Here is a 57,671-nt window from a genome sequence, read left to right as displayed (position 1 = left end):
GTGGTTTTCCCCTTTTGGCAGAGGGAATGTAGTATCAAAACCTGTAACCCTTGTTGGAGGTGCTTCTAAATAAAGAAAAGCTTTTTCATTTACAATAGCCATAATCTCAGCACCAAGTCCCAATGTCTTTGGAGCTTCGTGAACTATTATTATTCTACCTGTCTTTTTGACAGATTCTACTATAGTTTCTCTATCTATTGGTGAAATAGTTCTTAAATCTATTAGTTCAGGATCTATTCCCTTTTCTTTTACCATATCTATCGCTGCTTGTGTATCACGAACCATTGCCCCCCAAGCTACTATAGTGACATCTTCTCCTTCTTTTACTATCTTAGCTTTTCCTATTGGAAGTTCATAGGATTCCTCAGGTACATCCTGTCTAAATGCTCTATAAATTCTCTTTGGTTCTAGGAATAATACGGGGTCAGGATCTCTTATAGCTGCTATTAGAAGTCCTTTTGCATCATATGGAGTAGAGGGAATGACTACCTTTAAACCTGGAATCTGTGCATACATAGCTTCTGTACTTTCTGAGTGATGTTCTAGTGCTCTTATTCCTCCACCATAAGGCGCTCTTATCACCATAGGAAGATGGTATCTACCACGAGATCTATTTCTCATTCTAGCTACATGGGTTACTATTTGATTAAAAGCAGGATAAGAAAAGCCCATAAACTGAAGCTCAACTACTGGTTTTAAGCCATTTATAGCCATCCCTATTGCAGTACCTACTATCCCTGATTCAGCTAGTGGAGAGTCAAATACCCTCTTTTCTCCAAACTTTTCTTGCAAGCCTGCTGTCGCTCTAAATACTCCACCTTCAACTCCAACATCTTCTCCATACACTACCACTGTTTTATCTTCTGCTAATTCATTTTCCAAAGCCTGAGTTACAGCTCCTATTAAGTTTAATTTATTTGCCATTTTACTTACCTCCTTCTAGAAATTCTAGATAATCATTCATTTGTTCTTCGAGTTGTGGAGGCATAGTCTCAAAATGATATTTAAATATATCTTCAACTTCTGTATCTGATTTGTTTTCAATTGATTCAAAAGTTGCCACTACATCTTTTTCTAATTCTTCTTTAGTTTCTTTTACCCATTTATCGTCTATGAGATTTTCTTCTCTTAAATACTTTTCAAATCTTAATAGTGGATCTTTTTCTTTCCAAGGTTCTACTTCCTCATCAGTTCTATATTTACTAGGATCATCTGATGTTGTATGTGCCCCAAGTCTATAGGTATATGCTTCTATAAGGGTTGGTCCACCACCATTTCTTGCCTTATCAATCGCTTTTTTCGTAACATTATACATTGCAAATATATCATTTCCATCAACTTGAATTCCTTCCATACCATATGCAATTGCTTTTTGAGCTAGTGTCTGACTTTTAGTTTGTTTTTTTCTTGGAACGGATATAGCAAATTGGTTGTTTTGAATAATAAAGACAACTGGTGCATTAAAGACAGCTGCAAAGTTTAAACCCTCATGAAAATCTCCATGACTAGTACCGCCATCTCCTACATATGCTACTGCTACATTATTTTCACCTTTAATATTATTTGCCATTCCTATACCTGCTGCGTGAGAAAATTGTGATGCTATTGGTATAGAAATTGGAAGTACATTTACTCCCTCTGGCATATGGCTTCCCCACTCATTTCCATACCAATATAGATAGATGTTTTTAAGTGGTACACCCCTTACAAGCCACGCTCCAAGTTCTCTAAATGAAGGCACTAGATAGTCTCCCTTTTCCATGGCATAAGCACTCCCTACTTGAGTTGCTTCTTGTCCTGTATTAGGTGCATAGGTAAGCATTCTACCTTGCCTTTGATATGATATTGCCTTTTCATCTATTACTCTTGTGTAGAGCATAGTTTTATATAGATAAAGTAATTCATCTTTCTTTAAATCTGGAAGATCTTCTTTTTTAGTAAGCTTTCCATCTTTATTCATGACTTCATACATCTTTCCTTCTAATGGATTATAATCTTGAAACTCCATTAATCCTACCTCCTTATATTTCTTATATATTAAGTTTATCAATATTTGTAATCGATAACCATTATCACAGTTATTATATATATATACTTATTATTGCTTATTCAAACAGAAACTATAACTTTTATAGAAATTTATAGTTATAAAAGAATTTATTTTTAAAAAATGGATTTATTTAAAAGTAGAAAATCACACAACAAAAACATATTTTAAACATATTTTTTTGACATTTTTCCTTTAATATATATCAATATAGGGTAATAATTAAAATATAAGAAAAGAACAAGGAGGAGAAAACATGAATTACGATGGAAACGATAGAAAAGATAGTTTTACTGGGGAAGAAAATTCGGCGCAAGAGAGAAAATCTTATGCAAGTATACCAGAAGATATATATATAGAAAAAGAGGTAAAAAAAACTAAGAAGAAAAGAAGTTTTAAAGGAAGTGCTATTTCTTATATTATTCTAGCTTTAGTTGCCTCTATTATAGGTGGTCTTTCTTCAAATTATCTTGCACCTATAGTCCTTGGAAATGAAGACAAAAGCACTCCTAGTTATAGTGAAAATCCTATAACTATCAATACAAATGATGATATAAGTACTGTTTCAGCAGTGGTTAAAAAGAGTATGAAATCAGTAGTAGGTATAACGACACTTGAAACTGTAGAGGATTTTTTTGGCTCACAAGATAGAAGTGGACTTGGTTCTGGCGTAATAATAGATAGTAATGGATATATACTTACAAATTCACATGTAGTGGCAAATGGAAATGCTAAGGAAATAAAGGTCTTGTTTGAAAATGGTGATAAAGAAAATGGTAAGCTTTTATGGTTTGACCCAACACTTGATTTAGCAGTAGTAAAGGTAAATAAAACTGGACTTCCTGCTATGGAACTTGGAAATTCAGATGAGCTTGAGGTAGGAGAACTTGCCATAGCTATAGGTAATCCTTTAGGGCTTGAATTTGAAAGAACTGTTACATCTGGTATAATATCGGGACTAAATAGAAGTGTAGCAATAGATATAAACACAGTAATGGATAATTTAATTCAAACTGATGCTTCAATAAACCCAGGAAACAGTGGTGGACCACTTCTAAATGCAAATGGAGAAGTTATAGGAATAAACACCGCTAAAATCCAAAGTGGAGAAGGACTTGGATTTTCAATTCCAATAAATGCTACAAAAGAGATTATAAAAGAGGTTATACAAAAAGGTACATTTGAAACAGTACAGCTTGGTATAAAGGGTCTTGATATAAAAGAATATCAATCTCGCCTTGGAGTGGATTTAAAATTAGAAAAAGGAGTTATAATCCTTGAAATATTAAATGGCAGTATTGCCCAGAAAAATGGACTTTTAAATGGGGATATAGTGTTGAAAATAGATAAGATGGAGGTAGAATCTATTCAATCCCTTAAAAAGATACTATATAATTATAAAAAAGGTGATAAAGCAACTCTTATAATTCTTAGAAATAATAAAGAAGAAAAAATAGAAATAAATTTTTAAACAATTTTTAAACAATTAAGGTAGAACTTTTTCTCCTATATAAAAACTCTTAAATAGGATATATCCTATTTAAGAGTTTTTTCTAGATATAAATTTGGTATAATGAGTATTAAGGAGGTTTTTATGAAAAAAATATATCTAGTAGAAGATGATGAAAATCTAAATTTAATACTTTCTTCCTATTTAGAAAGAGAAGGATTTATTGTAAATTCTTTTTTAAATGGGATAGATGCTAAAAAAAATATACCAAATCCTCCAGATCTATGGATACTGGATATAATGCTCCCCGATATAGATGGATATAGGCTCATTAAAGAAATAAAAAACACTACTCCAGGGGTTCCCATTATATTTATATCTGCAAGAGATGCAGATATTGACAGAGTATTGGGATTAGAACTTGGATGTGATGACTATCTTCCTAAGCCATTTTTACCTAGAGAACTTATAATTAGAACAAAAAATATATTAGATAGATATAAAAAAGATGAAGCAGTTGAGGATAAAATTGGAACTTATAAGATAGATAGGGGCAGCAGAATCGTAAAAAAAAATAATGAACCTATAAAGCTTACTTCTAAAGAATACAATCTATTATTATATTTTTTAGAAAATATAGGATTAGCTGTTTCTAGAGAACAAATACTTGATTTTATCTGGGAAGAAGATTATTTTGGATCTGATAGGGTTGTAGATGATTTGGTTAGAAGGCTTAGGAAAAAGATGGAAGACTTAAACATTGAAACACTCTATGGATATGGATACAGGATGGTTTCTGATGAAAAATAAATCTCTTTCTATGCAAATATGGATAGTATTTACCTCAATTACACTTTTTATAGCCTTGCTTCTATCGTTTGTAATTCCAAATACACTTAGAAGTTTTTTTACTGAGGAAATCTACTCTACTCTAGAGTCTGCTCAAAATATAATATTAAACCGCTACTGGATAGAAGACTTTAATGATTTAAACTCCAATACTTCTTCTCTAGAAGATATTAGAATGGTAAATCATATAGTTATATATGAAAATAATAAAATAGCATTAAAAAATCCTATACCAGATGAATTTTTAAATAAGATAAAAAAAGATATAGATACGCAAAGAGTTCAAAATAAAAGATATAAATTTTCATTAAATAATGATACTGTATTCTATATAATAAATAAATCAAACCCGTTGGATAATTACAATTACTTAATCTCTTATATAGGAGACTCTTATAGAAATGATCTTGTATATACGCTTTTTAAAAAGCTTATTTCAGTAATGGTCTTAATCCTAATTTTAAGCTGGATACCTGCTCTCTTATTAGCTAAATATCTTTCTAAACCTTTAGTAGACTTGGAGAGGAAAGTAGAAAAACTTGCTAGTCGTGACTGGCAGGAACCTATGCATATAGATAGAAATGATGAAATAGGCAAGCTTGGGACTTCTATAGAAGATCTGAGGATGCAGCTTATAAAACAAGATAAGTTAGAAAGAGACTTCTTACAAAATATTTCTCATGATTTAAAAACTCCTGTTATGGTTATAAGAAGTTTTCTACAAGCTATAAAAGATGATATATTTCCCAAAGGTGATTTAGATAGTTCACTAGACTTAATAGATGAAGAAGCTGAGCGTCTTGAAAAAAGAATTAAAGAATTACTATATTTCTCCAAGCTTGATTATTTAAGTTATGAAAAAAATAATTTTAAACAGTTTTCACTCGATAATCTGATAGTAGAAACTGTAGATAAATTTAAATTTAATTCAAAGAATATTGAGTTTAGTTTAGATTTAAGTGATACCTCTATAAATGGAGATAGAGACAAATGGATAGTTGTAATAGAAAACATATTGGATAACGCTCTTAGATACGCCAAGAGAGAGATCACCATTAACTTAAAAGAAGACAATAAAAAAACTATACTAAAGATAGCAAATGATGGACCAAATATAGAAGAATCTACTTTTAAAAATCTCTTTACACGTTACAATAAGGGAAATAGGGGAGAGTTTGGTTTAGGCCTTGCTATAGCAGATAAAATATTAAAACTTCATGGTGCATCAATATATGCTGAAAATAAAGAAAAAGGGGTATTATTTGTAATAGAAATAAAAAATGAGGTGAGATGATGGAAAATTTAGATGTAAAAGTAGAATATATATTTCATAGTGGGTTTACAGTAGAAACTCGTAATCATTTTTTAATATTTGACTATTATCAGGGAGATTTAAAGCTAAAGGATAAAAAAACATATATTTTTTCAACTCATAGTCATTATGATCATTTTAATCCTGATATTTTAGATCTTAAAGGAGAGATAAAGTATATATTTAGTGACGATATAAAAATAGAGTCGAAGAGAGAAATCTACTTTATGAGAGCTTATAAGACCCTTCTATTAGATGATTTAAAGATTAAGACATTTAGTTCCACAGACCTTGGGGTCTCTTTCCTTGTACAAGTTGATGGAGTAAGTATATTCTTTGCAGGCGACTTAAACTGGTGGTCTTGGAATAGTGATACTCAAAAAGAAAGAGACACAATGGAATATCTCTTTAAAAAGAAGGTAGATAGAATTGAGGGTGAAAAAATAGATATAGCTTTTTTCCCTGTGGATCCTAGACTTGCAGAAAACTATTCTTTAGGTGGAGAATATTTTATAGAAAAGTTTCATCCAACATATTTTTTCCAAATGCACTTTGGGGATAACTATGAAAAGGTGGAAGATTTTATCCACAAAATGAGAGATAAGAGTACCAAGGTTGTTAGTATAGAGCATAAAAACCAAGTTTTTAATTTATAAAATAAAATCCTTTAAAAATGCCATTGAAAAAATTTAACTTTTTCTAATGGCATTTTTTAAATAAAGTGTTTTATAACTTTAAATCTAGTACTACAGGACAATGATCTGATCCCAATATTTCACTGTGTATACTAGCTTCTACTATATTCTCTTTTAATTTTTCTGATACTAAAAAATAATCTATTCTCCAGCCAGCATTTCTATCTCTTGCCTTTGTGATATAACTCCACCAAGAATAAGCATCTTCTTTGTCTGGATAAAGATATCTAAAGCTATCAACAAATCCTCTACTTAATAGATCTGTCATTTTACCTCTTTCTTCATCTGTAAATCCTGCATTTTTCCTGTTGGAACTAGGATTTTTAAGATCTATTTCTTTGTGAGCAACATTTAGATCACCACAAACTATAACAGGCTTTTTATGGTCTAAATCCTTTATATAATCACTAAAATCCTCTTCCCACTGCATTCTGTAATCAAGTCTTGCTAATTCCCTTTGAGAATTTGGAGTATATACATTTACTAGAAAAAAGTCTTCAAATTCAAGAGTTATAACTCTTCCTTCAGTATCATGTTCATCAATTCCAAGTCCATAGCTTACACTCAATGGACTTTTTTTAGTAAATATTGCAGTTCCTGAGTATCCTTTTTTTTGAGCATAGTTCCAGTATTGTTCATAGCCTGGAAGTTCTAAATCTATTTGTCCTTCTTGAAGTTTTGTCTCTTGAAGGCAAAACATATCAGCATCTACCTCATTAAAATAATCTAAAAAACCCTTTTTAACACAAGCTCTAATTCCGTTTACATTCCAAGAAATAAGTTTTATCATTTTTTCACCTCAAAATATATTCTATATAAAAAATCTGCTCTTTTATTGTTTCTTATCTAATACTTAGAATTATATCATAATAAAGCTTTATTTAAAAACTATAAACAAAAGACAGGCTTAAGCCTGCCTTTCTACAATATCTAATTTACATCTGTTACCATAGTGTTATTAATTGGTTTTTCCTTTTCTAAGCTTGACGCTATATTTTTCATCCATTTTCCTGATCTCAATCTCTTTAGTTCAAACACTACCTTGACTATTTCTTCTGAGCAAAGTAAAAAAACAACTGTTGGCAGTGTGAGTTTAAAATAAACCGCTCCTAGAAAACCTATAGGTATGGCAAAAAACCAAATTGTTCCAAGTTGTACAAGCATTGAATAAGTTGTATCTCCACCACCCCTAAATACACCAACTATCATAAGCACATTAAAGAATCTAAGGGGTGCAAAAACTGCCATAATCTTTAATACATCTATTGTCATCCTCACAGTACTTTCATCTATATTAAATATCTTTACTATATAAGGTGCACCGATATAAAGAGCCACTCCAGATATAAGCCCTACCAATGGAGCTAAAACTCCAAGCCTTTTAGCATAGTCTAAAGCTTCATCTGTTTTTTCCTCGCCAATCTTATTTCCCACTATTATAGCTCCTGCAGTTGCAAGACCTATGCCAAGAACCATAAACATATTGTTAACTGTACTTGCTATTTGCATGCTTGCAACTTCTCTTATACCTATTCTAGCATAGATAATAGAGTAAGTACTAACTCCAAGGGACCATATCAATTCATTTATTATTACAGATGAAGAGGTCTTAAAATAAGACGCTATAAATCCTTTATTAAATGAAAACATTTCCTTAACTCTACATCTTATTACTTCGTTAGATTTATAGGAAACTACAAGTATATAGACCATCTCTATAGTCCTTGCAATACTGGTAGCTATAGCTGCCCCAACTACACCTCTGGCAGTAAAACCTAAGTTACCAAATATAAGTACCCAGTTTAAAAACGCATTTGTAAGAACTCCTATAAGACTTCCATACATAGGAGCTTTGGCAATACCCATACATCTAAGTGCTGTAGAATATGCCATAGATATAGCTGTTATTAAAAATGTAATAGAGATTACCTTTATATAAGAACTTCCAAGTGTTATAACTTCTGCATTGTTTGTAAATATTTTTATAATGCTCTCTGGAGATAAAAATGCTACTACTCCAAATAAAACTGCTGCAAAAATACTAAGTAAGATTTCAAGTCCTAACATCCTTCTGATGTTTCTAGTATCCTTTCTACCCCAAAACTGTGATATAAATATTCCAGCTCCTGCATTTATTCCCGATAAACAAAGCATAAAAATAAAAAAGTATTGATTTACAAGTCCAACTGCTGCAATAGAGCTTTCTCCAAGTTTTCCTATCATAACATTGTCTACCATATTAAGCGATGAGCTTATAAGATTTTGTAGTGCTATTGGAAGTATCAGTGTTAAAATTGTTATTAAAAACTTTTTATCCTTAAAACCTTCTAATGTCTTTTTCATAATTCCCCTCCTATATTTTTGCATAAAAAAAACAAATGGGTATTGTAAGCCGCCCATCTGCTTTAAGTTTTTTTATTATTAATAATAAATTATTATATCGTAGAAAAAAGTTATAGTCAATATTTTTATTTTTTATTATATATATGTTTCTTTTATTTCAGTCAAAGATAAAATGTATTCGCTACGATTACGCTAGACAAAATTAAAAGCAATTTTTCTATATACTGATAAATTCTATTTTTATTATATTATACAAACTTTTTGCTACTATATTGTCATAAGAATAATCTTTGTTAATTAAAGATATTTTTATATATTATAATGAATATTGCAATTTAGGAATTCTTGATATACAAAGTATTCATCTTTCTTAGTCTCTGCACTATACCATATAATTTCTCTATTAAGCAAATCAGTTAAATAGATAAAAACCATTTTTTATTTACTATTACATGTTAAGTTCCTCATCATTATATCTATATTATATAATTATGAGGAACTTATTTTTCTAATTTAGTATAATCTATCTAGACATCCATTTACAGATTCAAAGTTTTTCATCTTCTTTCATTCCAAATGCTTTAGTAAAAACATAATATTTTTATTCGAAGATAGAGCTGATAGAATAATTCAATACTTCTTTTCTCGTTGGAATTGAGTTGCTTGCTCCCACACGAGTTACTGATATACCCGAACTTATAACCGCATACTCTATTGCTTCTTGAATATTATATCTATTATATGATAAAGCAGCTGCTAACGAGCCCAAAAATACATCTCCTGCAGCCGTAGAATCTATTGCATTGACTTTTATAGCTGAAACATTAACTATATCATTATTATCATCAAGATATACAATTCCTTTTTCTCCTAAACTAATTAATGGATATTTTATTCCACTCTTTTTCATATTAATTAATATATCATCAATACTTATATTACTCTTATTATCGTAAAAAATATTTTTAGCTTCTATCTCATTTGGCTTTATTATATCAATATACTTATACAATGGATAATAATCAGAACTTGAATATACGGTAGAGGGATCAACTATAATAAATGCGCCATTCTGTTTTCCCCTCTTATATATATTCTCTAGATACTCTAAAGGATATTCTAATGTACTTAAAAGTATATCTCCCTTTCCCAAATCAATATTATCTAAAGGATAATCAAATTCCATTCTAGTATTAATTCCAGGAGAACAAATAATTTTATTATTCCCTGAAATATCAATATTGATTAAAGCAACTCCACTAGAATAATCACTTCTTTTTATATATTCAGTGTTTATATTATTTTTTTCTATTGTTCCCATTAAACTATTACCAAAGTCATCATTACTTACTATTGATATCAACGAAGTGCTTGCACCATGTTTAGAAGCACAAATAGCTTGGTTTAAGCCCTTTCCACCAGGAACCATAAAATAATCACTTGATGTATAATACGTCTCTCCCAGATCAGGAAATCTTTCTGTTGATATAGTTATATCCATTATGCAATATCCTAAGCAAAACACTCTGCCTGAAAAACCAACTAATTTTTTCATACTATTTCCTAGCCTCATTTACTAATTTCATGAATTCATAAACTCGATCATACTCAACTAAATTTTCAATTTTACCATCTGTTTTGAAATGACTTCCTGCTATAATACCATCACAAACTGATAGTAATTCTTTAACATTTTTACTATTAACTCCACTACCTAAAAATACTGGTAAGTGAATTTTAGTTTTACTTTCTAGTATTTTTTCTTTAGTAGGAGCAATTCCAGTGGAAAATCCAGTTATAATAATAGCATCTGCACCTTGTTCTTGTGCGTCTATTGCTAGTTCATTTAGGGTTCTGTCGTGGACTAAAAAATGACTACCATGCTTAACTCCAACATCACATATAAAATCAATATCATTATTGGCTTTCAACATATTTCTATATCTAGCAATTTGTCCTCCAATACCTTCAGTTAATCCAGTATAAGATATATATGCAGAAATATATTCAAAAACTCTTATCCATTTTGCTCCACTTGCAACAGCCGCTGCAAGTGCTCCCATTCCACCATTCATATGAAGATTTATTCCAAATGGTATAGATACTTTATTGGATATCTCATTAGCTACAACTGACATAGCTGCTACAGTCTCATAGCCAATCTCTTCTCCCCTAATAAACGGTTGATCCCAATAATTTTCTATTTGGATTCCATCAATTCCAGCTTCTTCATAAATTTTGGCCTCTTCAGTTGCTCTTTCAATTATCATTTTCATTGAATAGTCAGTTGGTGAGTAATTTGGGCTTCCTGGTAATGGCATCAAGTGAATCATTCCAATAATAGCTTTTTTATTCTCAAATTTAAATTTCATAATAAACTCCTTTAACCTATTGTATTTAAAAACTGCTTTATTCTAACATTATCAGATGTATTTAATTGTTCATATGTTCCTTCTGCTAAAACTTGACCTTTTTCTAAAAAAATGACTTTATCAGATATTTCTTTAGCAAAGTTCATATTGTGAGTAACAATTATATTTGTAAAATTACCTTTTGTCACTTTTGAAATTAACTTAAGAATTTCTAATTCTATCTCTGGATCTAATGCACTCGTAGGCTCATCAAATAGCATTATATCTGGCTTCATAGCTAAAGCTCTTGCTATCGCTATCCTCTGTTGCTGTCCACCCGAAAGTTCATGTGGATATTGATCCTTCTTTTCAAATAATCCTACTTGTTTCAAAAGAATTTCTGCTTCCTCATAAGCTATCTTTTTATCTATAGAATTTACAGTAATCGGAGCAAGCACAATATTTTCTATAACTGTTTTATGAGGGAAAAGATTAAAACCTTGAAAAACCATTCCAGTTAGTTTTTTAAATTTATATTCCAGTCTCCGATCTAATTTATCTGAAAAATTAAGAGTCATATCTTTGTAGCTAAATATTCCAGCATCAGGTTCTGACAACATATTTATACATCTTAAAAGAGTGGATTTGCCTGATCCAGAAGATCCAATAATTACAGTAGTCTTATCACTTTCTATTTCCAATGATAAATCCTTTAAAACAATATTATCACCAAAACTCTTCGTTATATTAATTAACTTCAACATAACTTTTCTCCTTTTTCTTTATTGATTTTCCCTTATTAAAAGAAAGTTTATCCTCAACTTTAGATTGAAGCCATGTTAAGACACTACAAAAGATTAAGTATATTAAACCGACTTCAATATATAAAATAAAAGGTTCGTATGTTCGTGCAGTTATTCTTTGAGTAGCCAAAAACATCTCCGTTACTGTAATTGTTGATGCTAGTGATGTATCTTTCACAAGAGAAATAAAACTATTAAATAATGGTGGGACTGCAATTTTTGTGGCTTGCGGCAATATAACTTTTATCATCATTTGTATATATGAAAATCCCAGTGCTTCTGCAGCCTCCCATTGACCTGTTGGGACCGCTAGTATAGCAGATCTTACTATCTCAGAACTATAAGCTCCAACACTTAATGTAAATGTGATTATAGCTGCCGGTATAGCTGGAATTATTATTCCCATTTTAGGTAGTCCAAAAAAAACGATAAAAAGTTGGACTATTAGCGGTGTCCCTCTAATAATCCATACATAAAACCATGAAATTTGAGATAATACTTTTATCTTTCTTATTCTTATAATAGCCACTATAACAGCTAATAATGTTCCAAGAATGAACACTATTAGCGTTAAAGGGATTGTAACCTTTAAACCAGTAATAAGAATGGGAAAAAATGAATCTATAAATATTCTTAACTCTCTACTCATAATATTTACCTAATTGCTTTCTGGAGTAGTAAGATCTTTGTCTAAATATTTTTCTGAGATTTCCTTTAATCTTCCATTTTCCCTTAAAGTAATAATGGCATTATTTATCTTCTCTTTAAGATCTACATCTTTTTTACGAATTGGAATCGCAACAGTGTTAGCTTTATCTAAAGTCGCAGCAATTTTGATAGGAGTATCTGGTTTTTGTTTTAAATAATCAGCAAATGCTACTGTATCATTTACAACTACATCCGTTCTACCTGCTAATAAAAGTTCTATATCCTTACTAAAAGTCTCAGAAGGTATAATTTCAATTCCATAGTCTTCTGCTATTAATGCATAGTTACTTGAAACATTTAGCGATGTAGTTAATCCCTTTGCATCTTCAAATGAATTAATTGAATCATTATCAGACTTCACTATTAAAGCAGGATAACTATATAAATATGGCTCTGAAAAAATATATTTCTCTTCCCTTTCTTTAGTTACTCCAACTTGGTTTACTACGATATCAACTTGTCCGTTATCTAAACCAGCTAATAAACCTTCCCATGTTATCTCCATAAATTTAGCTTCCATGCCTATTTCTTCGGCTATAGCTTTACCTATTTCAACATCATAACCTACCAATTCACCTTTTTCATTATGATAGGTAAAAGGTTGGTATGTACCCTCTGTACCTATAACTAAGACTTCTTTCTTTCCATCAGATAAATCAGTTGAATCATCGGCCTTATTTTTACTACAACCTGCCAATACTGTTGATACTAATAGTAAAATTAGTAACATAAACTTTAATTTTGATTTCATACTATCTCTCCTTTAATTTTATTTTAATTAACTAGTTTGTTAATTAACTTTCAATTAGTACTTTCTCTTTTTATTAATTTTGTTTCAAACTTAAAATAACTTTCTTCTTTATTAGATTCTTTATCTTTTTTTAATATTGAAATAATTGTTTTAGCTATATTTTCTATGTTAATTTCTATAGCAGTGATATTGAATAAATTTGATAAATAAGTATTATCAAAACATATCAACTTTATATCTTTAGGTATTTCATAACCTAAAGCTCTGCATACTTTCTTAGTAACAACTGCAATTTGATCATTATAAGTAATAATTGAGTCATATTCCTTTTTACTTAATTCTCCATATATCATTTCATAATATCCACTAGAATCTGTATTGAGATTTAGAATATCCTTTTTGAGTTCGACATTTTCACTTGATAAATATGATTTAAAAGCTAACATCCTAAAACTCTCATATTTCCCACCATTGTCTTGACTATTAATAAATAGTATTTTCTTACATTCTTTTTGTTCCAAGAGTTTAATGGCATTATTCATAGCATTAAAGGTACCTGCGTTTAGTGATATAGTTCTATTTTTTAAATCCTTTTCACTATTCATTATCACTATTAGGGGAATATTACTATTTCTTAGTTTATTAAATAACTCCCTATCAAGCATAGGTGAATCTAAAATTATTCCATCTATCGTACTTGTTAATATTCTACTAATAAATGAACAGTCATTTTTTACTCTACTTAAAGAAAATATGAATTTTCCTTCAGAGTCATTATTATATAATTGATTTAACAAACTAGTAGAATATTCAATACTTATATTATCTGTTAATAATAATATATGACCTGTCTTCTTGCCTTTTAATAACCTTGCACTAGCATGAGGAATATAATTTAATTTTTTTATTGCTTCCTTTACCCTTATTTTCTTATCATTTGATACATATCTATTACCATTTATTACATAAGAGACGATAGTTTCACTCACTCTTGCTTCATTAGCAACATCTTTTCTTGTAACTCTTTTATTATCCATAATTATCCTCCATATATACACTCGAATGTATACTCACAAGTAGCTTACTATATTTTTTATTAAATGTCAATACAGGTCTTTGACAGTTAATAAAAAAATCGTTGAAGCCATTGAAAAGACTTTATTTTTGGTAAAATTTTAACAATTTATCCTTCGTATTATCTAGTAGTGTTATATAATATAGGCATTAGGAGAGATTCTTGTTATGAGGCTATCATTATCCAAATCTAAAAATGACTTCAAAAGATTTATTCAAAAGACCTCTTGCAACTGTCAAAGATGAGTTATTAAATGTCAAGATAATTTATATAAATGATAATTCCAATATTTTTATTTTTTACCTAAATTCTACTTTCCCATCTTTTATAGAATCTATAATAGCTAAGGATTCGAGCTTTATTCCTCTTTCCCTTAAGCCTTTGCCACCATCTTGAAATCCCTTTTCTATTGCTACACCTATACCTATAAGATTAGCTCCTGACTGATTTACTATATCTATAAGACCTTCTACTGCCTTTCCATTTGCCAAAAAGTCATCTATAATAAGCACATTTTCATCTTCTTTTAAGTATCTTTTGGATACCATTATCTTATAAACCTTTCCCTTTGTATATGAATATACTTCACTTTCATATTTATCTTTATCTAAGTTTTTAGATTCTGTCTTTCTTGCAAATATCATAGGTACTTGGAAATATTGAGCAGCAATAGATGCTATGGCTATTCCTGACGCTTCTGCTGTAAGAATTTTATCTATTTTGTAATCTTTAAATCTCTCTTTAAATTCTTTTCCTATTTCATTTAAAAGAGCAACATCAACTTGATGATTTAAAAAATTATCTACCTTTATTATTTGACCCTCTAAAACCCTAGCATCTTCCATTATCCTTTGTTTTAATATATCCATCCTTCACACCCCTTAAATTTCTTCATCATCATAAAAATCTAAAAATGAATGTTTTTCTCCATCCTTTTCAAATCCAAGTATTCCATCCATACTTACATTTCCTGCTGCCCTAAATATAGATATATCTACATTTTTAAAGTTCTTTTTTAAGTTTTCTATTAATGCTTTTATCTCATATCTTTTATTTCCAATTTTCTTAGCCGCAACCATACACGCGCAGTTTAAAGGCATTATACCACTATTTTGAATAAATCTTTTTATATAGTCTTCTTCTATTAAATAAAGAGGTCTTATAAGTTCCATGTTTTCAAAGTTTTCAGCTTTTAACTTTGGCATCATAGTTTTAAAATTGGCTGCACAAAGAACATTTAACATAGTTGTCTCTATCACATCATTAAAATGGTGTCCAAGTGCTAGTTTATTGCATCCTAGTTCCTGGGCCTTAGCATATAGGGATCCACGTCTCATACGAGCGCACATATAGCAGGGATAGTCTCCTGCAATCTTATTTGCAACCTGAAAGACATCTGCATCATATATCTTAACTGGTATCCCTAAGTAATCACAATTCTCTTCTAAAAGCTTTCTAATCTCCTTGTGATAACCTGGATCCATCGCTATAAATTCTAGTTCAAAGTTCCTATTTCCATATTTATATAGTTCTTGGAATAATTTTGCTAAAAGAAGGCTATCCTTTCCACCGGAAATGGCTACTGCTATCTTATCCCCATCTTTAATAAGTTCATACTCTTTTATAGCCTTTATAAACTTAGCCCAAATATGTTTTCTATATGTCTTTATTATACTTCTTTCTATTATCTCTAAAGGTTTTTTGTCATTGAAGGGAATTATCTCTTCACACACAAACCCTTGTTTTTCTAAATCCTTTTCACTCAAATCTATCACTCCATAAAGTTTTTCTTCTTTACTATTTTGTTCTTCCCTATAGTTTATATCAAAAATATATTTTAAACAACAGATTTAAAAGATATTTTTTGCCACAATAAGATTTTTATAGTATAATATTTATTTGTGAAGAAATTTTAAAATTTGAAAGATAGTATACAAAACTTGTATCAAATGCTTAAATAATAGAAAGTTATTACTTATATAGAAACTATAAATTTACAAAATATATTCCATTGGAATATATTTTGTAAATTTAAGCTCTTGGACAAATATTAATATAGAGGAGATTTTTTATGAAACTTGGAATAGTAGGTTTGCCAAATGTAGGAAAGAGTACACTTTTTAATGCTATAACTAAAGCAGGGGCTGAGTCTGCAAATTATCCTTTTTGTACCATTGAACCAAATGTAGGTATGGTTTCTGTTCCCGATGAAAGACTTGAACAATTAGCTCAAATTTATCCATCAAAAAAAGTAGTTCCAACAGCTATAGAATTTTATGATATAGCAGGACTTGTAAAAGGCGCAAGTACAGGAGAGGGTCTTGGAAATAAGTTTTTATCTCATATAAGAGAAGTTGAAGCTATAGTTCATGTCGTAAGATGCTTTGAAGATGATGATATAGTTCATGTAAATGGAGATATAGACCCTATAAGCGACATCGAAATTATAAACTTAGAGCTTATGCTTGCAGATATTGAAGTTTTGCATAAAAGACTTAAAAGTGCTCAAAAGGGTTTAAAAGGAGATAAATCTTTAGCTAGTGAAATAAAATTAATTGAAAAGGCCTTAGAAGCTCTAGAATCTGAAAAATCTGTAAGAACACTAGATTTATCCGCTGATGAGAAAAAAATGCTTAAGAGTTTAAACTTACTTAGTGCAAAACCAATCATATATGTTGCAAATGTATCCGAAGATGATTTAGTAAATGAAGAAGATAACAAATTTGTGAAACAAGTAAAAGAACTTGCAATCAAAGAAGACGCTGAAGTTGTAACTGTAAGCGCTCAAATAGAGCAAGAAATAGCTGAACTTCCAGATGAAGAAAAGAAAGAGTTTTTAGCAGATATGGGACTTGAAAATTCTGGTCTTGATAAACTTATAAAAGCAAGTTATAAACTACTAGGTCTTATGAGCTTTTTAACAGCAGGACCTATGGAAGCTAGAGCTTGGACAATAAAGATAGGAACTCCTGCACCAGAAGCTGCTGCTAAAATCCACACCGATATCCAAAGAGGCTTTATAAAAGCAGAAGTTATTTCTTTTGATGACCTTATGCAGTCAGGAACTATGGTAGCAGCTAAAGAAAAAGGACTGGTAAGAATAGAAGGAAAAGAATATATAATGAAAGATGGAGACGTAGTTCTTTTTAGATTTAATGTATAAAAAGCTTTGGCAAGTATGCCAAAGCTTTTTATTGTCCTCTTATGTCCTCTAAGATTTCATTCATTTGTTCATAAGTTATAGCACTAGGAACTCTTCCTACAAATTTTCCATCTTTATCTACAAAATAAGAAGCTGGAAGTCCTGATACTAGATACTGAGCAGCTATCTCACCATCTTCATCTAGGAGTACTTCAAAATCATATCCGCCTTTTTTTATATACTCTTGTGCCGTAGCTTTTGGCTCCTCTACATTTACAGCTAAAACTACTAAATCGTTATTTTCTTCTTTTAATTTTTGAAGGTCTGGCATTTCTTTATCACACCAAGTGCACCATGAGGCCCAAAAGTTTACAAGAATTATTTTATCCTTTACATCACTAAGAGTTACATCTTTTCCGTCCAAATTTTTAAGCGTAAAATCAGGTAGTGCCTTCCCAAGTTCTGGCGTTTGAGCAGGGGTATTATCCTCTGGGGGTTCCACAATTGTATCATCTGGTTTATCTACTTGCCCTTGATCCTCTTTAGTCTCAGGATCTACTGGTTTGGGTCTTTCAAGTACCAAATAAAAAAATCCTGCAACAAGTAATATTATAAGGATTATATATATCCAATTCTTTTTCATTTTCTTCCTCCTTTAAAGTAGAAGTCTGCTTATATCTACTACTTTATCAAAAAATACTAAAAGTCCAAATACTATCATCAATGCTCCACCTATTATATTTATATATTTTAAATAATTTTCGTATCTATCCATAAGTTCTGCAAATTTATTTATAAATAATGAAGTTAAGATAAAGGGCACCGCCATTCCAAATGAATATATTAGTAGTAGCAATATTCCCTGACCTAGTGTCTCTGTTGCTCCTGCATATACCAAGATAGCTCCAAGTACTGGTCCAAAACAAGGGGACCAGCCTGCTGCAAAGGCCATACCCATAAGAACACTACTAAACCAATTTGTAACGCTTTTAGGCGCTTTTATATTTATCTTTTTCATTATCCCAAATTTAAATACACCAAGCATATTTAATCCAAATAATATAATAAGAATCCCACTGACCTTAGCAAATATATCCCTATTTCTTACAAAAACTTTTCCTATAAAACTTGCTGAAACTCCCATTATAATAAAAATAACCGTAAAACCTAATACAAATCCAAGGGTACGAGTTAGGGCAAATAGTCTTCTCTCATTTACTTCTTCTTCAAGGGTGCTTCCAGTTAAATACATTATATAAGCTGGTATAAGTGGAAGTATACAGGCGGAGAAAAAGGATAAAAAGCCTGCTACAAAAGCTACTCCCCATGAAACCTCTTGTAAAAACATAAACTCAACACCTCTTTACTCTTTCTTTAAGAAAATCTTTTAAAAATAAAAGAAAATCCTTTATTTTTTAAAAGATTTTCTTTTTTAAAGATTAATTTAAATTATATTTTATAATTATATTTTCATCTAGTACTCTAAATGTAAATGATTCTTTTATAAAGAATTTCACTTTTTCATTTGTATGGTTTTGATAACCTATGGAAAAGTCTCTTCCTATTGTAAGTTCTAAATCTTCATTGTCATATGGAAGCAGATATGCTCCTTCTATAACTTGATTTAAAACAATCTTTCCTCCAATTAGATCTTCTATTCTTTTAACCAATGGATATCCTGTATCTACTGAAAGAATTCTCTTATATGCTTCAGGAGAAACCACAAGTGTATAAGGAGCTTTTACATAAGCTTTTCTTAACTTTATTATACCCTGTGTAAGTGCATCCATTATTTCGTTCACGCTAGAACCAAGTGTAAGAGTACCTTGACTCTTTTCTCCATCTAATCCTTGGATTATAGCTTTATCTAGTCCATTAAAGATAGCTTTTTCTTCAAACAGAGCAGCATTTTCCATAGCCTTTTCTAATGGTTCATAGTCTACATCTTTTGCTCCACGTTCAACATTATCTAGCTCCCATCTATCCATTTCAAACTCTATGCGAATTTCAGTTAATGGAACTACTTGATAATTTCCAAAAAACACGCCATCTTGCTCTTCTACATTAGCAAGTCTTCCTTCAGAAATCGCATTGTATTCAAGACCTTTAGGTCCTACTACATGGACTACTTTTCTAGCTGATAAGTATGACTTTAAAACTTCTGTTGCTCGTTGATCTATCTCTTCCCATGTTTTTTTAGTAACTGGTGATATATCTCTATATAACATGAATTTCCCTCCTATTTTAAATCTCCAATTTTCAAACTAGAATCCCCTGCTTTAGCATCTCCAGAAGATTCTCCATCCATTGCTGCCTCTTCAAGTTCTGTAATTGATCCAGACTTAAATAGATATGTTCTCATTTCTTCATCCCAAGCATCCATATTTCTTCTAAGCCATTCTATAGTCATAACAGCATGTTCTATTTCTTCATCTCTATTGTGAGCCATTATAGCTTTTAGCTCAGGACAACTTGATGCTGCAACCCTTTGATTGTACCAATCTACTGCTTCAACTTCCTCTTTTAAACTATTTAATGCTCTTGAAATATCAAGTGCTTTTCCATCTAAAAACTCTACTGGTTCATGATATTGTGACATTTATAGTGACCTCCTATTATAATTTTCTCTCTATTACATATAATTACCCTATTCATTATATATTAAACAAATTATACTTACCACTTTATTGGAAAACTTTTTTATATTGGTTTACGTTCATATGTTTTTTTGTTATAATGACTAAGTAGATATTTTAATATAATAAGAAAGGAGAGGATTATTTGGAAAAAAGATTTTTAAGCCCTGTAGAAGTATCTAAATTTATAATAAGTACTTCTGAAGTAAGAGCAAATCTTACCACTTTAAATAGCATACTTCTTGCTATAATGGCAGGAATATATATAGGTTTTGGTGGTTTTGGGTACATACTTATTGGTCAAACCTTGGGAAAAATAGACATTGGACTTATGAAGTTTTTAGGTGCTAGTGTTTTTCCCGTAGGTCTTATGCTAGTAGTTTTTACAGGCAGCGAACTCTTTACTGGAGATACTTTAATGACTATGGCTGTTATGGACAAAAAGATAAGTCTACTTCAGATGTTTAGAACTTGGATTTTAGTGTATTTGGGAAATCTTATCGGATCAGTTCTATTAGCATTTACAATTAACAAATCAGGTATGATTACAGAACCAGTTAAGGAGCTAATATTTAATATAACAAATGCAAAACTAAGTCTTAGTTTTGGTACTGCTGTTATTAGAGGAATACTATGTAATATATTAGTAGTTCTTGGAGTATGGCTTGCACTTGCTGGACAAGATGTAGCATCTAAAATTTGGGGAATTTGGTTTCCGATTATGTTATTTGTACTAGCAGGCTTTGAACATAGTGTGGCAAATATGTTTTTCTTACCTCTTGCAAAGTTTGCAGGACTAGAGTTTAGTTGGCTTAGCATGTGGACAAATAATATAATTCCGGTTACTATAGGCAACATAATATCTGGTGGAATAATTGTTCCACTTGTGTACTATTTAGCCCATATAAAACCACTAAGAGAACCAGTAGTGGAGTCAACAAACAAATAAAAACATTTAAAAGAGGAGATAACCTCCTCTTTTAAATGTTTTTCCAGTCTATATACTCATTTAAAACTTCCATAAACTTTATGAAATATTGTTTTTCAAGCTCTGTAAATCTAGCTTTTAGCGGACTATCTAAATCTAGCACACCATAAACTTTTCCATCTTTAATTATAGGAAGTACTAATTCAGAGCGTGATGCACTATCACATGCTATATGCCCTGGGAAAAGATTTACATCTTCTATCAATTGGATCTCTCTTGACTCTACAGCCTTTCCGCATACACCTTTTCCTATCTTTATACGATTACATGCAGGAAGACCTTGAAATGGACCCAAAACTAATTCACCTTCTCTTAAAATATAAAATCCCGCCCAATTTAAATCTTCTACTATATTAAATATTAAAGCTGCAGCATTTGAAATATTTGCTAGTGGATCAGTTTCACTTGCTACTTGCCCCTTTAAAAGAATTATCATATATTTATACTTTTCTTCATTGTTCATCCTTTTTATTGGTTCTAAATTTATCATTTTTATCTGCCCCGCGCCTTTCTTCCTCTAGACTTATTCTTTTCTATAGATTTACCTTTTCCTGAAGAATTTTTATCCCATTTATTACCTTTAAGTGGTTTTTCTTTATCTTTAAAACTTGATTTTACCTTAGAACTTCTAGAAGTTATTTGACCTTTGTTTTTATTCATATCCTTACTCTTTAAAGTAGTATTTATCTTTTTCTCTATAGAAATTAAATCTTCTTCATTTTTTGGTGTTACAAAGGTGTATGCTTTTCCCTTTTCTCCAGCTCTTCCTGTTCTACCTATGCGGTGTATATAAGAATCTGGGTCTTCTGGTATATCATAGTTAAATACATGTGTTATCCCCTCTATATCAAGACCCCTAGCTGCAACATCTGTAGCTACAAGCAGTGGTATTTCCATTTTTCTAAATGATTTTATAACTCTCTCACGTTTAGCCTGACTAAGGTCTCCATGTATTTCCTCTGTGATAAAACCAGCTTCTTGTAAGTGAATATTTAAAGTCTTTACCCTTCTTTTAGTTCTACAAAATATTATCGCCATAAAAGGGTTTTCTTCTTTTATAATATTTATAAGTGCTTCTTCTTTTCCCCTATCTGTAGTCTTGATCACTATTTGATTTATATCATCTAAGATTATATTTGTAGATTCAATCTTTATAGTTTCAGGCTCTTTCATATATCTTTTGGCAAGAGCTTTAAGTCCCTTAGGTATTGTAGCTGAAAAAAGCATTGTCTGTCTTCTTTTAGGGGTGTTAGAGATTATATCTTGCATATCATTTAAAAATCCCATATTTAACATAACATCTGCTTCATCTAATACAAGGTACTTTATATAACCTAAGTTTATACTATCACGTCTCATATGATCTAATAGTCTACCTGGAGTACCTATTACTAAATGAACTCCATTTTCTAGCTTTTTAAGTTGCTTAAAAACATCTTGACCACCATAAATTGCAAGTATATTTATACCAAAGGGCTCACTTAATTTTTTAGCTTCTTGGGTAATTTGAATTGCAAGTTCACGAGTAGGAGCCATTATTAGAGCTTGTATTTGATTTTTCTCTACATTTATTCCCTCTATTATAGGAAGTAGAAAAGCTAAAGTCTTACCTGTACCTGTTTGTGCCTCTCCTATAATATCTTTTCCATCAAGTATCTTTGGAATTGCCTTTTCTTGAATAGGAGTTGGAGTCTTTATTCCATTATTTGAAAGTAAATCTACTAACTTTTCCTTTATTCCTAATTCTTTAAAATTATTCGACATTTATCTTACCGTCCTTTTTTTCTTAGTATAATTCGAATCTATATATTTATTCTACCAAATATTAGAACATTATGAAAGAATTATAATTTTAAGTGAACTTATGTGAAATTAAGGATAAACTATATTGATATTAAAAAAATATATGATAATATTCCTTATTTTGTAATTTTATTTATCTATTTGTGATAGTCAAAATAGATAATTGGGTATAGTTATATAATAATGGTTGCAAATTACATTGCTATTCTTTGTGATCTAATGTAGAATATAATTATGTATGTCTAAAAAGAAGGGGATGCTGTTGTGGCCAAAATTATAAATGACCCAGTTACCATGTATTTAAAAGAAATCGGGAAAGTCCCTCTTCTCAATAAAGAAGAAGAAATTATACTCGCTAAACGCATAGAAGAAGGAGATGTAGAAGCAAAGAGTAGACTTGCTGAAGCCAATCTTCGACTTGTAGTTAGCATTGCAAAAAAACATATGGGAAGAGGAATGTCCTTTTTAGATCTAATCCAAGAAGGCAATATAGGACTAATGAAAGCTATAGATAAGTTTGACTATACTAAAGGTTTTAAATTTAGCACTTATGCAACCTGGTGGATTAGACAAGCTATTACAAGGGCATTGGCAGATCAAGCTAGAACTATAAGGGTGCCAGTTCATATGGTTGAAACAATAAATAAACTAGTAAAAGTACAGCGATCTTTAATTCAAGAATTAGGTAGAGAACCTACTCCTGAAGAAATAGGAGAAGTGCTTGAGATGGAGCCTGAAAAGGTAAGAGAGATTCAAAAGATAGCTGAAAGACCAGTTTCTCTAGAAACTCCCATCGGAGAAGAAGAAAGTGAACTTGGAGATTTTATTGAAGATGATTTTATAAAGACTCCAGCAGAAGCTACATCTCTAGTAATGCTTAAAGAAGGGCTATTAGATGTATTGGAAACACTATCTTCTAGAGAACAAGAGGTTTTAATCCTACGATTTGGTTTAAATGATGGTAGAGCAAGAACTCTAGAAGAAGTTGGAAATATATTCAACTTAACACGTGAAAGAATTAGACAAATTGAAGCAAAGGCACTTAGAAAACTCCGTCATCCAAGTAGAAGTCAAAAAATTAAAGATTTTTTAGATTAAAAAATCAAGTTTAGTATATATGCTAAACTTGATTTTTTTAATAATCTCTTCCAAATATGCTTAGCGAAATTTGTATAATAAAGCCAGTTGACCCTTTTATTAAAATAAATTATAATTTAAAATAGTATATTATATCCAAAATACGAATATAGCTATAATAGGCTTTTAAATTCAACCTTTATGGGTATCATTTATATGATATTCATATTTTTTCAGAGAAAAGAGGCATGTTTATGGAGTTTTTTAATTTAATTAAGGTAAATTTGTTTGCATTTATAATTATCTTCTTAATTTTTATAAATATTAAGAGGGACTCAAGAAATATTTTAACGGATCAAAAATTATTTTTAACTCTTATCATATTGACTTTATCATTACTTATAATAGAAATTGTAAAAACTTTTGTAGATGGTAGAGAAGGCGCATTTATGATAAAAACAAACTTGTTGTTTTCTACAATAGATTACATATTAGCTCCTGTAACCAGTATGATTTGGGCTTTATATGCAGATTATAAAATACATGAAGACAGAGCGCGAATAGAAAAAAGACTTACTACTTTTCTTGTTCCGATTATAATAAGCATATGGCTAACTATGATTAATTTAACTCGGGGAATATTTCATGGGATTTTATTTTATGTTGATAAAACGAATATTTACAATAGAGGCCCTTATTTTCAAGTTATAATGATTATTTCATATGGATATTTATTCTATACTTTTATGCAAATCATAAAATATAAAAATGACATCTCTTCCAAAAACTATTACTCTCTTATTGCATTTATAATTCCTCCATTTATAGGAGGAATTATTCAAACACTTTTTTACGGAGTAAAGCTTACTTCAGTAAGTTTAGCCTTATCTATCTTTATAATTTTTATAAATATACAAAACAACAAACTATATATTGATTTTTTAACAGGTCTTTATAATAGAAGAAAATTAAATATCTATTTAGAAGATATTATTACACGAAATAAAGATAAGCTTATTGGAGGGATTATGATAGATTTAGATGATTTTAAATCTATCAATGATAGATTTGGGCATAGCGAAGGTGACAAAGCATTAGTATATGTAGCTACTATCTTAAAAAATAATTTTAGAAAAGAAGATTTTATAGCAAGATATGCAGGAGATGAATTTTTAATAATTTTAAAGGTAAATAAAGTTACAGAAATAAAAGGTATAGTAGAAAGATTAAAAACGAATATAGAAAAGTTTAATAGTGAAAATATAACTCCTTATAAGTTGAGTTTTAGTATAGGTTATGATGTTTTTCGTGGAGATAGTCCTATAACATCAGAATGGTTTGTAGAAAGAATAGACAATTTAATGTACCAACAAAAAGAATCAAAAAAATTATCATTTGAAGTATAGGACAAGGGATCTCCCTTGTCCTTTAGTTTATGATTTTTTCTGCTACTTTTATACCATCTATCGCAGCAGACATGATTCCACCAGCATAACCTGCTCCTTCTCCTACTGGATAAAGTCCTTTTATATTGGACTCTAGCGAGTCTCCTCTTTGTATTCTAATAGGAGAAGAACTTCTTGTCTCAACTCCTGTCATTATAGCATCTGGAGTATTAAACCCCTTTATCTTTTTATCAAATTCAACTATTGCCATTTTAAGAGTATCTGTTACATAATCTGGTAAGCATTTTCTTAAATCAGTCATCTTTACTCCTGGAGTATAAGTTTTATCTATACTTCCTATTTCAGTAGAAGCTCTATCTTCTAAAAAGTCTCCTACCCTTTGGGCCGGAGCTGTATAGTTGGATCCACCTAAAGTAAAAGCTAAAGATTCCCATTTTCTTTGAAACTGGGCTCCAGCTAGTGGATGAGTACTTTCAAAATCTTCAGGAGTGACCCCCACAAGTAATGCACTGTTTGCATTTTTACCATCTCTAGAATGCATACTCATACCATTAGTTACTATTTGCCCTTCTTCTGAGCTTGCTGAGATTACCATTCCCCCAGGACACATACAAAAAGAGTATGCAGATCTACCATTGTCAAAATGACCTGAAAGTTTATATTCAGCAGCACCTAGTTTAGCATGATCTTTAAACTCTCCATATTGATTTTTATTTATTAGATTTTGGGGATGTTCTATCCTAACTCCAATTGAAAAAGATTTTTGACTTATTTCTACGCCTCTAGAAAGTAACATTTCAAAAGTATCTCTTGCACTATGTCCAAGCGCCAAAAGTACAGTATCTGTTCTTATTGTTTCTCTATCATTTACTTTTACACCTACTATTTTTTTATCTTTAATTATTAAATCTGTAACTTTACTTTCAAATCTCACTTCCCCACCAAGGGATATTATCGTCTTTCTAATCTCTTTTACTACATTTCTAAGTATATCAGTTCCTATATGAGGCTTATTTATATAGAGTATATCCTCTGGTGCACCCCCCTTTACAAACTCTTCTAATATCCAACGAGATCTAGGATCTTTTACAAGTGTTGTAAGTTTTCCATCTGAAAATGTTCCAGCTCCCCCTTCACCAAATTGTACATTTGATTCAGGATTAAGCTTTCCTTCGTTCCAAAAGAATCCAACATCCACTGCTCTTCTATCCACATCCTTACCTCGTTCAAGCAGTATAGGCTTAAAACCTGATTTAGCAAGCACAAGACCTGCAAACAACCCAGATGGTCCAGTACCCACTACAATAGGTCTTAGAACATCTCTACGTTCTTTAAATTCATAGTTACGAGTTACCTCTTTTACCTTTGTGACACCTTTTTTAGAATATCTTTTAAGTAGTTTTTCTTCATTTTTCACCTCTATATCAAGTGTATATACAAAGTGGATTTTTTCCTTACGCCTAGCATCTATTGATTTTTTAAATATCTTTATTTCACTTATATCTTTAATAGAAATATTTAGCTTTTTAGATACAAGTTCTTTTAACTTTTCTTCGTCTTCTTCTAAATAAAGTTTAATTTCCGGTACTCTTATCATATTATTTTCCTTTCATCTTTTCAATTAGTTTGAATTTATTAATTTTATTTATTCTAATAATACGCTCTTTATGTCTCAAAATCCTATTGTTTATGAAAATATAATATCATACTTGTAGAACTTTTTGTTCTCTTTATTTTAAATGGATATTTAAATTCGTAGAGCAAAATTATTAATGACAGAGAAATTAATTTCTCTGTCATTAATAATTTTAATATATATCCTTATAACATAAATACCAGGATACACAATCATACTCGGAAGAACTTACTCTCTCTAAAAGCTCATCGTAAGTTTTAGGAGAGGGAACTACAACAGGATCTCCTGGACACCAATTTGCTGGAGTTGCAACCCCTTCTCTATAGCTTAATTGCATAGCAGTTAAAAGTCTTATTATTTCTGGAATATGTCTTCCATTTGAAAGAGGATAAATTAGTATTGCCCTTATTATTCCATTAGGATCAATAATAAACACATTTCTAACTGTGGTATCTGTACTTATATTTGGTGCTATCATTCCATACATATTTACTATTTTTCCCATCTTATCTGAAACTATTGGAAATGGAATATGAATACCTGTCTTTAAATATATATCATATACCCATGCAAGATGTGAAGAATTACTATCTACACTAATTCCTATAAGTTGTGTGTTTCTTTCCAAGAAACAGTCATATTGCTTTGCAAAAGCAATAAATTCGGTGGTTCAGACAGGCGTAAAATCTCCTGGGTGTGAGAAAAGAACTACCCAACGTCCTCTATAATCTGATAATCTTAATGGTCCAAAAGTTGACTCGGCTTCAAAATCTGGTGCCTTCATTCCTAGTGTTAAACAATTATTTCCATTCATCCCTACCACTCTCCTATTGTTTTATTCAATATATAATATGAGATGTGGACAAGACTTGTTACTAATAATCCATACTTTATTAATATTTTTTATTTATGATAGGGTTCATTCTTCATTATCCTAAATGCTCTATAGATTTGTTCTAAAAGAATAAGCCTCATAAGCTGATGGGGAAATGTCATTTTAGAAAATGATAATTTAAAATTACTCATCATTTTAACTTCATTAGAGAGTCCCAAAGAACCCCCTATTATAAATGTTATATCATTGTTTCCACTTATCATTATATCTTCTATCTTTTTCGACAACATTTCCGAGGAAATACTCTTTCCTTCGATTTCCAGGGAAATAATAAAGGAATTTTGGGGAATCTTGGAGATGATCTTTTCCCCTTCCTTTTCCATTACCTTTTCCATATCTTTTTGTGATAGATTTTCAGGTGCTTTTTCATCATCTATTTCTATTATCTTTAACTTTCCATATCTTGAAAGTCTTTTAGAAAACTCATTTATACCTTCTTTTATATATTTTTCTTTTATTTTTCCTACTGTTATTATATTAATATTCATATTTTCTCCTAAGTAAAATGGTATTTAAAATTAATTTTAAATACCATTTTATAACACTTTATTTTTTTGAGTTACCAATCAGTTATCTATCGGTAGTCCCTACAATGATTTTATTTAATCTTTTATTTGTTTTAACTTTCCTCTGTATCCCAAATAAATTGTCATTAAAATAATTGTAGGTATATTTGAAAGTAAAAAAGTTGAAATTGCAAGCCCCATAGCTTCTCCCACAGTTGTATCTTTACCTATTGTAATGCCAAAAATCGTCGTTATAGAATAGATAAGTCCCACTAAAGGTAGGATTAAACCCAATCTTTTATCTTTCTGCTTGGAAAGAAACACCTGCAGTACAATTGCAACTGCCAATACTAATAAAACAATTATAGTTTTTTTCATAAATTATTTTCCCCCATTTTGTTTTTTTATAAAAACCTTAAAACATTTAATCTTTAATTCTATCTAAAATTTTATTTCTACATCTTTTTTCTTTCCATCTCTTATTATATTTAAAACTGCCTTGTCACCCTTTTTATATTTATAGAGTATCTTTTTTAAACTTGGAATAGAGTCAACCTCCTTGCCATCTACTAAACTCAATATATCTAATTGACGAAGTCCAGCCTTTTGAGCAGGAGAACCTGAAATTATCTCAAGTAGTACTATTCCTCTATCTACTTCAAGATCTACTCCAACTTGTCTTTCATAAACTTCTACCTCTATTCCTCTAAAGCCTATATTTACATTATTAAATGAGCCTTTATTTATTATTTCAGATATTATTGGCTTTACAAGATTTATTGGGATTGCAAAACCAAGTCCCTCCCCAGTTTGAATCTTAGCTGTATTTATTCCTATTACTTCTCCTCTATTGTTTAAAAGAGGACCTCCACTGTTACCTGGGTTTATTGATGCATCAGTTTGAATAAGGTCTTCTATTATATTAAATTCATCTACCTTGATAGATCTATGAAGTCCTGATATTACACCAGAAGTTACAGACCTTTGAAACTCTAGTCCAAGTGGATTACCTATAGCTACAGAAACTTCTCCCACCTCTAAGATTTCCGAATCTCCAAGTTCTACTGGAGCTAGTCCTTTTGCTTTAACTTTTACTACTGCTAAATCAAGTGTCTTATCAAACCAAAGTACTTTTCCATCTAGATTGTCACCGTTTTCAAACAATACCTTTATCTCTCTAGCTTGCCCATCACCTATAACATGAGAGTTGGTTAAAATATAGCCATCACTATCTACTATAACTCCAGAACCTACTCCTTCCATAGGCCTTTCCCAAAACCATTCCTTTTGTATAACAACTGTTGTAATTCCAACTACAGAATTCATTGCCTTTTTAGCAACTGCTGAAACAACTCCAATATCATCTGTAGGGACTATTTTAATATTAGCTCCACTATTACTATTAGAAGAAGATTTATATATGTCAGGAACTGGTATTAGTTTCCCATATAAAAAATTTGGGGCAATATAAGTTGCCAATATTCCCCCTATAATTCCAGCTATTATAGCTACCATTATATATGAAGCATTTCCCCTTCTAGGTCCTCTATTCATCATCATCACTCCTTAAAATTCATAAACACAAGTAGTCCTATCTCTAAATGAAAGTCCTAAATCTATATCTTTTTCAACATCTAAACCCTTCTTTGTCAAGATATCTCTAACAGTACTCATAGCAAGTTCTGGTACATTGTTGTCCTTGCTTAAATGTGCTAATATTACCTTTTCTCCATTTCCCTTTAATATATTTGAAAGCGTCTCTCCTGCATCTTCATTAGAAAGGTGACCCTGGGCACTTAAAATTCTTCTTTTAAGATGCCAAGGATATAGTCCTTCCTTTAGCATGAACTCATCGTGATTTGATTCTAAGAAATAAAGATTTGAGTCTTTTATTTTATCTACTATATTATCACTTATAAAACCAGTATCAGTTACTATACTTATCTTTACACCCTTATAAAATAATATGTATCCTACAGGTTCATTAGCATCATGAAATGTGGATACTGGAAAAATAGTCAAATCTTTTAAATCAAAAAAACTATCCGTAGTAAAAATCTTAGTGTTTTTCTCTTTTATATCTCCAATCTTTCCTTCCATACCTACCCATGTATTGGCATTTGCATATATCGGCAAATCAAACCTTCTAGAGAGGACTCCTACTCCCTTTATATGATCTATATGTTCATGAGTTACAAGTATTGCATCTAGATCAGCAGGGCTTACATCTATAGTTTTAAGAAGTTCTTGTGTCTTTTTACCACTAAAGCCTGAATCAACTAAAATCTTTGAATTATCTGTTTCTATATACTGACAATTGCCACTACTACCGCTTGATAGTGAACAAAATTTAATCCCCATTATTCTTTTTCCTCCTATTTTAACTTACATATCTAAATTATCTATCAATATGGTGCTCATGTCAATTAATAATAGTTTTAAATGGAGATTAAGTCATAAAAAGTTTATATATTTATATAAATATATAAAGAAAACTTGTATCAGATGCTTGTCTGATAGCAAAGCTCTTACTTATCCAGCTCCTAAGGATAAAGAAAACTTGTTGAAATCTAGGGGGAAGACTATGGCGAATTATTTGATTTATATTTTATTTATTATGGGACTTATTATGATTTTAAAAGGCGGCGACTGGTTTGTAGATTCTGCTATATGGTTTGGAGAAATTACAGGTGCTTCTATGGGTTTAATTGGAATAACCCTTATAAGCTTTGCAACTACACTTCCAGAATTTTTCGTATCAACACTAGCAAGTAAGGATGGGCTTTCAGAGATAGCAGTAGGAAATTCCATAGGTTCTATTATTTGTAATATAGCTGTTGTAATATCTATTTGTGTAATCTTTAAACCTATAAAAATAGAGGATTCTAAGTTTGATAGTAAAGCTTTAATGATGATAGTATTTATAAGTATATTTTATTTTCTTGCATCCGATGGTCTTGTAACTAAAATTGAAGGATTTATATTAGTAACTCTAACTATTCCTTTTATGCTACTGAACTTTTATCAACCTAATAAATCAAAGATAACTCGTGAAAAGATAAACTTTAAAGATATAAAGGTAGATCTCAATATAAATATTTTAAAGTTTTTAATTGGAGGATTTTTAATTATTTACGGGGCAGATATATTAGTAAATACTGGAGTAGAAATAGCAAACATCCTTCGTATTCCTAAAAAGGTTGTAAGCCTTACACTACTTGCACTTGGAACATCTCTACCTGAACTTACAGCATCATTAACAGCAACCCTTAAAAATAAGCCTGATATCTCAGTTGGAAATATCTTAGGTGCAAATATATTAAATATAACCTCAGTTCTTGGAGTCTCAGCTTTAGTTCATCCTACCGGTCTTAGGGTTATGACTTCAAGTCTTACCACTGACATACCGGTAGCAATTTTATTTATGCTTATATTTACAGTTCCAGGTATGCTTAGAAAAAAAATAGGAAGATTTACAGGTATTCTTTTATTTTCTAGCTACGTAGTTTATATTATAAATTTATTTTGATTGATATTATGGAAAAATTAGTATATACTATACTCATATATAAAGGGGAGTAGCTTACAATAAATTAGTCGTCAGTACGGAAGAGTCCCGGCTAATTACCTAATATTAGGAAGCAAGACCTTTGTTTAGTTAAAATCCCTAAACAAAGGTCTTTTTTTTGTTTGTTTTCCCTGTAGTTTGGTAACAATATTATAATAAAGGAGGAAAAAAGATGAAATGGTATATGAAAAATAAAACAGAAGTAATTAAAGAATTACAAACTGATGTAGAAAAAGGTCTAACACAAGCAGAAGTAGACTCTCGTCTTGAAAAATATGGCCCCAATAGTTTAAAAGAAGAAAAAAAGAGAAGCTTACTTTCTAGAATCCTAGCTCAGTTTGCAGACTTCTTAGTGCTAATCCTAATAGCTGCAGCAATTATATCTGTATTTGTAGGAGAAAGTACTGATGCTATAGTAATAATTGCTATAGTTATGTTAAATGCATTTTTAGGAGTTTATCAAGAAGGAAAAGCAGAAAAGAGTCTAGATGCACTTAAAAAAATGTCTTCACCTACAGCTAAAGTTATAAGAGATGGTAAAACATCTACTGTAGATGCTAATACTTTGGTACCAGGTGATATAGTTCTCTTAGATGCAGGAGACATTATGCCCGCTGATTTAAGATTTGTAGAGAGCTCTAATCTAAAGATAGAAGAAGCTTCTCTTACAGGTGAATCAGTTCCTGTTGATAAAAATAGTAGTGCAGAATATAACGAAGAGGTATCCCTTGGTGATAGAAAGAATATGGGATATATGAGTACAGTTGTAACATACGGTAGGGCAAAGTCAATAGTTGTTGGAACAGGTCCTGATACAGAAATAGGAAAGATTGCAACAGCTATACAAGTTTCAGATGTGGAAACAACTCCTCTTCAAAAGCAGCTAAACGGACTTGGAAAGGTACTAGGAATTACTACCATAATAATATGTGCTATAGTATTTGGAGTTGGACTTTTGCAAGGTGAAGGCGTTTTAGAGATGCTTATGATTTCAATATCTCTTGCAGTAGCCGCTATTCCAGAAGGACTTCCTGCAATAGTAACTATAGTATTAGCACTTGGAATGAATAGAATGGTAAAACGTCATGCTATAGTTAAAAAGTTACTTGCAGTTGAAACTTTAGGAAGTACCACAGTAATTTGTTCTGACAAGACTGGTACACTAACTCAAAATGAAATGACTGTTGTAAAAGTATATACTGATGAAACTATAATAGATGTAACTGGAACTGGATATTCCCCTGAGGGAGAATTCAAATTAGATGAAAAAAGTATAGATTATAAATCAATACCAGATTTAAAAACACTTCTTTCTATAGCTACCCTTTCAAATGATGCTGAAATAGAAAAAGGTGAAGAAAGTTACAAAGTAGTAGGAGATCCTACAGAAGGTTCTCTTATAACGCTTGGAACAAAAGCAGGTATACAAAAGAAAGATATAAATAAAACCTTCAAAAGAATTGAAGAAATTCCATTTGATAGTGAAAGAAAAATGATGACTACTTTCCATGAGAATTTTTTACCTGAAAGGGTAGTATCATTTACAAAAGGTGCTCCAGACATAATAATAGATAAATGTTCTCATATAAGTATAAAGGGACGCCCAGTACCATTTGATTCACAGTTGAAAAAAGAAACCATGACCATAAACAGTCAATTTTCAAAGGATGCTTTAAGAGTACTTGCTTTTGCATATAAGGAATACCCCGCTCTTCCAAGAGATATTGATAAAAAAGAGATAGAGAGCGATATGACATTTGTAGGACTCGTAGGAATGATAGACCCTGCAAGACCTGAAGCAAAAGCTGCTATAGCAAAGTGTAAAGATGCAGGAATTAAAACTATAATGATAACAGGTGACTATAAAGAAACTGCTTTTGCCATAGCAAAACAACTAGGCTTAGCTGAAAAAGAAAGTGAAGCTATGATGGGTGCTGAACTAGATAATTTAAGCGATGAACAGCTTCAAACAAAGGTAAAGACAACTAAGGTCTTTGCAAGAGTATCCCCTGACCATAAAGTTAGAATAGTAGAAGCTCTAAAGAGAAATGGAAATATTACTGCTATGACGGGGGACGGAGTAAATGATGCACCAGCACTTAAAAAGGCAGACATCGGAGTATCTATGGGTATCACCGGTACTGATGTTGCTAAAAACACAGCAGAATTAATCCTTACAGATGATAACTTTGCGAGCATAGTTTCCGCCGTTGAAGAGGGAAGGGTCATATATGACAATATAAGAAAATTTGTTTATTTTCTACTTTCATGTAATATAGGTGAGATACTAATTATATTTATAAGTATCTTGGCAAATCTGCCAGTACCACTTCTTCCTATACAGTTATTATGGTTAAACTTAGTAACAGATAGTTTCCCAGCACTTGCTCTTGGAATGGAAAAAGGCGACCCTGATATAATGGAGAAAAAACCAAGAGATCCTAAAGAGCCTTTACTAAACAAAGATCTTGTAACAAGGATAATAGTTCAGAGTATTGCAATAGCTGCCGCTACTCTTTCAGCTTATTTAATAGCTTTAAACTTCTATCCAGATAAAATAGAAGAATCTCGTACAATAGCATTTACAACACTTATACTAGCAGAACTTTTAAGATCATATTCAACAAGATCTCAAACACACACTATATTTGAAATAGGTATATTTTCAAATAGAACTTTAGTATATGGAACACTATTCTCATTTGGATTGACACTTGCAGTAATCTATATACCGTTCTTACAACCTATATTTGATACATTCCCTATGGGATGGCAAGATTGGAAAATAGTTCTTACATTTGCATTTGTACCTCTAATAGTGGGTGAATTATTTAAATTTGTTAAAAGATAAAAAATAAGAGCTAGCTCTTATTTTTTATTTAAATTTTTATAAATAAATTGATTTTACATAAATATACCACAATTAATATCTCATTTTGTGGTATATTTATATATGAGGCTAAAACTTATAGATACTTGGCCTAAATAAATAATAAGGGAGTAATATATAATGAAAAACTTTAAAAATGGAAAATACATAGTATTGACATTTATTTTACTTTTAGCTTTTAGTCTTACTGGATGTAAAGCTAAAGATGCTGAGGTGGTAGCAACAGTAGGTGATAAAAAGATAACTCAAGAAGAACTAAATAATGTATTAGTTGAAAGATATGGAGTTGAAACTTTAAATACACTAATTAGTGAAAAGATAGTTGAATTAGAAGTAGCTAAAGGAAATGTAAAAATCACATCTGAAGAAATTGATAAAGAACTTAAAAATATGGAAGAACAATATGGCGGAAAAGAAGCGTTAAATAATGCAATGTTAAATGCTAATTTAACAGATAAAGACCTAAAAAAAGAAATAGAAAAAAATCTTTCTCTTAAAAAACTTTTAGAAGATGATATAAAAGTTACCGATGAAGAGATAGCTAAATACTATGAAGAAAACAAGGCAAATTTCACTCAGGAAGAACAAGTAAATGCTAGTCATGTACTTGTAGAAACAGAAGACTTAGCTAAAGAGGTAAGAGAGAAACTAGTAGCTGGAGAAGATATTGCAAAACTTGCAAAAGAATATTCTACAGATGAAGGAACTAAAGATAACGGTGGAAACCTTGGCTTCTTTGGCAAAGGTAAAATGGTAGAATCATTTGATAAAGCAGCATTTACACTACCTATAGGAGAAGTTAGTCAACCTATTAAAAGTGAATTTGGTTATCATGTAATTGTAGTTAAAGAAAAAAAAGAAGCAAAGACAACTAGTTTAGAAGAAAATAAAGAAACTATAAAGCAAATGTTAGTAGATGCAAAAATGCCTGAAGCGTTTAACAAGTGGTATTCCCAAAAAGTTGAGGAGCATAAAATAACTAATAAGCTAGATAAACAAGCTACAGAAACTAAATAAAGATACTTTAAATAAGGAGTGTTGCTTAAAGCAACACTCCTTTAGTTTATAGTTTATAGATTTAACTATTACTTTTGTAAAGCACAAAAAAGATGATTTAAAATTTTTTATTTTAAATCATCTTTTCTATTACAGCTTTAGATGTACTTTCTTTATTTAAAACAGACTCATCATATGTTCTTCTAAAATATTCTAAATAGAGCATATCTAGGAGATAAAGTTGTGATATCTTTGAAGATAAACTTCCTCCTTGAAGTGGCCCTTCATTGGCCCCACATAATAGTGTTATATCAGAATAACTAGTAAGTGGAGACTTTGCAAATCTCGTAATACATATTATCTTAGCACCTCTCTCCTTTGCTACCTCTGCGACTTCTATAACGTCTTTAGTAGATCCAGAATAAGAAATAAGTATTGCAACATCTTTACTTGTCATAAGCGATGCAGACATTATTTGAAGATGAGAATCCATGGAACACTCAGTTTTATTTGTTATTCTCAAAAACTTGCTCTTACCTTCTAAGGCTGTCATAAGAGAAGAGCCTACTCCAAAAAAGTGAATCTTATCTGCTTCTATCATTGCCTTTACAGCATTTAAAATATCTTTAGTATTTATTAGGTTATAGGTCTGAGTTAGTGCACTTATATTTGTAGAAAGAACTTTAGAAGCTAGTTCTTCTAATGTATCTTCTTGAGTTATTTCACTTGAAAGATGAGGTGATTCATCTGCAAGAGTTGTCATATGAACTAAAGCAATTTTAAACTCCTGATAACCTTTAAGATTCATAGACTTACAAAACCTAAACACACTAGATTCTGCAACGCCACAATTATATGCCAAATCAGTTATAGACATATGTATGACATCTTTAGAATTTTTAAATATATAATCTGCTATCTTTTTTTCTGTGTTTGTAAATGAATTATATCTTGAATTTATCTGTGAAAATATATCTGTCTTTATTTTAGTTTCCCCTTTCAAAGTCTATTAAAGATGTAAACTTGCAGCCCCAAGAAGTCCTGCCTTATTTCCAAGAGAAGCCTTGATTATATTTACATCTAAAAAACTTTCAATAATCATAGTTTTTACCTTTTCACGAACTAGTCTAACTATCTTTTCCTGCTCCATAATTCCCCCACCAAGCACTATATTAGAAGGATTAAATATATGGATCAAAGATACAAGACCTAAAGAAACTTCAAACACCCAATCATCTATCAACTTTTTAATATCCGAATTTCCCTTTTCAAACTCTCCAAAAATAATTTTACCACTTGAATAATCTTCTGAAATTTCTTTTGCTCTATTTACTAATGCCTTTGTAGATGCGTATTTTTCATAATAACCAAAACTAGGATTCTCTTTAAAGGGATGAGTTATTATATGTCCAAATTCTGCTGCAACTCCACTCTCACCCTTATATATCTTAGAATCGATAAATATAGCTCCACCAATTCCAGTTCCATATGTTAAACAAAGAAAACTATCGGAGTCTTTTGCTGATCCAAAATATTTTTCGCCAAGTGCTGCAGCATTTACATCATTTTCTACTTTTACAGATTTATTAAATTTATCTTCTAAAATTTCTTTAAGTTTAGTGCCAGTATATCCCGGCAAATTTTCATTAGCATATATGATATAACCCTTATCACTGTCAACTTGACCTGCAGTACTTATACCAATACAGTCAAACCCACCATAATCTTTAATTATATCGATTAACTTTTGAACTAAAGCTCTTCCGCCCTTTTCACTTTCAGTATCAATCTCTCTAAAACTATCTATCTTTCCATTCTCATCTGAAATACAAGATTTGATCTTAGTTCCACCAATATCTATAGCAAGTATCTTCATCTAATCATCCTCTTAAATTATCATCATTACTCTTTTATAGCGTTTACAAACCTCTTTGTAATTTCCATAGGTCTAGTTATAGCACTACCTACTACTGCAGTATAGACACCAAGCTTGTATACGTTTTGAAGATCTTCTACCGTCCATATCCCACCTTCTGCAATAACTGGAATAGGAAAACTTTTTACAAGTTTTTCTAACAATTCTAAATCAGGTATCTTCTCTGATTTTGTATACTCTGTATAGCCTCTAAGCGTAGTACCCAAACAATCAAATCCCAATTTATAAGCTTCATCCGCCTCTTCAAATGTAGAACAATCAGCCATAAATATTTGATCTTTATATTTTTTCCTTATCTCAGGAAATACTTCACTTATAGTCTTGCCATCTGGTCTTATTCTCTTTGTAGCATCTAATGCAATTATCTCTACTCCTTCTTTATATAGCGCATCTATTTCTTTCATAGTAGGCGTTATATATACATCTGAATTATCATAAACACTTTTTATTATACCTATTATAGGTAAATCTACATTTTTCTTTATTTCCCTGATATCACTAACATCATTTGCTCTAATACCAGAGGCTCCCCCAAGAGCTGCTGCATGAGCCATCCTCCCCATAATATAAGAACTGTGAAGAGGCTCTTCAGGTAGAGCTTGACAGGAAACTATAAGTTTACCTTTTACTTTAGCAAATACTTCTTTTTTATCTTTCACAATACCATCTCCATAATCAAATTATTCTTTTACTCCCCCTATAGATATACCACGAGTGAAATATCTTTGGAAAAATATAAATATTACTAGCATAGGAATTGCTGCTACAGTAGCCCCTGCCATCTTATATGCAAAGTTTGGATTTAGATCTTGCATCAAAGTAGATATACCTACCATAAGAGTTTTTACATCTTTATCAATCCCTACTACAAGCTGCCATAGATAGTCATTCCAAACCTGTACAAAGTTTAATATAAACAATGCTCCAACTCCAGGCTTTACAATAGGCATCATAATCTTATAAAACACTTGCAATTCATTTGCCCCATCTATTATAGCTGCTTCTCTCAATGAATCAGGTATATTGTCAAAAAACCCTTTTAACATAAATACCCCAAAAGCTGTAGCTACATTTGGCCAAATCATTCCACTTAAAGTATTTACCAGTCCTAAACTTTGTGTGATTCTAAAAAGTGGAACTATCATAACTTCCTTAGGAACCATAAGACTTGAGATAAATAGTATATATATTACATTTTTCCCTTTAAATTTAAGCTTAGAAAACGCATATGCTGCCAAAGAACTCACAATAATTACAAGTATGGTAGCCGCTAAAGATACAAATATACTATTAAAGGTCCATCTCAATGCTGGCTGACTTTTAAAAACGTCTATATAGTTTGCAAAAGTAGGATTTTTAGGTATCCAATCAGGAGGCATTTTTAATACATCTGAACTATTTTTTAATGAACTTGTAAATAACCAATAAAGTGGAAAAAGATTTAATATAGCAAAAAATACTATTATAATATTTGCTATTATATCAATAGGTTCTTTTTTCTTTAAATTTTTAATCATAGTATCCCTCCTAATCTTCTTTAAACATAGCTCTAAGTTGTGGTACTGATAGAAGTAGAGTAATTGCAAACATAATAACTCCAACCGCAGATGCAACACCTAATCTATTGTACTTAAATGCGTTATTGTATAGATAATACATAAGGGTCGAAGAAGCATTATTTGGTCCTCCACCAGTTAAAAGCTGTATAACTACAAATATCTTTAAAACAGCTATTATATTTATGATAGTAATATATATCGTTGTAGGCTTAACTAGAGGGATAAGTATCTTTCTTATTATATGAAATTTACTTACTCCTTCAACTTCTGCTGCTTCAAATAAATCGTTTGGAATACCTATCATAGCCGCTATATAAAGGATAATAGCTTGACCTACATTTATAGCAAATGTAATAAATATTATAACAGGTTTTACAATTGCTTTATTTCCCAAAAAGTTTACACTACTAAATCCCGCTTGCTGAGTTAAATAAGGTATCAAACCGTTAGCAGGGTTTAAAAGAAAATTCCAGACCATACTCATTACAACCATAGAAACCATAACTGGTATATAGTAACTGCCCCTTATAAAGGATACATATCTAGCATCTTTGTCAAATACAGCGGATGCCACAAAGAGTCCAAAAGCTACAGTAAGCCCTACTATAAATACTACAAATATTATAGTGTTTAGAGTTGATTTTACAAAGACTGGATCATTAAAAAGATCTCTATAATTCTTAAGACCTACAAAGGTTTCAGTTTTATAATTTATTTTATATAGACTAAGCCTAATTCCTTCAATTATTGGGTAAACCATAAAGATTAAAAAAAGAATTACTTGAGGCATTATAAAAGCATATCCTGTTAAATTTTTTTTAATATCTTTGCTTTTAATCATATCTATCTAACCTTTCTATAAAAGTTAAGCCTCTAAAAAGAGGCTCAACTTACATTTAAATTAGTTTTATTTATTAAAGATTACAGAATCTTCTTTTGCACTTTTTATTACTTCATTACCTTTTGATTGATAATCTTTTGCTGCTTGTTCAGGTGTTTTCTCTCCTGTATAAAGTGCTTGTAGTTCTGGATATAAAACTTGCCTTAACTCACTATATCCTGGTACATTTCCTGTAAAGTTAAACATATACTTAGCATTTTCATCATAAGCTGCAAACAACGGATTTTCAGACTTAAACTCTTCTGCTACTGATGTTCTAACAGGTACTCCATTTTTAGAAGCTTTAACTAGTTCAGGATCAGTTGAGAAGAACTTTACGAAATCTTTACTAACTTTTATTCTAGTTTCATCTCCAGTGTCAAATAGTGCAGCTCCTGTTACATAAGTGAATGTTATAGGATCTCCACTTTCTGATGGAATATTAGCAAGTCTAGCATCAAATGCAGGAACTTTTCCATCTTTCATATCAGCTAATATATTGTTATATAAAACTGAGTTTGTAAAGCTTACACCTAGTTTTTGATTTTGGAACATAGAGTTTGCATCATTAGAAGATACAGATTCAGCTCCTGGGTTTGTAAGGCCTTCATCGTTTATCTTTTTAAGCCATTCCATAGCTTTTACACCACTTGCATCATCTATAACTAACTCTGAATCCTCTCCATAGAGCTTATTGCCAAACATTTTTAAATAAGCAAGATTCCAAGTATCACCTTGGTTATTTAATGCATATAGAGACATAGGATACGCATTTGAATACTTATCTTTTGGAGTATCTTTTTTAAGCTTATTTAAGATCTCTTCATATTCAGAAAGACTCCAAGTTTTTATTTCTGTTTCAGCTCCAATATATTCTTCAAGCCCTGCATCTTTAAACATATCTGCATTATATACTAGAGTTCCTGGCATATGTGAGAATGGATAAAAGTAAATATCATCTCCAAAAGTCACATTCTCCCAATAATTTTGAGCTATATCTTTTTTAGATTCATCATCAACTATGTCGTTTAAAGGTACTAAAGCCCCTCTATGTGCATAGTCTCCCATAGCAAATATACTCTCATAGAAAATATCTGGTGGGTTTCCTCCATTTAAACTTACGTTTAAAAGTTCATCCCTTTGATCTCCTGCTACTACTTCTACATTTATCTTAACATCATGTTCTTTATACTCTTCTTCAAATCTCTTAGCAGCCTCTTTAAAGAAGCTATCAAAGTCTGCTCCCTCTTCTGAAGCATCCATTACACCTTTCCATTGCGGTGTTAACATCACTGTTATTTCCACCTTATCCTTACCACCTTTACCACCTGATCCACCTTCATTTTTTTTGTCACTACTACATCCAACAGCTAAACTAAGTATAAGTGACAATGCAATGATTGTAGCTAAAAAACGTTTTTTTAACATAATACCCCTCCTAGTTTTTTAAAAATTACATTATATTTTTAACCTTATCAAAGATAAGCTTTGATACTTGTTTGTGACCATTTTCATCTAAAAACTCTAGACCTTCTGCATTTTAGATCCAAGTATTAGAATCTTAAAAACAAACTATCCTCTTTATTTGACTACATCGCCTTATACTTATCTATGGTGTTATCTATTAAAGTTTTAATAGTCTTTACCTTTTCTAAGTCATCTCCAGATATAGGGTCCATAGGACTCCTTACTCCTCCTATGTTTAAGCCATTTAACTTTAATACTTCTTTTATAGCTGAATACATAGAACCATTTAATGAACAAAGTGCAATTATAATGTCATTTATCGCCGCTTGAATTATAGTAGCTTCTTTAAGTCTACCAGTAGATATAAACTCTTCTGCCTTTAAAAACAACTCTGGCATAACACCATATGTGCCCCCTATTCCACTATCTGCTCCCATAAGTCTACCAGCTACAAACTGTTCATCTGGACCATTAAAAACTATAATATCATCCTCATTTACAGCTGCTTTAAATCTTTCAATATCCAATACAGGCATAGATGAGTTTTTAACCCCTTTAACATGTTTGTTTGTGATTAGTTTCTTAAATAAATCAATTGAAAGATTATATCCAGTTGTCTGAGGTATATTATATATAAAAAATGGAAGTTCTGTAGAATCCATTATTTCAGTCCAATATCTGTAAATTGAATTTTCAGGAAGTTTAAAGTATATTGGTGGAATAGATGATAAAGCATCATAACCTAAACTCTCTGCATATTTAGCAAGTATAATACTATCACGAGTAGAAGGTGCTCCTACATGAGCTATAAGTATAAGTTTACCCTTTAAAGCTTCAGATACAACTTTTAGAGTAAGTTTTCTCTCTTCAAGAGTTTGATATATACATTCTCCAGAACTTCCACCTACATAAAGTCCCTGCACACCTTTTTTATAAAGATAATAGCAAAGTTCTCGTGTTCTCTCTTGGGATACTTCTCCATCATCATCATAACATGCGTAAAGCGCGGGGAATACTCCTTTAAATTTTTCTAAATCCATTTTATCAACCACCTAGGCTATTATTTTATTACTCTTAATATAAAATATATCATAATAAATTTTCAATGTAAATAGTTTCCTTTTATTTATTAGCTTTGGGAAATAATTTCCACCATTTCACTTGAAAAAAATTTATAATATTATATTTTCTTCTGTTTCAAAATCAAATATATGACATTTACGCATGTTTATATGAAATCTTTTCTTAGCTCCTGTAGATAAATCTTCATTTAGATCTGGAGTCTGCCTTGCTATATATCTATTGCCGTCTATTCCAAAATATACAATTTCTTCATTTCCCATCTGTTCTACTACTAAAACCTCACCTGTTATAGTATTCTCCATTACAGGATCATCACTAGATACCATATTTATATCTTCTGGTCTTATACCAAGATACACTCTTTTACCTATATAACTATCTACCTTTTGTGCCATGTCCTCTTCTAAGTAAATGACTTCATCATTAATTTTAACAAATGTCTTATCCTCATCTTTATCTAACTCTGTTTCCATTATATTCATAGTAGGAGCGCCTATGAAACTTGCTACAAATTTATTTTTAGGCTTATGATATAAGTTTAACGGAGTATCAACTTGCATAATCCTTCCATAATCTAAAACGCAAATTCTATCTCCCATAGTCATAGCTTCCACTTGGTCATGAGTTACATATATCATAGTAGCAGTACTACCTTCTTTTTTAAGTTGCGTATGAAGTTCCTTTATCTCAACTCTTAAAGAAACCCTAAGCTTTGCATCTAAATTTGAAAGTGGTTCATCAAACAAAAATACATCTGGCTTTCTAACTATAGCTCTACCTACTGCTATCCTCTGTCTTTGTCCTCCTGACATTTCTTTAGGTTTTCTATCTAGTAATTCTGTTATCTCTAACTTTTTAGCTGCTTCCTTTATCCTAGCATCTATTTCATCCTTTGGAGTCTTTTTAAACTTTAAACCAAATGCCATATTTTCATAAGCTGTCATATGAGGGTATAGAGCATAGTTTTGAAAAACCATAGCTATTCCCCTATCCTTTGGAGGAATGTCATTTACACACCTATCACCAATCCATATTTCTCCACCTGTTATATCTTCAAGTCCAGCTATCATTCTTAGTGTAGTAGACTTAGCACAACCAGAAGGGCCAACAAGTACCATAAATTCACCATCTTTGACATGTAAATCTATTCCATGAACTGCTTTAAATCCATTAGGATAAACCTTTTCTGCCTTTTTTAAAACTACTTCAGCCATATCATAACTCCCTTCTTTTTTAATTAATTTATAATTTGATAATATCATACTTTCAGATAATTTGAAACATCATTTTTTATTTTTTATTTGTATAAAACTTTTTAGCACATATCTCTTTTTTAAGCATAAATATAGTTATAAGGAAGGTGATTTGTTTGAAAAACCATATTAACTCTAAGCTTTGTCCAGTTTTAAGCTCTAAAATACTGGCTCAATCCATTGAAAAAGTACCAATCATAATCCAACTTAAAGAAGAAAGTAAAATAAACATAAAAACCTTATCGAGTTTATCAGATGAAAAGTTTGTAGAACTACCCATTATAAATGCAGTTGGTACACTTATGAATACAGATATGATATATAAACTTATACAAAATGAAGATGTAGAATTTATTAGCTTTGATTCTAAAGTCTACACACTTTTAGATGTGGCGAGGAAAAGCATAGATGCCCCCTTTCCCCAAAATAGCGGATATCAAGGAGAAGGCATAACAGTAGCTGTAATAGATACAGGAGTAAGTCCACATGTTGATTTAACAAAACCTGATAATAGGATAATTGGATTTGTTGACATTCTAAATAAAAAAGACTTTCCGTATGATGACAATGGTCATGGTACACATGTGGCAGGTATTATAGCAGGAAATGGATATGCTTCAAGAGGAAAGCTTATGGGCGTTGCTCCAAAAGCAAATATACTAGCTATAAAGGCATTAGATGAAAACGGAAGTGGTACTACTTCAAACATATTAGAAGCAATAGAATATGCTATAAATACAAAAGAAAAATATAATACTAGGATAATAAACCTTTCAATAGGTACTCCATCTAGTATACCTAGTCGATTTGATCCTCTATCTAGAGCAGTAAGAAGAGCTGTAAAGAGTGGCCTTGTAGTAGTTGTAGCGGCCGGAAACAGTGGCCCTGGAGCAGGAACCATACTAAGTCCTGGTATAAGTGAATACGCCCTAACTGTAGGGGCAGTAGATGATAAGAGAACAATAGACACTAGAGATGATACTATTGCACCGTTTTCAAGTCGTGGTCCTACTAAAGATGGAAGGATAAAACCAGACATACTTGCACCTGGAGTAAATATAAACTCTTTATCTAATCAGAAAATAGATGGATATCATGCTTTAAGTGGTACATCAATGGCAACACCACTTGTATCAGGAAGCGTATCTCTTCTACTAAATAAGGAAAACTCTTTAACCCCTGCCCAAGTAAAAGAAAATCTTATAAAAGCTTCAATTGATTTAAAAACAGAAGAAACTGGTGGCATAGGAATGTTAAATCTAAAAAAATTATTTTTAGAGGAAAAAAAAGAAGAAAAGAAAGAAGAGGCAAAGGCGGCAAGTGTAAAAGATAATTCTATATTTGAAAGTATATTTCTGATCTTAGTATTACTTTTTTTACTTGATTCTAGGCTTTAAAAAAGGTTTATAACTTTGGATACCCAAAGTTATAAACCTTTATTTTTTAATTCTAAATATTTTTTATAGCTAAAAGTTCCTTATTTAAATTATTTTAAAATCTTTTATAAACTAATTCACCATTGATATAAGTCTCATCAACAACGATTTGGTCTATTTCTTCTGGTTGCACTTCCAATATATCCTTATCCAATACTATAAAATCTGCATAATATCCAGGTGAAAGCTCACCTATGTTTGAAACTCCCATCAACTCAGCTCCCATCTTTGTATAGAGTTTTATAGCGGTAGTTATATCTATTCTTTGATCTTCTCCTAAATCAGTACCATCATAAGCCCTACGAGTTACAGCTGATTTTAGCCCCACAAAAGGATTTGAAGGATCATACCAAGCAGTTGCAGGTGCATCAGAAGAAAATGCTACCTTTACTCCAGCATCTAGTACTTTTTTAACTGGATATGTTTCCTTAGTTCTTTCAGCTCCCAAGTTTTTTAGATAGCTCTCGATCTCGGCATATAAAAATATTGGTTGTATATTAAAGGAAATCCCTGAATCTACGGCTTTTTTTATAGCTCTATCCGTTGGCATAGCAGCGTGTTCTATTTTAACTGATGGTGCATCACTAATCCAGTTGGCATCTTTATAAAAGGTATCTACTACTAAATCTATTGTCTTATCTCCCATAGCATGAACTACTAATTGAAGATTATTTTTCTTGGCAAATTCTCCTGCCTTTATAAGATCTTCCCTTTGGGTTACAGGAAAACCATAAGTTTTACCATCCCCAAGATAAGGCTCACTTACCCAAGCTGTTTGACCTGATACACTTCCATCTCCTATAACTTTTATTCCCCCGATAAAGATAGGATCATTATGGTTTTTACTACCTCTTGGTAATATTTGTTTTTCTTTTAAATCTTCCCAGTCATAATAGATCCCAGTACGTTGCTTGTATCCTTTTTCTCTTGCCCTAATGTATATATCATAGTAATCAGTAGGCTTAAGATTTGCCCAGGCTTCTGCTACTGTTGTAATTCCATGGGATAAGAGTTTATTGCTTAAGTTACATAAAAGATCTGCACTATAATCTGTAGTTTGCTGGGGCAAATGTCTCAGGACTAAAGCTTTTGCATTTTCTCTTAAAATCCCTGTAGGTTCTCCATTTTCATCTCTATCAATTTCCCCGCCAGGAGGGTTTGGAGTGTATTTATCTATTCCAGCGATCTCTAACGCTTTACTATTGACAGAAATTATATGAACACAAGTACGAGTGATTACAACCGGAACATCACTTGCACCTTTATCTAAATCCCATCTATTAGGAGTTCTTTTTTCTTCAAGCTTTCCTTCATCAAAACCCCATCCTTGTATCCACTTATCTTTTCCTTGCAGCTTTCTTTTTTCGCTCACCTTTTGAACTATATCTTTTATTGAATAGACATTTGGTGGCAAAGAGGCAATTTGAACTTCAAATTCTGATAAAATTAAAGGATGCATATGTGAATCAACCAGTCCTGGAAGTACTCTCTTACCGTTTAAATCTACCTTTTTATCCACTTTATAGTCGAGGTCTTCTATATCTCCTACCCACTTCAATTTTCCATCCTCAACAACCATAGCATTTGCATATGTTTTTGAAGAATTAGATGTAAATATCTTTCCATTAAAGTAAAGACAAGTATCTTTCATAGTAATCACTTCTTTCTAGATGTTTTTTGAATTTTTTTATAAATATTTCATGTATAACCTCTATTATAACTATAAAATTATCTTATTTAAATAAAACTTTTAAACTTATTATAAAAATATCATAAAAATAATAAACATTAAAGTAAATAACTAAGCTTCTATATACATGTTTTAATCTTAATGGACTATATTTGTAAAAAGTGATATAGTATACAATAATAAATCATTGAATGGAGAGAAATTTAATGGGCGTAAAAATAATGACAGATAGTACTAGCTATATTGATGAAAGTGTTAGAAATAAACTAGATATAAAAACTTTATCTCTTTATGTTTCATTTACTGATGAGAGTATAAAGGAAATTGAAATAGAAAATAAAGTATTTTATGAAAAAATGGAACAAGATGGAATTCCCGTTTCTTCACAACCTGCAATAGGTGAATTATATCAGTCAATGGTAGATATTGTATCCAAAGGTGATGATCTCTTATGCATTTTCTTATCTTCAGATATGAGTGGCACCTATAATAGTGCTTGTAAGGTCAAAGATAAAGTTTTAGAAGAGTATAAAGATAGAGATATACATATTTTAGACTCTAGATCTAATTCTATGCAATTAGGATTTGCTGCTATTGTAGCAGCTAGAGCAGCTATGGATGGTAAAGATATAGAAGAAATTAAGAAAATAGCTGAAGAAAACTTTAAAAGAAGTAGATTTTTATTTATACCTGATAATTTAAAATATCTTAAAAAAGGTGGAAGAATAGGTGGAGCAGGTGCATTAATTGGTAATGTACTTAAGATAATACCAATCTTAACAGTAAAAGATGGAAATGCAACTATATTTAAGAAAGTAAGGACTAAGGTTAAGGCAGTTAAATCAATGGTAGATAAACTCTTAGAAGATAATCTTAAATATGGTATAAAAGAGGTTGTTATTCATCATATAAACTGTTACGAAGAGGCAAAAGAATTAGCTATAAAATTAGAAAAAAAATTAAATATTAATATACCAATAGAGAGTATAGGTCCTGTAATAGGATTACATGTTGGTCCCGGAGCTGTTGGAATTGCATACTATACAGAAGATGAACTTATAGACTGATATGATAAAAAGTGCAACTAAATAAATCAATATCATCTATACATGCCTTTTACTATTTTTATAGTGTTTAGTTCTAACATTAATGGAAATATATATAAGAATTAACTATATAAATGGAGGGATCGTTTTGGATAAAAAGATAGAGCTTTATACATGGAGTTATTGTCCATTTTGTCAAAATGCTAAAAAATTATTAGATAAAAAAGGTTACAAATATGAGGAACATGTTTTAGATAATAATGAGGAAAAGAGACTTGAACTTAAAACAAAAACAGGTCAAGGGACAGTTCCATATGTCTTTATAGATGGTGAACTTATCGGTGGTTTTGATAATTTAAAGGAAATGGATGATAAAGGTAGACTTTAAAAGATAGGGACATATGTAAAACACTAGAAAAGCTTTCTAGTGTTTTTATATTTATATAGTATAATTTTTTTAGACGCTTCTTCTTCCTGTAAGCAGTGATATAACAAAAAGTACTAAGAAGATATAGAATAATATCTTAGCTATTCCAGCTGCACTTGCTACTATTCCTCCGAATCCAAATATAGCTGCGATTATAGCTATTATTAAAAATATAACTGACCATTTTAGCATGATATTCTCCTCCTATTTTAAAATTGATTTATTTTTTCCTATTAGTTATTTACCCAACGAATAAAATTAAAATCATTTAAAATTTATATCTATTTAAATTTTAGTATTTATAGAAGGAGTAAAAAATATAAATATAGTCAAAAGGTATAGTTTATAAGCCTTTTACTTTAGGTCTTTCCCCTATACATTTGCCATATAAACTAATTCACCATTGATATAAGTCTTCTCAACATCTATTATATATGTTTCTTCTGGTTGCATTTCCAATATATCATTATCCAATACCATAAAGTCTGTATAATATCAAGGTAAAAGCTTACCTATGTTCGAAAATTCCATCAATTCAGCTCCCATCTTTGTATAAAGTTTTATAGAGGTGGTTATATTTACCATTTTATCATCCCTTAAATCTACAATATCTCCATTTTTAGTCCTCTCATAATCTCAAGTGCACTTTGATGTAATTTTAGATCATTACTAGTACAAAGGGATGAGTCTATAATTATCTTTGAATCTGGAAACATGTTTTGTATTACTATTGCATTGGATAAAACACATATATGAGTTTCTACTCCTACTATCTCTATTTTTTCTACATAATCTTTTTTATCTTTATATTCTTCTTTTATCCAACTTGCCTTCTCTGGTGTTATACCATAGTATATCTTTTTTAAAGGAGTATGTTTTTCGAGTTTTTCTTTCAAAAGATGATAGATGCTTTGTCCCCATTTTTTTTCTTCATCTGATCGATTATCATCTTTCATATCTTCATGGATGTTTAGTGTATAAAATATTTTATCTTTTTTTGCTTCGTACTGCTCTATCTTTTCTAAGACTCTAGGAACTAAGACATCTGCATCTTTTACGCTCATCTTCCCCCTTTTTTGGTCTAAAAAGTCATTTTGCATATCTATAATAAATAGCATGGTTTTTTTCCTCCTGCTTTATTCTTTTATCGGTAGATCATTTGGGAAAATCGGTATAGGGGTAAATTTAAACCTACTATAATTGTACATTTTATCTATCTTCTCTTTTATCTTTAAATCATCTATTTCTCCAGTTCTTATATATTTATTTAAAGTGTCATAACTAAAACCTATAACCATTTCATCTGTCTTTCCAGTTAGTCCATCTGCTGGGGGCTTTACTATAAATTTTTCAGGTAGATTTAAAAATCTTCCTATTTGGATTACTTCATCTGATGTAAAACTTCCAAGAGGAGAAAATGCTCCTGTATTATCTCCATAGACCGTGGTATAGCCTATCCACTTTTCAGAAAGATTTCCTGTGTGTACTACTCTACTTTTCTCTATTGATTGAGATATTGCGTAGAGAATAGTCATTCGAATCCTAGGGGATAGATTTATCGAAGTATCATTTGAAATCTCAGGCATTAAACTTTTAGGAAGCTTTTCTAATGTTTTAAGGTATTCTTTTGATATATTATCTATTGGTACAGTTACATTTTCTATACCTAAAAATTCACATATATCATATGAAAAATCTATATCGATCTGCTCTCCCTTTGGCATAAGAACTCCTATTACATTTTCACGTCCAAGAGCACGTACTCCAAGAGCTGCAACTACGGAACTATCTTTTCCTCCTGATATTCCAAGAATCATCTTTTTACCACCAATTTTCTCCATCTCATCTCTTATCCACTGTGTTAAACTCTCAACTATCTCTTTTAATGTTTCATCTTGTAATTTCATTTTAAAAACCTCCTTTTACTATTTAAGTATAACCTTTTTTCTAGTTTTACATCAATTATATTATAAAAGTACCCAATAACTCTATTAAATTTACAAAAAAATGACCTAAATTTATTAAAATCTAGGTCATTAGTATAATCTTTATTTTATTGTTTTAAATTATAGAGGTATATTTGGGTCATTTATATCATTAGGCCTATCTCTAAATTTATTTCTATCGTATCTATCTCTTATAACGCTGTTGTTTTCATAGAAGTTTCCATATACATCTCTTCCTTCGTATTCATCTACCATAACTAATATATCTCCTCTTTCAAGGTACTCGTTATATTCATTAGCTTCTTCTTTAGTAAGTCCCATATCTACTAATGCTCCTACTATTCCTCCAACAGCTCCTCCTGCTATTAAACCTGTTAAAGTTGCTGCAATAGGTCCTGCTGCTAAAAATGGTCCAACCCCTGGGATAGCTATAACGCCCAATTCTAAAAGAAGTGCTCCTATTCCTCCTATAGCTCCTCCTGCCATAGCTCCACCTATTGCACCTTCTTGTGTATGTGTTGTCTCTATATCTACTTCTGTAGCATCGGCTATTCTTTCTACCTTGTCGTGATCTTTTGCAACTACTGATATTTCATTATCCAAATATCCATCTACTTTCAATCTTTCAATTGCTCTAATAGTTTCTTCTTGAGTCCTAAAGATTCCCACTACTTTTTGATTAGCCATTTTTTATTCCTCCTATGTTTTTTAATTTATCAATATATTGAATTGTTTCTTGTAATTTCTTGTAAGTTAATTCTTTATATATATTCCCACTTAATATCGTGCTAAACATTTAGTTTAATACTACCTTTTGCTAAAATTTTACTAAAACTTTGATTTATTTTTTAAATTTGGGTATTTAATATTTAAGGATAAAAAATAAATTTAAATGGGAGGAATTAAAATGTATGATATTAGAAATTCATTCGACAGTATACTTTTATATATCCCTAATATATTAAGAGCTTTGATTCTCTTTTTAATAGCTTGGGGAATAGCGGTGATAGTTAAAAAGTTACTTCAAAAGGTATTAGTTAAGATGAGAGTAGGGGATCATCTCTCTAAAGGTAGAAACCCAGCCGATCCCGCATATGGTAAAGAGAGGGTAAGAAATATCTCACAAATAGCTTATTTCTTAGTGTTTTTATTATTCTTGCCAGGTATACTAGATGCACTTGATATGGAGTCAGTATCTCGTCCTATATCCAATATGATGCAAAGCTTACTTGCCTTTATTCCGCGTCTTATAGGTGCTGGTATAATTCTATTTATAGGATACTTTATAGCTAAGATAATAAGGGATTTGACCTTAAAGTTTTTACAAACTGTAAATATTGACAAGTGGTATAATAAACTTAGTCCAAGACTTTCAACAGATAATATAAGTGAAGAACAAAAGTTTACCCTTGCAGATATCTTATCTAAAGTAGTATTTGGTTTAGTTTTAATACCTGTAATTACAATGGCTCTTGAAACTTTAAATATCAGTACTCTTACAGAGCCAATACTTGTTGTTTTAAATAAGACAATGAGAATGATTCCAAATATATTTGTAGCTATACTCTTAGTTGTGCTTGGATACTATATAGCAAATTTCGTATCCCAGATATTAGAACAACTATTATCAAGAATGGGTATTGAAAAGGTATATACTTGGATGAAGGAAAATACAGACGGAAGTATTCCAAGGTTTAATCTTTCAAAGATAATAGGAAATATAGTTAAAGTTTTAATCATTTTATTTATGACAGTTGAGGCTTTAAGAGTATTAAAGCTGGATGTATTAAACACTATAGGTTATAGCATTATCAGTTATATTCCACTGGTTATAAGCGGTCTTTTAATAATAGGTCTTGGTATTATAGGAGGATATTTTGTAGAAGGACTTATAAACAAGTATGCAAAGAGTCCTTTTACAGCGGCTATAGCAAAGTATACTATTATAGTATTTGCAGTCTTTATGACTTTAGAGCAAATAAAATTTGCTTCAACTATAGTAAATATAGCTTTTCTCTTAGTTCTTGGTGGTCTATCTGTAGCATTTGCCCTATCATTTGGACTTGGAGGAAGAGAGTTTGCAAAAAGACAACTTGAAAAGTTTGAAAAAAAAGTTGAAGAAGAAAATAAAAAGCCAGTTCCAAATGATAATCCATTAAATAAAGTAGAGAAAGAAATAAAAAATGAAAAGACTTATAAACAAGATAATAAGTATAATAGTGATAAAGATTTAAATGATGATATTCCAATAATTTAATTTTAAATTCATTTATAGCCGAGAATCTATTCTCGGCTATAATTTTGGTTTAAATAGGATTTATATGGGTATTTTTATAATGACTTTAAAAACTAAGGAGGCGCTTATGGACGTTTTAAAAGAGATTAAAAAAGAACATGATGAATTTAGAAAACTTATTAAAAACATTGAAAATTCTAAGGGAGATAAGAAACAAAAACTCTTTATAGAGCTTTATACCAAAATAAAGGGTCATCATGAGGCAGAAGAAAGAGTAGTTTTTCCTGATGTAAAAGAAAGAGCAGATGAAGATGGAAAAGATACTGTAATGGAGATGATTGAAGAACATAGTTTAGGAGCTTATCAGTTTAGTGTTATTCAAAGGACAGGTATAGACAATGAAACTTGGGATGCTAAATTCTCTGTATTAAAAGAAGTTCTTACTCACCATATGGATGAAGAAGAAAATGAATTTTTCAAAACAGCACGTGAAGTACTAAAAAAAGAAGAGCTAGAAGCAAAATATGATCCATTTGAAAATACTATGGATGAATATAAAAAGAAACAAGAAGAAAAGTTAAAACAATAAAATAGAATAGGGCAAATTGCTCTATTCTAAATAATTGCTTGGATTTTGATGTACTCCATTTTTTATTACTTCAAAGTGTACGTGTGGTCCTGTTGATCTTCCAGTGCTACCTACTTTGGCTATTACTTGACCTTGGTAGACTCCTTCTCCTGGACTAAATAAGAGTTTGCTACAGTGTGCATATCTAGTCTTATATCCGTTTTCATGGTCTATCTCTATCATGTTTCCATAAGTTCCCATAACTCCGGAAAAGCTAACAACTCCTCCATCAGCTGCTTTTATATCTGAACCATTTTCTTTTGCTATATCTATTCCCCTATGCATTCTTCCCCATCTTTCTCCAAATGATGAAGATAGTCTTCCACGAGTTGGCATTACAAATGATCCTGTAGGTGCAGTCTTTGGAGTTTCTTTAGTTCCTTTTACTATTACTCTATTTGTTGGTGATTTCATTACTTCTTCACTTATAACTTGCTTTTCTATAATTTTTCCATTGTGTTTTATTTGTTGTGTTATTATTTTATTTTCTCCGGGTACTCCTTTTGCTTCTAACGTTTCTTTAGTATCATACATATTTGGATCTTCTTTTATTTCTGTTTCATAATCTATATCTTTTATCCATTCTACTTCTTCTGTTGTTATTACAGTTATAAGTGGTCTTATGTAGTCTAGAACCTCCTCTTTTTTCTTTATATCTTCTAAATATACTTCTTCTTCCACTACTTCAAGTTTATCTAATATCTTGACATTTGTTATCTTTGTATTTTCATCTTCACTTTTAGAAAATGGAGCTTTTATAGTTTTTAATATCTCATCTATTTCTCCTGGAGTTTGAAATGATCCTATCCTTTCATTTTTAACAATTAATGTGTAAGCTTTTATCTTTATATCTATTTTAGATTCTAAAACTTCTATAAAGTTTTTCTCTCCTTCTAATATCTCATTTACCTCATCTTCTATGTCTATGTTATTTTCTATGTCTATATCCTCTTCTGTGCTTACATTGTTCATGTATACAGCTTTTGAACTTGCGTTAACTTGTTGTACTTTTAAACCTGTAAATCCCATTCCGAGTATGCTCATAATCATAAAACATGCTAATATGGTCTTTATTTCTTTTCTTTTGTTCATTTTAACCCTCCTAAAACCTAACAGTTTTCTTTATTAAAAGTTTTGTAACCATTTTGTATCTATTTTGTAACATTTTAAATTGTAATACAAAAAAAAATAAATAACAATGATAATTTAGATATTTTTTAAACAATATCTATTTCTCATGTTATTTTATCTCTATTTTTTAAAATTATTCATATTTTTATATACTTATGGAACTATAATGCTTAGTTTTTCATCAGCTAAGGAGAAACTTATTTCTTTTCCAGGAGAAAATACTTCACCATCTAAATTCATATAAATATCTTGTTGTGAATAAAATTTAACCTCTTTACATTTAAAAGTTTCAACATATTTTTTATGTCTTAAATGAGTTCCTTTAAAAACTTCAGGAAATATAGTTAAAATCCTAAATTTACTTACATCTTTGACAATACAAGCGTGCAAGTATCCATCATTTAAATTTGCATCTGGAATCATCTTGAGTCCTCCACCATAGTATTTACCATTTCCTATTGCAAAGAGGACTAAGCCCTTTTTTTGCGATCTACCATCTATTTCTATTGTTACATCTTTTTTTTTAAACTTTATAAGGGTTATAAATACACTAAATATGTATGATAGACCACTTTTTATTTGTTTTTTAATAGTTTGAGCAGTATGTGTTACTTCTGCATCTAGTCCTACACTACCAATATTTAAAAACTTATGTCCATTTGCCAAACCTATATCTACTTTCATAGATTTTCCTTGAATAATAGTTTCTAAAGCATCTCTTGGGTCTTTTGAAATCCCTAGGCTCTTTATAAGGTCATTACCTGTTCCTCCTGGAATGATACCAAGAGTACCATAACCTCTTCTTATTATGCCTTTAGCTACTTCTGTTACCGTTCCATCGCCTCCAACAGCTATAATTGTATTTATATTGCTTTCATATGCTATTTGAGTTGCTTCTTTGGGATTTTTAGTTAAAGAAATAGAAAAGCCGCCTGGGTAGTCTTTCATATTTTCTTCTATTATAGTTTTAATACTTAGACTTTTACCACTACCTGCTACGGGATTTATAATAAAAAACAGCTCTTCCATCTTCTACCTCCTAAGCCTTTGTTGTTTGTGTTGTTGTTTGTCCTTTTAGGGCTCTATCTACTGCTATCATTTCTTCTGCGGAGAGTGTTCTAGTACTCTCTCCATTTTTTATATCTTTTGCATAAGTTACAGTTTGGTCTCTTCCATATATACCCGTAAGTACAAAACCATTTTTAAAACTGTCCAAAAATGCTATAGAATAACTCATTTCACTACCCATATCGTCAAAAGCATTATATCTTATAAAGCCTACACTTTGAACTGCAAAATCTAGACGTTCTTCTAATGTCTTTGTTTCAAGCTTTAATGTATTTACCTTCGCATTTAAGTCATTTACGTGATTTTGAAGATACAAAATAAGTTCTTCAAAGTTTTCTCCATTAAAATTTCTAACTAAGCCGTTATATTTTTCTAGAAGCTTTCTATTTTTATGGTTAGAAACTAATAGTGATATAAAAAGAATTAAAAATCCAATATATAAAAAAAGGATAAATTCTGCCATATATTCTCTTACAAATTCTGCAACAATATATAAATGTTCCATTTTTTCCTCTATACCTCTCTTGCAATTTCTTTTAATGCATTTATAGCCTTGTCTACTTCTTCTTTAGTGTTAAATATTCCAAAACTAAATCTTACAACGCCTTGTTCTAGTGTTCCTATAGTTTTATGTGCAAGTGGTGCGCAGTGAAGACCTGATCTTGTAGCTATATCGTATTCTTCATCCAATATATATGCAATTTCTGAAGAGTCTATATCTTTAAGATTTAAAGAAACTACGGCTCCCTGTTTTTTTATATCCAAAGGACCATAGACCTTTATTCCTTCGATTGTCTCTATACCTTTTAGAAAGTGAGCTGTAAGTACTTCTTCATGTTCTCTTATGTTTTTCATACCTTTTTCTAAGATATACTCTATACCTGCTCCAAGACCTACTATTCCAGGTCCATTATGAGTACCACTTTCATATTTATCTGGAAGCATCTCAGGCTGAGTTAAAGATTCTGACGCACTTCCTGTTCCGCCTTGAAATATAGCTTCTATTTGTAATCCTTCCTTTATATAGAGCCCTCCTGTAGCTTGAGGCCCAAGGAGTCCTTTGTGTCCTGGAAATGCTAAAAGACTTATGTTCATCTTTTCTACATCTATATCATATACACCTGCAGATTGTGCAGCATCTACCATATAGGGTATATTATGTTTTTTAGCAATTTGTCCAATTTCTTCTATTGGCATTATAGTTCCAGTTAAATTTGAAACATGAGTTGTTACTATAAGCTTTGTGTTTTCTCTTATAGACTTTTCGATTTTCTTTGGGTCTATTTCACCTTTTGAATTGGTAAGAACTATTGTGTTTTCTACTCCTCTTTCTTCTAAATGTTTTATAGGCCTTAAAACTGAGTTATGTTCCATGCTTGTTGTAATAACATGATCTCCAGGCTTTAATAAGCCTTTTATGCCAAGATTTAAACTTTCAGTGCAGTTAAATGTAAAGACTATATCCATAGGGTTTTTTATATTAAATAGTTTTCCTATTAGATTTCTAGTCTCGTAAATTCCTCTATTTGCCTTTAATGCCATTTTATGTCCTGCTCTACCTGGATTTGCCCCATAATCTTTCATAGCTTCTATATGTTTTTCATATACTATATTAGGCTTTGGAAAAGTAGTAGCAGCATTGTCAAAATAAATCATCTTATCTACCTCCAATAGAGATATTATAACATATTTATTATAATTTTTTTACATTTTCTTATATTAATTTTATATTAAATTAATTAATAGTATGATAATGGTATAACGAAGAAAAAGGTTGAATTTATCTTGTTAAAATGGTAAGCTATTTAAAAGCATTAAATATTCTAAACATTAGATAGTTGCAGAATAGAGTTTTGAAATTATCTAAGGTTATCCACAAAGGGAAATTTAATTCAATAAATAAATATGCTCGTTAATTTTGGAGAATCTAGTTATACACAGAAAAAGGGCATAGAAAA

The 57,671-nt window shown here is 30.8% G+C and carries 56 protein-coding genes and 1 pseudogene (1 of these 57 running past the window's edge); 16 read left to right on the top strand and 41 right to left on the bottom strand.

The genetic code is table 11. The annotated features are described in order from the left end of the window. Together TICRE_RS12640 and pdhA are read right to left on the bottom strand one after the other, a co-directional pair. On the bottom strand, window positions 1–924 hold the 5' portion of the coding sequence (locus tag TICRE_RS12640; RefSeq protein ID WP_075728657.1) for an alpha-ketoacid dehydrogenase subunit beta. 57 nt of this gene lie to the left of the window's left edge; the window shows 924 of its 981 coding nt (coding positions 1–924); the start codon lies at window positions 922–924; its stop codon lies beyond the left edge, outside the window. A 1-nt stretch (window position 925) separates the two neighbouring features. Further along, a complete protein-coding gene (pdhA, locus tag TICRE_RS12635; protein ID WP_075728655.1) occupies window positions 926–2,008 on the bottom strand; it encodes a pyruvate dehydrogenase (acetyl-transferring) E1 component subunit alpha in 1,083 nt (360 codons plus the stop codon). A 295-nt stretch (window positions 2,009–2,303) separates the two neighbouring features. Between pdhA and htrA (TICRE_RS12630) the strand changes: the two genes are divergently transcribed. The 4 genes from htrA (TICRE_RS12630) (at window position 2,304) to TICRE_RS12615 (ending at window position 6,314) form a co-directional block, all read left to right on the top strand. Beyond that, complete coding sequence (gene htrA, locus TICRE_RS12630; RefSeq protein ID WP_084191974.1) at window positions 2,304–3,518, top strand: serine protease HtrA; 1,215 nt, start codon at window positions 2,304–2,306, stop codon at window positions 3,516–3,518. A 123-nt stretch (window positions 3,519–3,641) separates the two neighbouring features. Continuing rightward, window positions 3,642–4,307 carry a response regulator transcription factor gene (locus TICRE_RS12625; protein WP_075728653.1) on the top strand — a complete coding sequence of 222 codons (666 nt, stop codon included), beginning with the start codon at window positions 3,642–3,644 and terminating at the stop codon, window positions 4,305–4,307. After that, window positions 4,297–5,640: a sensor histidine kinase gene (locus TICRE_RS12620; RefSeq protein WP_075728651.1), complete on the top strand. Its 1,344-nt coding sequence runs from the start codon at window positions 4,297–4,299 to the stop codon at window positions 5,638–5,640. The genes TICRE_RS12625 and TICRE_RS12620 overlap by 11 nt, the downstream gene beginning before the upstream one ends. After that, on the top strand, window positions 5,640–6,314 hold the full coding sequence (locus TICRE_RS12615; RefSeq protein WP_075728649.1) for an MBL fold metallo-hydrolase: 675 nt from the start codon (window positions 5,640–5,642) through the stop codon (window positions 6,312–6,314). The genes TICRE_RS12620 and TICRE_RS12615 overlap by 1 nt, the downstream gene beginning before the upstream one ends. Before the next feature lie 70 nt (window positions 6,315–6,384). Here TICRE_RS12615 and TICRE_RS12610 read toward each other — a convergent pair whose 3' ends face one another. The 10 genes from TICRE_RS12610 to TICRE_RS12565 form a co-directional block, all read right to left on the bottom strand. After that, a complete protein-coding gene (locus TICRE_RS12610) occupies window positions 6,385–7,140 on the bottom strand; it encodes an exodeoxyribonuclease III (protein ID WP_075728755.1) in 756 nt (251 codons plus the stop codon). A gap of 143 nt (window positions 7,141–7,283) precedes the next feature. Then, window positions 7,284–8,696, bottom strand: a complete 1,413-nt coding sequence (locus TICRE_RS12605; RefSeq protein WP_075728647.1) for an MATE family efflux transporter — start codon at window positions 8,694–8,696, stop codon at window positions 7,284–7,286. Window positions 8,697–9,297: 601 nt separating this feature from the next. After that, on the bottom strand, window positions 9,298–10,251 hold the full coding sequence (locus TICRE_RS12600; protein ID WP_075728645.1) for a PfkB family carbohydrate kinase: 954 nt from the start codon (window positions 10,249–10,251) through the stop codon (window positions 9,298–9,300). Window position 10,252: 1 nt separating this feature from the next. Then, complete coding sequence (locus tag TICRE_RS12595) at window positions 10,253–11,068, bottom strand: BtpA/SgcQ family protein (protein ID WP_143583188.1); 816 nt, start codon at window positions 11,066–11,068, stop codon at window positions 10,253–10,255. Window positions 11,069–11,079: 11 nt separating this feature from the next. Then, window positions 11,080–11,811 (bottom strand): amino acid ABC transporter ATP-binding protein, encoded by a 732-nt coding sequence (locus tag TICRE_RS12590; protein ID WP_075728641.1) that lies wholly within the window; start codon window positions 11,809–11,811, stop codon window positions 11,080–11,082. Next, window positions 11,795–12,499 (bottom strand): amino acid ABC transporter permease, encoded by a 705-nt coding sequence (locus TICRE_RS12585; protein ID WP_075728639.1) that lies wholly within the window; start codon window positions 12,497–12,499, stop codon window positions 11,795–11,797. Before TICRE_RS12585 ends, TICRE_RS12590 begins: the two co-directional genes overlap by 17 nt. Before the next feature lie 9 nt (window positions 12,500–12,508). After that, window positions 12,509–13,309 carry a transporter substrate-binding domain-containing protein gene (locus TICRE_RS12580; protein WP_075728637.1) on the bottom strand — a complete coding sequence of 267 codons (801 nt, stop codon included), beginning with the start codon at window positions 13,307–13,309 and terminating at the stop codon, window positions 12,509–12,511. Window positions 13,310–13,359: 50 nt separating this feature from the next. Continuing rightward, window positions 13,360–14,346: a LacI family DNA-binding transcriptional regulator gene (locus tag TICRE_RS12575; protein ID WP_075728635.1), complete on the bottom strand. Its 987-nt coding sequence runs from the start codon at window positions 14,344–14,346 to the stop codon at window positions 13,360–13,362. A gap of 337 nt (window positions 14,347–14,683) precedes the next feature. Further along, entirely contained in the window at window positions 14,684–15,253 is a 570-nt protein-coding gene (locus tag TICRE_RS12570; protein WP_075728633.1) for a xanthine phosphoribosyltransferase, read from the bottom strand. A 12-nt stretch (window positions 15,254–15,265) separates the two neighbouring features. Further along, the gene (locus TICRE_RS12565) at window positions 15,266–16,105 is read right to left on the bottom strand and encodes a tRNA 2-thiocytidine biosynthesis TtcA family protein (protein ID WP_408645674.1); all 840 of its coding nucleotides are present in this window, start codon (window positions 16,103–16,105) and stop codon (window positions 15,266–15,268) included. A 350-nt stretch (window positions 16,106–16,455) separates the two neighbouring features. On the opposite strand from TICRE_RS12565, the gene ychF reads away from it, so the two are divergent. After that, the gene (gene ychF, locus TICRE_RS12560) at window positions 16,456–17,547 is read left to right on the top strand and encodes a redox-regulated ATPase YchF (RefSeq protein WP_075728631.1); all 1,092 of its coding nucleotides are present in this window, start codon (window positions 16,456–16,458) and stop codon (window positions 17,545–17,547) included. 28 nt (window positions 17,548–17,575) lie between these two features. Here the strand turns inward: ychF and TICRE_RS12555 are convergent, their stop codons facing one another. The 4 genes from TICRE_RS12555 to TICRE_RS12540 form a co-directional block, all read right to left on the bottom strand. After that, on the bottom strand, window positions 17,576–18,169 hold the full coding sequence (locus TICRE_RS12555) for a TlpA family protein disulfide reductase (RefSeq protein WP_075728629.1): 594 nt from the start codon (window positions 18,167–18,169) through the stop codon (window positions 17,576–17,578). 12 nt (window positions 18,170–18,181) lie between these two features. Further along, entirely contained in the window at window positions 18,182–18,874 is a 693-nt protein-coding gene (locus tag TICRE_RS12550; protein ID WP_075728627.1) for a cytochrome c biogenesis CcdA family protein, read from the bottom strand. A gap of 91 nt (window positions 18,875–18,965) precedes the next feature. Then, a complete protein-coding gene (locus TICRE_RS12545) occupies window positions 18,966–19,754 on the bottom strand; it encodes a family 1 encapsulin nanocompartment shell protein (RefSeq protein ID WP_075728625.1) in 789 nt (262 codons plus the stop codon). Window positions 19,755–19,765: 11 nt separating this feature from the next. Beyond that, window positions 19,766–20,125 (bottom strand): encapsulin-associated ferritin-like protein, encoded by a 360-nt coding sequence (locus TICRE_RS12540; protein ID WP_075728623.1) that lies wholly within the window; start codon window positions 20,123–20,125, stop codon window positions 19,766–19,768. Between the two features lie 182 nt (window positions 20,126–20,307). Between TICRE_RS12540 and TICRE_RS12535 the strand changes: the two genes are divergently transcribed. Then, a complete protein-coding gene (locus tag TICRE_RS12535) occupies window positions 20,308–21,111 on the top strand; it encodes a formate/nitrite transporter family protein (RefSeq protein WP_075728621.1) in 804 nt (267 codons plus the stop codon). A 31-nt stretch (window positions 21,112–21,142) separates the two neighbouring features. On the opposite strand, the gene TICRE_RS12530 is transcribed toward TICRE_RS12535, so the two are convergent. Continuing rightward, on the bottom strand, window positions 21,143–21,640 hold the full coding sequence (locus TICRE_RS12530) for a GAF domain-containing protein (RefSeq protein ID WP_075728619.1): 498 nt from the start codon (window positions 21,638–21,640) through the stop codon (window positions 21,143–21,145). Window positions 21,641–21,642: 2 nt separating this feature from the next. Further along, complete coding sequence (locus tag TICRE_RS12525; protein ID WP_075728617.1) at window positions 21,643–22,914, bottom strand: DEAD/DEAH box helicase; 1,272 nt, start codon at window positions 22,912–22,914, stop codon at window positions 21,643–21,645. A 315-nt stretch (window positions 22,915–23,229) separates the two neighbouring features. Between TICRE_RS12525 and rpoD the strand changes: the two are divergent. Together rpoD and TICRE_RS12515 are read left to right on the top strand one after the other, a co-directional pair. Next, a pseudogene (gene rpoD / locus TICRE_RS12520) lies at window positions 23,230–24,051 on the top strand (RNA polymerase sigma factor RpoD); the annotation flags it as partial. Window positions 24,052–24,284: 233 nt separating this feature from the next. Then, window positions 24,285–25,436, top strand: a complete 1,152-nt coding sequence (locus tag TICRE_RS12515; RefSeq protein WP_158016548.1) for a GGDEF domain-containing protein — start codon at window positions 24,285–24,287, stop codon at window positions 25,434–25,436. 22 nt (window positions 25,437–25,458) lie between these two features. Here TICRE_RS12515 and TICRE_RS12510 read toward each other — a convergent pair whose 3' ends face one another. The 6 genes from TICRE_RS12510 to TICRE_RS12485 form a co-directional block, all read right to left on the bottom strand. Beyond that, complete coding sequence (locus TICRE_RS12510; RefSeq protein WP_075728613.1) at window positions 25,459–27,033, bottom strand: NAD(P)/FAD-dependent oxidoreductase; 1,575 nt, start codon at window positions 27,031–27,033, stop codon at window positions 25,459–25,461. Window positions 27,034–27,244: 211 nt separating this feature from the next. Next, window positions 27,245–27,856: a peroxiredoxin gene (locus TICRE_RS12505; protein WP_233120213.1), complete on the bottom strand. Its 612-nt coding sequence runs from the start codon at window positions 27,854–27,856 to the stop codon at window positions 27,245–27,247. A gap of 119 nt (window positions 27,857–27,975) precedes the next feature. Then, entirely contained in the window at window positions 27,976–28,455 is a 480-nt protein-coding gene (rlmH, locus tag TICRE_RS12500) for a 23S rRNA (pseudouridine(1915)-N(3))-methyltransferase RlmH (protein ID WP_075728611.1), read from the bottom strand. 114 nt (window positions 28,456–28,569) lie between these two features. Continuing rightward, window positions 28,570–28,851: a hypothetical protein gene (locus tag TICRE_RS12495; RefSeq protein WP_075728609.1), complete on the bottom strand. Its 282-nt coding sequence runs from the start codon at window positions 28,849–28,851 to the stop codon at window positions 28,570–28,572. A 63-nt stretch (window positions 28,852–28,914) separates the two neighbouring features. Beyond that, window positions 28,915–30,027 (bottom strand): serine protease HtrA, encoded by a 1,113-nt coding sequence (htrA, locus tag TICRE_RS12490; protein ID WP_075728607.1) that lies wholly within the window; start codon window positions 30,025–30,027, stop codon window positions 28,915–28,917. A gap of 12 nt (window positions 30,028–30,039) precedes the next feature. Next, window positions 30,040–30,834 (bottom strand): MBL fold metallo-hydrolase, encoded by a 795-nt coding sequence (locus TICRE_RS12485; RefSeq protein ID WP_075728605.1) that lies wholly within the window; start codon window positions 30,832–30,834, stop codon window positions 30,040–30,042. 223 nt (window positions 30,835–31,057) lie between these two features. Between TICRE_RS12485 and TICRE_RS12480 the strand changes: the two genes are divergently transcribed. The 3 genes from TICRE_RS12480 (at window position 31,058) to TICRE_RS12470 (ending at window position 35,948) form a co-directional block, all read left to right on the top strand. Continuing rightward, window positions 31,058–32,002 (top strand): calcium/sodium antiporter, encoded by a 945-nt coding sequence (locus TICRE_RS12480; RefSeq protein ID WP_075728603.1) that lies wholly within the window; start codon window positions 31,058–31,060, stop codon window positions 32,000–32,002. A 211-nt stretch (window positions 32,003–32,213) separates the two neighbouring features. Beyond that, window positions 32,214–34,892, top strand: a complete 2,679-nt coding sequence (locus tag TICRE_RS12475; RefSeq protein ID WP_075728601.1) for a calcium-transporting P-type ATPase, PMR1-type — start codon at window positions 32,214–32,216, stop codon at window positions 34,890–34,892. 159 nt (window positions 34,893–35,051) lie between these two features. Next, the gene (locus tag TICRE_RS12470; RefSeq protein ID WP_075728599.1) at window positions 35,052–35,948 is read left to right on the top strand and encodes a peptidylprolyl isomerase; all 897 of its coding nucleotides are present in this window, start codon (window positions 35,052–35,054) and stop codon (window positions 35,946–35,948) included. A gap of 112 nt (window positions 35,949–36,060) precedes the next feature. On the opposite strand, the gene TICRE_RS12465 is transcribed toward TICRE_RS12470, so the two are convergent. The 8 genes from TICRE_RS12465 to TICRE_RS12430 form a co-directional block, all read right to left on the bottom strand. After that, window positions 36,061–36,930 (bottom strand): MurR/RpiR family transcriptional regulator, encoded by an 870-nt coding sequence (locus TICRE_RS12465; RefSeq protein WP_198927578.1) that lies wholly within the window; start codon window positions 36,928–36,930, stop codon window positions 36,061–36,063. 6 nt (window positions 36,931–36,936) lie between these two features. Then, a complete protein-coding gene (locus TICRE_RS12460) occupies window positions 36,937–37,803 on the bottom strand; it encodes an ROK family protein (protein WP_075728597.1) in 867 nt (288 codons plus the stop codon). Window positions 37,804–37,829: 26 nt separating this feature from the next. Next, complete coding sequence (locus TICRE_RS12455; RefSeq protein WP_075728595.1) at window positions 37,830–38,522, bottom strand: N-acetylmannosamine-6-phosphate 2-epimerase; 693 nt, start codon at window positions 38,520–38,522, stop codon at window positions 37,830–37,832. Window positions 38,523–38,543: 21 nt separating this feature from the next. Continuing rightward, window positions 38,544–39,380, bottom strand: coding sequence for a carbohydrate ABC transporter permease (locus TICRE_RS12450; RefSeq protein WP_075728593.1), 837 nt, complete (start codon window positions 39,378–39,380; stop codon window positions 38,544–38,546). 10 nt (window positions 39,381–39,390) lie between these two features. After that, window positions 39,391–40,263 carry a carbohydrate ABC transporter permease gene (locus tag TICRE_RS12445; RefSeq protein ID WP_075728591.1) on the bottom strand — a complete coding sequence of 291 codons (873 nt, stop codon included), beginning with the start codon at window positions 40,261–40,263 and terminating at the stop codon, window positions 39,391–39,393. Window positions 40,264–40,329: 66 nt separating this feature from the next. Beyond that, window positions 40,330–41,730, bottom strand: coding sequence for an ABC transporter substrate-binding protein (locus TICRE_RS12440; RefSeq protein WP_075728589.1), 1,401 nt, complete (start codon window positions 41,728–41,730; stop codon window positions 40,330–40,332). Between the two features lie 161 nt (window positions 41,731–41,891). Continuing rightward, window positions 41,892–42,809 (bottom strand): dihydrodipicolinate synthase family protein, encoded by a 918-nt coding sequence (locus TICRE_RS12435; RefSeq protein ID WP_075728587.1) that lies wholly within the window; start codon window positions 42,807–42,809, stop codon window positions 41,892–41,894. A gap of 132 nt (window positions 42,810–42,941) precedes the next feature. Then, window positions 42,942–44,066 (bottom strand): ABC transporter ATP-binding protein, encoded by a 1,125-nt coding sequence (locus tag TICRE_RS12430; RefSeq protein ID WP_075728585.1) that lies wholly within the window; start codon window positions 44,064–44,066, stop codon window positions 42,942–42,944. Between the two features lie 155 nt (window positions 44,067–44,221). Between TICRE_RS12430 and TICRE_RS12425 the strand changes: the two genes are divergently transcribed. Next, window positions 44,222–45,502, top strand: a complete 1,281-nt coding sequence (locus tag TICRE_RS12425; protein WP_084191968.1) for a S8 family peptidase — start codon at window positions 44,222–44,224, stop codon at window positions 45,500–45,502. A 94-nt stretch (window positions 45,503–45,596) separates the two neighbouring features. Here the strand turns inward: TICRE_RS12425 and TICRE_RS12420 are convergent, their stop codons facing one another. Continuing rightward, window positions 45,597–47,192 carry an amidohydrolase gene (locus TICRE_RS12420; RefSeq protein WP_075728583.1) on the bottom strand — a complete coding sequence of 532 codons (1,596 nt, stop codon included), beginning with the start codon at window positions 47,190–47,192 and terminating at the stop codon, window positions 45,597–45,599. A gap of 245 nt (window positions 47,193–47,437) precedes the next feature. Here TICRE_RS12420 and TICRE_RS12415 point away from each other — a divergent pair, with 245 nt between their 5' ends. Together TICRE_RS12415 and TICRE_RS12410 are read left to right on the top strand one after the other, a co-directional pair. Beyond that, complete coding sequence (locus TICRE_RS12415; protein WP_075728581.1) at window positions 47,438–48,298, top strand: DegV family protein; 861 nt, start codon at window positions 47,438–47,440, stop codon at window positions 48,296–48,298. A 127-nt stretch (window positions 48,299–48,425) separates the two neighbouring features. Then, window positions 48,426–48,665 (top strand): glutaredoxin, encoded by a 240-nt coding sequence (locus tag TICRE_RS12410; protein WP_198927577.1) that lies wholly within the window; start codon window positions 48,426–48,428, stop codon window positions 48,663–48,665. 69 nt (window positions 48,666–48,734) lie between these two features. Here TICRE_RS12410 and TICRE_RS12405 read toward each other — a convergent pair whose 3' ends face one another. The 4 genes from TICRE_RS12405 to TICRE_RS12390 all read right to left on the bottom strand — a co-directional run bounded on the left by TICRE_RS12405 (window position 48,735) and on the right by TICRE_RS12390 (window position 51,337). Continuing rightward, a complete protein-coding gene (locus tag TICRE_RS12405) occupies window positions 48,735–48,896 on the bottom strand; it encodes a DUF1328 family protein (RefSeq protein ID WP_075728577.1) in 162 nt (53 codons plus the stop codon). A gap of 410 nt (window positions 48,897–49,306) precedes the next feature. Beyond that, window positions 49,307–49,822, bottom strand: coding sequence for a cysteine hydrolase family protein (locus tag TICRE_RS12400; protein WP_075728575.1), 516 nt, complete (start codon window positions 49,820–49,822; stop codon window positions 49,307–49,309). 18 nt (window positions 49,823–49,840) lie between these two features. Further along, window positions 49,841–50,611: an NAD(+) synthase gene (gene nadE / locus TICRE_RS12395; RefSeq protein WP_075728573.1), complete on the bottom strand. Its 771-nt coding sequence runs from the start codon at window positions 50,609–50,611 to the stop codon at window positions 49,841–49,843. A 159-nt stretch (window positions 50,612–50,770) separates the two neighbouring features. Further along, window positions 50,771–51,337 (bottom strand): general stress protein, encoded by a 567-nt coding sequence (locus TICRE_RS12390; RefSeq protein ID WP_075728571.1) that lies wholly within the window; start codon window positions 51,335–51,337, stop codon window positions 50,771–50,773. Between the two features lie 220 nt (window positions 51,338–51,557). On the opposite strand from TICRE_RS12390, the gene TICRE_RS12385 reads away from it, so the two are divergent. Further along, window positions 51,558–52,907, top strand: a complete 1,350-nt coding sequence (locus tag TICRE_RS12385) for a mechanosensitive ion channel (protein ID WP_075728569.1) — start codon at window positions 51,558–51,560, stop codon at window positions 52,905–52,907. A gap of 106 nt (window positions 52,908–53,013) precedes the next feature. Next, window positions 53,014–53,475 (top strand): hemerythrin domain-containing protein, encoded by a 462-nt coding sequence (locus TICRE_RS12380; RefSeq protein WP_075728567.1) that lies wholly within the window; start codon window positions 53,014–53,016, stop codon window positions 53,473–53,475. A 21-nt stretch (window positions 53,476–53,496) separates the two neighbouring features. Here TICRE_RS12380 and TICRE_RS12375 read toward each other — a convergent pair whose 3' ends face one another. From TICRE_RS12375 to TICRE_RS12360, 4 genes are all read right to left on the bottom strand, one after another. After that, window positions 53,497–54,606 carry a peptidoglycan DD-metalloendopeptidase family protein gene (locus tag TICRE_RS12375; RefSeq protein WP_075728565.1) on the bottom strand — a complete coding sequence of 370 codons (1,110 nt, stop codon included), beginning with the start codon at window positions 54,604–54,606 and terminating at the stop codon, window positions 53,497–53,499. A gap of 192 nt (window positions 54,607–54,798) precedes the next feature. Further along, complete coding sequence (locus TICRE_RS12370) at window positions 54,799–55,674, bottom strand: diacylglycerol/lipid kinase family protein (protein WP_075728563.1); 876 nt, start codon at window positions 55,672–55,674, stop codon at window positions 54,799–54,801. Window positions 55,675–55,684: 10 nt separating this feature from the next. Further along, window positions 55,685–56,218, bottom strand: a complete 534-nt coding sequence (locus TICRE_RS12365) for a DUF4446 family protein (protein ID WP_075728561.1) — start codon at window positions 56,216–56,218, stop codon at window positions 55,685–55,687. An 8-nt stretch (window positions 56,219–56,226) separates the two neighbouring features. After that, the gene (locus TICRE_RS12360; protein WP_075728559.1) at window positions 56,227–57,369 is read right to left on the bottom strand and encodes an aminotransferase class V-fold PLP-dependent enzyme; all 1,143 of its coding nucleotides are present in this window, start codon (window positions 57,367–57,369) and stop codon (window positions 56,227–56,229) included. Between the last annotated feature and the right edge of the window lie 302 nt (window positions 57,370–57,671).

Origin of the sequence: Tissierella creatinophila DSM 6911 (assembly GCF_001940565.1) — a bacterium.
Taxonomy (GTDB): Bacteria; Bacillota; Clostridia; order Tissierellales; family Tissierellaceae; genus Tissierella_A; species Tissierella_A creatinophila.
This window is presented reverse-complemented; position numbering and strand designations above follow the sequence as displayed.

Bases quoted from the DNA above. Each gene is read 5' to 3' on its own strand.
- pdhA (WP_075728655.1), bottom strand. From the start codon at position 2,008: ATGGAGTTTCAAGATTATAATCCATTAGAAGGAAAGATGTATGAAGTC.
- htrA (WP_084191974.1), top strand. From the start codon at position 2,304: ATGAATTACGATGGAAACGATAGAAAAGATAGTTTTACTGGGGAAGAA.
- TICRE_RS12625 (WP_075728653.1), top strand. From the start codon at position 3,642: ATGAAAAAAATATATCTAGTAGAAGATGATGAAAATCTAAATTTAATA.
- TICRE_RS12620 (WP_075728651.1), top strand. From the start codon at position 4,297: ATGAAAAATAAATCTCTTTCTATGCAAATATGGATAGTATTTACCTCA.
- TICRE_RS12615 (WP_075728649.1), top strand. From the start codon at position 5,640: ATGGAAAATTTAGATGTAAAAGTAGAATATATATTTCATAGTGGGTTT.
- TICRE_RS12605 (WP_075728647.1), bottom strand. From the start codon at position 8,696: ATGAAAAAGACATTAGAAGGTTTTAAGGATAAAAAGTTTTTAATAACA.
- TICRE_RS12600 (WP_075728645.1), bottom strand. From the start codon at position 10,251: ATGAAAAAATTAGTTGGTTTTTCAGGCAGAGTGTTTTGCTTAGGATAT.
- TICRE_RS12595 (WP_143583188.1), bottom strand. From the start codon at position 11,068: ATGAAATTTAAATTTGAGAATAAAAAAGCTATTATTGGAATGATTCAC.
- TICRE_RS12590 (WP_075728641.1), bottom strand. From the start codon at position 11,811: ATGTTGAAGTTAATTAATATAACGAAGAGTTTTGGTGATAATATTGTT.
- TICRE_RS12585 (WP_075728639.1), bottom strand. From the start codon at position 12,499: ATGAGTAGAGAGTTAAGAATATTTATAGATTCATTTTTTCCCATTCTT.
- TICRE_RS12580 (WP_075728637.1), bottom strand. From the start codon at position 13,309: ATGAAATCAAAATTAAAGTTTATGTTACTAATTTTACTATTAGTATCA.
- TICRE_RS12575 (WP_075728635.1), bottom strand. From the start codon at position 14,346: ATGGATAATAAAAGAGTTACAAGAAAAGATGTTGCTAATGAAGCAAGA.
- TICRE_RS12570 (WP_075728633.1), bottom strand. From the start codon at position 15,253: ATGGATATATTAAAACAAAGGATAATGGAAGATGCTAGGGTTTTAGAG.
- ychF (WP_075728631.1), top strand. From the start codon at position 16,456: ATGAAACTTGGAATAGTAGGTTTGCCAAATGTAGGAAAGAGTACACTT.
- TICRE_RS12555 (WP_075728629.1), bottom strand. From the start codon at position 18,169: ATGAAAAAGAATTGGATATATATAATCCTTATAATATTACTTGTTGCA.
- TICRE_RS12550 (WP_075728627.1), bottom strand. From the start codon at position 18,874: ATGTTTTTACAAGAGGTTTCATGGGGAGTAGCTTTTGTAGCAGGCTTT.
- TICRE_RS12545 (WP_075728625.1), bottom strand. From the start codon at position 19,754: ATGTTATATAGAGATATATCACCAGTTACTAAAAAAACATGGGAAGAG.
- TICRE_RS12540 (WP_075728623.1), bottom strand. From the start codon at position 20,125: ATGTCACAATATCATGAACCAGTAGAGTTTTTAGATGGAAAAGCACTT.
- TICRE_RS12530 (WP_075728619.1), bottom strand. From the start codon at position 21,640: ATGATAAATTTAGAACCAATAAAAAGGATGAACAATGAAGAAAAGTAT.
- TICRE_RS12525 (WP_075728617.1), bottom strand. From the start codon at position 22,914: ATGTCGAATAATTTTAAAGAATTAGGAATAAAGGAAAAGTTAGTAGAT.
- TICRE_RS12515 (WP_158016548.1), top strand. From the start codon at position 24,285: ATGGAGTTTTTTAATTTAATTAAGGTAAATTTGTTTGCATTTATAATT.
- TICRE_RS12510 (WP_075728613.1), bottom strand. From the start codon at position 27,033: ATGATAAGAGTACCGGAAATTAAACTTTATTTAGAAGAAGACGAAGAA.
- rlmH (WP_075728611.1), bottom strand. From the start codon at position 28,455: ATGAATATTAATATAATAACAGTAGGAAAAATAAAAGAAAAATATATA.
- TICRE_RS12495 (WP_075728609.1), bottom strand. From the start codon at position 28,851: ATGAAAAAAACTATAATTGTTTTATTAGTATTGGCAGTTGCAATTGTA.
- htrA (WP_075728607.1), bottom strand. From the start codon at position 30,027: ATGAATAGAGGACCTAGAAGGGGAAATGCTTCATATATAATGGTAGCT.
- TICRE_RS12485 (WP_075728605.1), bottom strand. From the start codon at position 30,834: ATGGGGATTAAATTTTGTTCACTATCAAGCGGTAGTAGTGGCAATTGT.
- TICRE_RS12480 (WP_075728603.1), top strand. From the start codon at position 31,058: ATGGCGAATTATTTGATTTATATTTTATTTATTATGGGACTTATTATG.
- TICRE_RS12475 (WP_075728601.1), top strand. From the start codon at position 32,214: ATGAAATGGTATATGAAAAATAAAACAGAAGTAATTAAAGAATTACAA.
- TICRE_RS12470 (WP_075728599.1), top strand. From the start codon at position 35,052: ATGAAAAACTTTAAAAATGGAAAATACATAGTATTGACATTTATTTTA.
- TICRE_RS12460 (WP_075728597.1), bottom strand. From the start codon at position 37,803: ATGAAGATACTTGCTATAGATATTGGTGGAACTAAGATCAAATCTTGT.
- TICRE_RS12450 (WP_075728593.1), bottom strand. From the start codon at position 39,380: ATGATTAAAAATTTAAAGAAAAAAGAACCTATTGATATAATAGCAAAT.
- TICRE_RS12445 (WP_075728591.1), bottom strand. From the start codon at position 40,263: ATGATTAAAAGCAAAGATATTAAAAAAAATTTAACAGGATATGCTTTT.
- TICRE_RS12440 (WP_075728589.1), bottom strand. From the start codon at position 41,730: ATGTTAAAAAAACGTTTTTTAGCTACAATCATTGCATTGTCACTTATA.
- TICRE_RS12435 (WP_075728587.1), bottom strand. From the start codon at position 42,809: ATGGATTTAGAAAAATTTAAAGGAGTATTCCCCGCGCTTTACGCATGT.
- TICRE_RS12430 (WP_075728585.1), bottom strand. From the start codon at position 44,066: ATGGCTGAAGTAGTTTTAAAAAAGGCAGAAAAGGTTTATCCTAATGGA.
- TICRE_RS12420 (WP_075728583.1), bottom strand. From the start codon at position 47,192: ATGAAAGATACTTGTCTTTACTTTAATGGAAAGATATTTACATCTAAT.
- TICRE_RS12415 (WP_075728581.1), top strand. From the start codon at position 47,438: ATGGGCGTAAAAATAATGACAGATAGTACTAGCTATATTGATGAAAGT.
- TICRE_RS12405 (WP_075728577.1), bottom strand. From the start codon at position 48,896: ATGCTAAAATGGTCAGTTATATTTTTAATAATAGCTATAATCGCAGCT.
- TICRE_RS12400 (WP_075728575.1), bottom strand. From the start codon at position 49,822: ATGCTATTTATTATAGATATGCAAAATGACTTTTTAGACCAAAAAAGG.
- nadE (WP_075728573.1), bottom strand. From the start codon at position 50,611: ATGAAATTACAAGATGAAACATTAAAAGAGATAGTTGAGAGTTTAACA.
- TICRE_RS12390 (WP_075728571.1), bottom strand. From the start codon at position 51,337: ATGGCTAATCAAAAAGTAGTGGGAATCTTTAGGACTCAAGAAGAAACT.
- TICRE_RS12385 (WP_075728569.1), top strand. From the start codon at position 51,558: ATGTATGATATTAGAAATTCATTCGACAGTATACTTTTATATATCCCT.
- TICRE_RS12380 (WP_075728567.1), top strand. From the start codon at position 53,014: ATGGACGTTTTAAAAGAGATTAAAAAAGAACATGATGAATTTAGAAAA.
- TICRE_RS12375 (WP_075728565.1), bottom strand. From the start codon at position 54,606: ATGAACAAAAGAAAAGAAATAAAGACCATATTAGCATGTTTTATGATT.
- TICRE_RS12370 (WP_075728563.1), bottom strand. From the start codon at position 55,674: ATGGAAGAGCTGTTTTTTATTATAAATCCCGTAGCAGGTAGTGGTAAA.
- TICRE_RS12365 (WP_075728561.1), bottom strand. From the start codon at position 56,218: ATGGAACATTTATATATTGTTGCAGAATTTGTAAGAGAATATATGGCA.
- TICRE_RS12360 (WP_075728559.1), bottom strand. From the start codon at position 57,369: ATGATTTATTTTGACAATGCTGCTACTACTTTTCCAAAGCCTAATATA.